Annotated in this window: 57 protein-coding genes and 1 tRNA gene (1 of these 58 only partly in view); 37 read left to right on the top strand and 21 right to left on the bottom strand. The window is 69.6% G+C overall.

Going from position 1 to position 55,611, the window contains the following annotated elements:
- The 3 genes in view from F9C11_RS06335 to F9C11_RS06325 are tightly spaced (each overlapping or abutting the next) and all read left to right on the top strand, a layout consistent with a single transcriptional unit that may run on beyond the window.
- Positions 1–360: the final stretch of an ABC transporter ATP-binding protein gene (locus tag F9C11_RS06335; RefSeq protein ID WP_409183970.1), read on the top strand. Its footprint begins 837 nt before the window's first position; only the last 360 of its 1,197 coding nucleotides appear in the window; its start codon lies off the left edge, out of view; its stop codon occupies positions 358–360.
- A complete protein-coding gene (locus F9C11_RS06330) occupies positions 357–1,136 on the top strand; it encodes an ABC transporter permease (protein ID WP_409183969.1) in 780 nt (259 codons plus the stop codon). Before F9C11_RS06335 ends, F9C11_RS06330 begins: the two co-directional genes overlap by 4 nt.
- Entirely contained in the window at positions 1,136–2,107 is a 972-nt protein-coding gene (locus tag F9C11_RS06325; RefSeq protein WP_409183968.1) for a glycine betaine ABC transporter substrate-binding protein, read from the top strand. The genes F9C11_RS06330 and F9C11_RS06325 overlap by 1 nt, the downstream gene beginning before the upstream one ends.
- A gap of 50 nt (positions 2,108–2,157) precedes the next feature.
- Here the strand turns inward: F9C11_RS06325 and F9C11_RS06320 are convergent, their stop codons facing one another.
- Entirely contained in the window at positions 2,158–2,637 is a 480-nt protein-coding gene (locus F9C11_RS06320; protein ID WP_409183967.1) for a DUF6474 family protein, read from the bottom strand.
- A gap of 106 nt (positions 2,638–2,743) precedes the next feature.
- On the opposite strand from F9C11_RS06320, the gene F9C11_RS06315 reads away from it, so the two are divergent.
- Positions 2,744–4,390: a TM0106 family RecB-like putative nuclease gene (locus F9C11_RS06315; RefSeq protein WP_409183966.1), complete on the top strand. Its 1,647-nt coding sequence runs from the start codon at positions 2,744–2,746 to the stop codon at positions 4,388–4,390.
- 76 nt (positions 4,391–4,466) lie between these two features.
- Here the strand turns inward: F9C11_RS06315 and F9C11_RS06310 are convergent, their stop codons facing one another.
- Positions 4,467–4,805, bottom strand: a complete 339-nt coding sequence (locus F9C11_RS06310; RefSeq protein ID WP_409183965.1) for a MerR family transcriptional regulator — start codon at positions 4,803–4,805, stop codon at positions 4,467–4,469.
- Positions 4,806–5,485: 680 nt separating this feature from the next.
- On the opposite strand from F9C11_RS06310, the gene F9C11_RS06305 reads away from it, so the two are divergent.
- Both F9C11_RS06305 and F9C11_RS06300 read left to right on the top strand, forming a co-directional pair.
- Positions 5,486–6,121: a PadR family transcriptional regulator gene (locus F9C11_RS06305; RefSeq protein ID WP_409183964.1), complete on the top strand. Its 636-nt coding sequence runs from the start codon at positions 5,486–5,488 to the stop codon at positions 6,119–6,121.
- 158 nt (positions 6,122–6,279) lie between these two features.
- The gene (locus tag F9C11_RS06300; protein ID WP_409183963.1) at positions 6,280–6,960 is read left to right on the top strand and encodes a class I SAM-dependent methyltransferase; all 681 of its coding nucleotides are present in this window, start codon (positions 6,280–6,282) and stop codon (positions 6,958–6,960) included.
- 54 nt (positions 6,961–7,014) lie between these two features.
- Here F9C11_RS06300 and F9C11_RS06295 read toward each other — a convergent pair whose 3' ends face one another.
- Entirely contained in the window at positions 7,015–7,773 is a 759-nt protein-coding gene (locus tag F9C11_RS06295) for an SDR family NAD(P)-dependent oxidoreductase (RefSeq protein WP_409183962.1), read from the bottom strand.
- Between the two features lie 172 nt (positions 7,774–7,945).
- On the opposite strand from F9C11_RS06295, the gene F9C11_RS06290 reads away from it, so the two are divergent.
- Positions 7,946–9,253: a UDP-glucose dehydrogenase family protein gene (locus F9C11_RS06290; protein ID WP_409183961.1), complete on the top strand. Its 1,308-nt coding sequence runs from the start codon at positions 7,946–7,948 to the stop codon at positions 9,251–9,253.
- Positions 9,254–9,389: 136 nt separating this feature from the next.
- Positions 9,390–9,770 carry a VOC family protein gene (locus tag F9C11_RS06285; RefSeq protein WP_409183960.1) on the top strand — a complete coding sequence of 127 codons (381 nt, stop codon included), beginning with the start codon at positions 9,390–9,392 and terminating at the stop codon, positions 9,768–9,770.
- Positions 9,771–9,798: 28 nt separating this feature from the next.
- Here the strand turns inward: F9C11_RS06285 and F9C11_RS06280 are convergent, their stop codons facing one another.
- From F9C11_RS06280 to F9C11_RS06265, 4 genes are read right to left on the bottom strand one after another with little or no spacing between them, the layout of a single operon-like run.
- Positions 9,799–10,182 (bottom strand): hypothetical protein, encoded by a 384-nt coding sequence (locus F9C11_RS06280; RefSeq protein ID WP_409183959.1) that lies wholly within the window; start codon positions 10,180–10,182, stop codon positions 9,799–9,801.
- A 52-nt stretch (positions 10,183–10,234) separates the two neighbouring features.
- Positions 10,235–11,116, bottom strand: a complete 882-nt coding sequence (locus F9C11_RS06275) for a VOC family protein (protein WP_409183958.1) — start codon at positions 11,114–11,116, stop codon at positions 10,235–10,237.
- On the bottom strand, positions 11,109–11,633 hold the full coding sequence (locus F9C11_RS06270) for an RNA polymerase sigma factor (protein ID WP_409183957.1): 525 nt from the start codon (positions 11,631–11,633) through the stop codon (positions 11,109–11,111). The genes F9C11_RS06275 and F9C11_RS06270 overlap by 8 nt, the downstream gene beginning before the upstream one ends.
- Positions 11,634–11,678: 45 nt before the next feature.
- Entirely contained in the window at positions 11,679–13,121 is a 1,443-nt protein-coding gene (locus tag F9C11_RS06265) for an MFS transporter (RefSeq protein WP_409183956.1), read from the bottom strand.
- Positions 13,122–13,224: 103 nt separating this feature from the next.
- On the opposite strand from F9C11_RS06265, the gene F9C11_RS06260 reads away from it, so the two are divergent.
- Positions 13,225–14,070, top strand: a complete 846-nt coding sequence (locus F9C11_RS06260; protein ID WP_409183955.1) for a helix-turn-helix transcriptional regulator — start codon at positions 13,225–13,227, stop codon at positions 14,068–14,070.
- On the opposite strand, the gene F9C11_RS06255 is transcribed toward F9C11_RS06260, so the two are convergent.
- A complete protein-coding gene (locus F9C11_RS06255; protein WP_409183954.1) occupies positions 14,007–14,639 on the bottom strand; it encodes a dihydrofolate reductase family protein in 633 nt (210 codons plus the stop codon). The two genes, F9C11_RS06260 and F9C11_RS06255, sit on opposite strands and share 64 nt — an antisense overlap.
- A gap of 134 nt (positions 14,640–14,773) precedes the next feature.
- Here F9C11_RS06255 and F9C11_RS06250 point away from each other — a divergent pair, with 134 nt between their 5' ends.
- Positions 14,774–15,895, top strand: a complete 1,122-nt coding sequence (locus F9C11_RS06250) for a sensor histidine kinase (protein WP_409183953.1) — start codon at positions 14,774–14,776, stop codon at positions 15,893–15,895.
- Positions 15,892–16,569: a response regulator gene (locus F9C11_RS06245; RefSeq protein WP_409183952.1), complete on the top strand. Its 678-nt coding sequence runs from the start codon at positions 15,892–15,894 to the stop codon at positions 16,567–16,569. The genes F9C11_RS06250 and F9C11_RS06245 overlap by 4 nt, the downstream gene beginning before the upstream one ends.
- Before the next feature lie 134 nt (positions 16,570–16,703).
- On the opposite strand, the gene F9C11_RS06240 is transcribed toward F9C11_RS06245, so the two are convergent.
- Positions 16,704–18,284 (bottom strand): acyltransferase family protein, encoded by a 1,581-nt coding sequence (locus tag F9C11_RS06240; RefSeq protein WP_409183951.1) that lies wholly within the window; start codon positions 18,282–18,284, stop codon positions 16,704–16,706.
- 193 nt (positions 18,285–18,477) lie between these two features.
- Here F9C11_RS06240 and F9C11_RS06235 point away from each other — a divergent pair, with 193 nt between their 5' ends.
- A complete protein-coding gene (locus tag F9C11_RS06235; protein WP_409183950.1) occupies positions 18,478–19,629 on the top strand; it encodes a hypothetical protein in 1,152 nt (383 codons plus the stop codon).
- A 21-nt stretch (positions 19,630–19,650) separates the two neighbouring features.
- Here F9C11_RS06235 and F9C11_RS06230 read toward each other — a convergent pair whose 3' ends face one another.
- The 3 genes from F9C11_RS06230 to F9C11_RS06220 all read right to left on the bottom strand — a co-directional run bounded on the left by F9C11_RS06230 (position 19,651) and on the right by F9C11_RS06220 (position 26,077).
- Complete coding sequence (locus tag F9C11_RS06230) at positions 19,651–23,325, bottom strand: FkbM family methyltransferase (protein WP_409183949.1); 3,675 nt, start codon at positions 23,323–23,325, stop codon at positions 19,651–19,653.
- Positions 23,318–24,496: a hypothetical protein gene (locus F9C11_RS06225; RefSeq protein ID WP_409183948.1), complete on the bottom strand. Its 1,179-nt coding sequence runs from the start codon at positions 24,494–24,496 to the stop codon at positions 23,318–23,320. The genes F9C11_RS06230 and F9C11_RS06225 overlap by 8 nt, the downstream gene beginning before the upstream one ends.
- A 135-nt stretch (positions 24,497–24,631) precedes the next feature.
- Positions 24,632–26,077: a hypothetical protein gene (locus F9C11_RS06220; protein ID WP_409183947.1), complete on the bottom strand. Its 1,446-nt coding sequence runs from the start codon at positions 26,075–26,077 to the stop codon at positions 24,632–24,634.
- 142 nt (positions 26,078–26,219) lie between these two features.
- Here F9C11_RS06220 and F9C11_RS06215 point away from each other — a divergent pair, with 142 nt between their 5' ends.
- The 4 genes from F9C11_RS06215 (at position 26,220) to F9C11_RS06200 (ending at position 28,571) form a co-directional block, all read left to right on the top strand.
- Positions 26,220–26,711 carry a hypothetical protein gene (locus F9C11_RS06215; protein ID WP_409183946.1) on the top strand — a complete coding sequence of 164 codons (492 nt, stop codon included), beginning with the start codon at positions 26,220–26,222 and terminating at the stop codon, positions 26,709–26,711.
- 76 nt (positions 26,712–26,787) lie between these two features.
- Positions 26,788–27,408, top strand: a complete 621-nt coding sequence (locus F9C11_RS06210) for a hypothetical protein (RefSeq protein ID WP_409183945.1) — start codon at positions 26,788–26,790, stop codon at positions 27,406–27,408.
- Between the two features lie 224 nt (positions 27,409–27,632).
- The gene (locus F9C11_RS06205) at positions 27,633–28,142 is read left to right on the top strand and encodes a DUF2716 domain-containing protein (protein ID WP_409186826.1); all 510 of its coding nucleotides are present in this window, start codon (positions 27,633–27,635) and stop codon (positions 28,140–28,142) included.
- Positions 28,143–28,169: 27 nt separating this feature from the next.
- Complete coding sequence (locus tag F9C11_RS06200; protein ID WP_409183944.1) at positions 28,170–28,571, top strand: Imm7 family immunity protein; 402 nt, start codon at positions 28,170–28,172, stop codon at positions 28,569–28,571.
- A gap of 260 nt (positions 28,572–28,831) precedes the next feature.
- Here F9C11_RS06200 and F9C11_RS06195 read toward each other — a convergent pair.
- Positions 28,832–28,904: transfer RNA gene (locus tag F9C11_RS06195), tRNA-Gly, on the bottom strand.
- Positions 28,905–29,115: 211 nt separating this feature from the next.
- On the opposite strand from F9C11_RS06195, the gene F9C11_RS06190 reads away from it, so the two are divergent.
- The 10 genes from F9C11_RS06190 to F9C11_RS06145 all read left to right on the top strand — a co-directional run bounded on the left by F9C11_RS06190 (position 29,116) and on the right by F9C11_RS06145 (position 40,413).
- Complete coding sequence (locus tag F9C11_RS06190; protein WP_409183943.1) at positions 29,116–30,771, top strand: zf-HC2 domain-containing protein; 1,656 nt, start codon at positions 29,116–29,118, stop codon at positions 30,769–30,771.
- Between the two features lie 69 nt (positions 30,772–30,840).
- A complete protein-coding gene (locus F9C11_RS06185) occupies positions 30,841–31,281 on the top strand; it encodes a DUF983 domain-containing protein (RefSeq protein ID WP_009085725.1) in 441 nt (146 codons plus the stop codon).
- A gap of 38 nt (positions 31,282–31,319) precedes the next feature.
- A complete protein-coding gene (locus F9C11_RS06180; RefSeq protein ID WP_409183942.1) occupies positions 31,320–32,180 on the top strand; it encodes a DNA-formamidopyrimidine glycosylase family protein in 861 nt (286 codons plus the stop codon).
- Positions 32,181–33,103: 923 nt separating this feature from the next.
- Positions 33,104–34,408, top strand: coding sequence for a sensor histidine kinase (locus tag F9C11_RS06175; RefSeq protein ID WP_409183941.1), 1,305 nt, complete (start codon positions 33,104–33,106; stop codon positions 34,406–34,408).
- Positions 34,409–34,426: 18 nt separating this feature from the next.
- Complete coding sequence (locus F9C11_RS06170) at positions 34,427–35,272, top strand: S49 family peptidase (protein ID WP_409183940.1); 846 nt, start codon at positions 34,427–34,429, stop codon at positions 35,270–35,272.
- 86 nt (positions 35,273–35,358) lie between these two features.
- Positions 35,359–36,192 carry a LytR/AlgR family response regulator transcription factor gene (locus F9C11_RS06165; protein ID WP_409183939.1) on the top strand — a complete coding sequence of 278 codons (834 nt, stop codon included), beginning with the start codon at positions 35,359–35,361 and terminating at the stop codon, positions 36,190–36,192.
- A 6-nt stretch (positions 36,193–36,198) separates the two neighbouring features.
- On the top strand, positions 36,199–36,708 hold the full coding sequence (locus F9C11_RS06160) for a hypothetical protein (protein ID WP_409183938.1): 510 nt from the start codon (positions 36,199–36,201) through the stop codon (positions 36,706–36,708).
- 70 nt (positions 36,709–36,778) lie between these two features.
- Positions 36,779–38,569: a cation acetate symporter gene (locus F9C11_RS06155; RefSeq protein ID WP_409183937.1), complete on the top strand. Its 1,791-nt coding sequence runs from the start codon at positions 36,779–36,781 to the stop codon at positions 38,567–38,569.
- 44 nt (positions 38,570–38,613) lie between these two features.
- The gene (locus tag F9C11_RS06150; RefSeq protein WP_409183936.1) at positions 38,614–38,970 is read left to right on the top strand and encodes a rhodanese-like domain-containing protein; all 357 of its coding nucleotides are present in this window, start codon (positions 38,614–38,616) and stop codon (positions 38,968–38,970) included.
- 354 nt (positions 38,971–39,324) lie between these two features.
- Positions 39,325–40,413 (top strand): DUF4328 domain-containing protein, encoded by a 1,089-nt coding sequence (locus F9C11_RS06145; protein ID WP_409183935.1) that lies wholly within the window; start codon positions 39,325–39,327, stop codon positions 40,411–40,413.
- On the opposite strand, the gene F9C11_RS06140 is transcribed toward F9C11_RS06145, so the two are convergent.
- A complete protein-coding gene (locus F9C11_RS06140) occupies positions 40,410–41,012 on the bottom strand; it encodes a TetR/AcrR family transcriptional regulator (protein ID WP_409183934.1) in 603 nt (200 codons plus the stop codon). The genes F9C11_RS06145 and F9C11_RS06140 overlap by 4 nt on opposite strands.
- A gap of 96 nt (positions 41,013–41,108) precedes the next feature.
- Between F9C11_RS06140 and F9C11_RS06135 the strand changes: the two genes are divergently transcribed.
- Positions 41,109–42,449, top strand: coding sequence for a DHA2 family efflux MFS transporter permease subunit (locus F9C11_RS06135; RefSeq protein WP_409183933.1), 1,341 nt, complete (start codon positions 41,109–41,111; stop codon positions 42,447–42,449).
- On the top strand, positions 42,446–43,261 hold the full coding sequence (gene mca, locus F9C11_RS06130; protein ID WP_409183932.1) for a mycothiol conjugate amidase Mca: 816 nt from the start codon (positions 42,446–42,448) through the stop codon (positions 43,259–43,261). Before F9C11_RS06135 ends, mca begins: the two co-directional genes overlap by 4 nt.
- Before the next feature lie 295 nt (positions 43,262–43,556).
- Here the strand turns inward: mca and F9C11_RS06125 are convergent, their stop codons facing one another.
- The gene (locus F9C11_RS06125; protein WP_409183931.1) at positions 43,557–44,711 is read right to left on the bottom strand and encodes a cytochrome P450; all 1,155 of its coding nucleotides are present in this window, start codon (positions 44,709–44,711) and stop codon (positions 43,557–43,559) included.
- Positions 44,712–44,787: 76 nt separating this feature from the next.
- Here F9C11_RS06125 and F9C11_RS06120 point away from each other — a divergent pair, with 76 nt between their 5' ends.
- The 6 genes from F9C11_RS06120 to F9C11_RS06095 all read left to right on the top strand — a co-directional run bounded on the left by F9C11_RS06120 (position 44,788) and on the right by F9C11_RS06095 (position 48,120).
- A complete protein-coding gene (locus F9C11_RS06120; RefSeq protein WP_009085745.1) occupies positions 44,788–45,663 on the top strand; it encodes a DUF5926 family protein in 876 nt (291 codons plus the stop codon).
- A gap of 55 nt (positions 45,664–45,718) precedes the next feature.
- Complete coding sequence (locus tag F9C11_RS06115) at positions 45,719–46,072, top strand: DUF952 domain-containing protein (protein ID WP_409183930.1); 354 nt, start codon at positions 45,719–45,721, stop codon at positions 46,070–46,072.
- A gap of 124 nt (positions 46,073–46,196) precedes the next feature.
- Positions 46,197–46,763 carry a SigE family RNA polymerase sigma factor gene (locus tag F9C11_RS06110; protein ID WP_409183929.1) on the top strand — a complete coding sequence of 189 codons (567 nt, stop codon included), beginning with the start codon at positions 46,197–46,199 and terminating at the stop codon, positions 46,761–46,763.
- Positions 46,760–47,587, top strand: a complete 828-nt coding sequence (locus tag F9C11_RS06105) for a hypothetical protein (protein ID WP_409183928.1) — start codon at positions 46,760–46,762, stop codon at positions 47,585–47,587. The genes F9C11_RS06110 and F9C11_RS06105 overlap by 4 nt, the downstream gene beginning before the upstream one ends.
- Before the next feature lie 89 nt (positions 47,588–47,676).
- Positions 47,677–47,940 (top strand): hypothetical protein, encoded by a 264-nt coding sequence (locus F9C11_RS06100; protein WP_409183927.1) that lies wholly within the window; start codon positions 47,677–47,679, stop codon positions 47,938–47,940.
- Positions 47,941–47,985: 45 nt separating this feature from the next.
- The gene (locus F9C11_RS06095) at positions 47,986–48,120 is read left to right on the top strand and encodes a hypothetical protein (protein ID WP_409183926.1); all 135 of its coding nucleotides are present in this window, start codon (positions 47,986–47,988) and stop codon (positions 48,118–48,120) included.
- A gap of 184 nt (positions 48,121–48,304) precedes the next feature.
- Here the strand turns inward: F9C11_RS06095 and F9C11_RS06090 are convergent, their stop codons facing one another.
- From F9C11_RS06090 to F9C11_RS06080, 3 genes are all read right to left on the bottom strand, one after another.
- Complete coding sequence (locus tag F9C11_RS06090; protein WP_409183925.1) at positions 48,305–48,856, bottom strand: ferritin; 552 nt, start codon at positions 48,854–48,856, stop codon at positions 48,305–48,307.
- Positions 48,857–49,017: 161 nt separating this feature from the next.
- Complete coding sequence (locus F9C11_RS06085; protein ID WP_409186825.1) at positions 49,018–50,214, bottom strand: arginine deiminase; 1,197 nt, start codon at positions 50,212–50,214, stop codon at positions 49,018–49,020.
- 61 nt (positions 50,215–50,275) lie between these two features.
- Entirely contained in the window at positions 50,276–51,109 is an 834-nt protein-coding gene (locus tag F9C11_RS06080) for a CPBP family intramembrane glutamic endopeptidase (protein WP_409183924.1), read from the bottom strand.
- A gap of 22 nt (positions 51,110–51,131) precedes the next feature.
- Between F9C11_RS06080 and F9C11_RS06075 the strand changes: the two genes are divergently transcribed.
- The gene (locus tag F9C11_RS06075) at positions 51,132–51,599 is read left to right on the top strand and encodes a PPOX class F420-dependent oxidoreductase (RefSeq protein ID WP_409183923.1); all 468 of its coding nucleotides are present in this window, start codon (positions 51,132–51,134) and stop codon (positions 51,597–51,599) included.
- A 19-nt stretch (positions 51,600–51,618) separates the two neighbouring features.
- Here F9C11_RS06075 and F9C11_RS06070 read toward each other — a convergent pair whose 3' ends face one another.
- On the bottom strand, positions 51,619–52,419 hold the full coding sequence (locus tag F9C11_RS06070; RefSeq protein ID WP_409183922.1) for a DUF2470 domain-containing protein: 801 nt from the start codon (positions 52,417–52,419) through the stop codon (positions 51,619–51,621).
- A 241-nt stretch (positions 52,420–52,660) separates the two neighbouring features.
- On the opposite strand from F9C11_RS06070, the gene F9C11_RS06065 reads away from it, so the two are divergent.
- Together F9C11_RS06065 and F9C11_RS06060 are read left to right on the top strand one after the other, a co-directional pair.
- Positions 52,661–53,515: a hypothetical protein gene (locus F9C11_RS06065; RefSeq protein WP_409186824.1), complete on the top strand. Its 855-nt coding sequence runs from the start codon at positions 52,661–52,663 to the stop codon at positions 53,513–53,515.
- Complete coding sequence (locus tag F9C11_RS06060) at positions 53,512–54,147, top strand: IclR family transcriptional regulator (protein WP_409183921.1); 636 nt, start codon at positions 53,512–53,514, stop codon at positions 54,145–54,147. Before F9C11_RS06065 ends, F9C11_RS06060 begins: the two co-directional genes overlap by 4 nt.
- Here F9C11_RS06060 and F9C11_RS06055 read toward each other — a convergent pair.
- A complete protein-coding gene (locus F9C11_RS06055) occupies positions 54,144–54,803 on the bottom strand; it encodes a DUF998 domain-containing protein (protein ID WP_409183920.1) in 660 nt (219 codons plus the stop codon). The two genes, F9C11_RS06060 and F9C11_RS06055, sit on opposite strands and share 4 nt — an antisense overlap.
- Before the next feature lie 107 nt (positions 54,804–54,910).
- Positions 54,911–55,510 (bottom strand): TMEM165/GDT1 family protein, encoded by a 600-nt coding sequence (locus F9C11_RS06050; RefSeq protein WP_409183919.1) that lies wholly within the window; start codon positions 55,508–55,510, stop codon positions 54,911–54,913.
- Positions 55,511–55,611 lie beyond the last annotated feature (101 nt).

Genomic DNA, 55,611 nt, shown 5'->3' with positions numbered 1-55,611 from the left:
ACCACGACGATCGACGAATCGCCCGCGGACCTGCGGGAGAAGCTCAGCAAATCGCGCAAGCCGTTCGCGCTGGTGCTCGACCAGCGGCGACGGCCGATCCGCTGGGTGCACGTGCGCGAACTGACCAACGCCACCTCGCTGGGTTCGGTCGGCAAACCGCTGCGCGACATCGTGAGCCTCCAGTCGACCCTGCAGGACGCGCTCGAGGCGATGCTCGCCGAAGGCGGTTCGGTTCCGGTCACCGGCGCGCGCGGCGAGTACGCGGGCACGATCAAGCTGGACACGGTCATCGCGACCATCCAGCAGCTGCGCGACGAGCACGCCGACGACCACGTCGAAGAGGACGGGGCCACGGCATGACCGCTGCCGTCGATACCGGATTCAGCACCGAGTCAGGCTCCCGGCGCGCGGAACGCGTCCGGCTGTTCGCGCAGCCCGCGGTGGTCGTGCTGATCGTCGCGGCGACGCTGGCCTGGGTGTTCGCCAGCGGGCTCACCGCGACCGAGAAGGAAACGCTCAACGCGACGTCGCTGCTCACCGCGCTGCGCGACCACGTGGCGATGACCGTCGTGGTCACCGCGATCGTGGTGCTGGTGGCGGTGCCGCTCGGCATCGTCGTGACCCGGCCGTGGGCGAAGTGGCTCGCGCCGGTCTTCCTGGCGATCGCGAACATCGGACAGGCCGCGCCCGCGCTGGGCGTGCTGGTGCTGTGGTTCATCTTCACCGGCGCGGTCGGCGGGCTCTGGGTCGCCGCGCTGCCGCTGGCGTTCTATTCGCTGCTTCCGGTGCTGCGCAACACGATGGTCGGCATCCAGCAGGTCGACCCGTCGCTCATCGACGCCGGCCGCGGCATCGGGATGTCCGCGCAGAAAGTGCTGTGGCGGGTGGAGTTCCCGCTCGCGGTCCCGCTGATCCTCGCCGGGTTGCGCACGTCGCTCGTGCTGGCGGTCGGCACGGCGACGTTCGGCATGTTCGTCAACGCGGGCGGGTTCGGCCTGTTGATCGACACCGGCTACAAGCTCAACCTCACCAAGGTGCTGATCACCGGTTCGGTGCTGGCCGTCGCGCTGGCGCTGCTGGTGGACTGGCTGGGCGCGGTCGCCGAGCAGTACTTCGGACCGAAGGGACTGCGCTGATGAACGTCCTGAAGAAAGCGGGTGCGCTGGTCGGCGCCGCCCTGCTCGCCGGGACGCTCTCGGCGTGCGGGCTCGACGTCAACACCTCGATCCCGTTCAAGATCGAACCCGGCTCGATCCGGCCGATCCCGGCGTTGAACGGCGTCCGCGTCGTCGTCGGGTCGAAGGATTTCACCGAGAACATCATCCTCGGGTACATGGCCGAAATGGCGTTGAGCGCGGCGGGCGCGGACGTCATCGACCTCACTGACATCAAGGGGTCGAACTCGTCGCGGCAGGCGCTGCTCAACGGGCAGACCGACGTGACGTGGGAGTACACCGGCACCGGCTGGATCAATTACCAGGGCAACGAACTGCCGGTGCCGGGCGGGGAGAAGGCGCAGTACGAGGCCACCGCGAAGGCGGACGCGGAGAAGTACGGCGTCACCTGGCTGAACTACTCGCCGCTGAACGACCAGTACGCGTTCGCTACCACCGAGGCGTACGCGGCGAAGAACAACCTGAAGACGACCACGGACCTGGCGAAATTCCTCACCGCGCATCCGGACCAGAACCGGTTCTGCCTGGAGACGGAGTTCACCAGCCGCCAGGACGGGTTCCCGGCGGCGGTCAAGGCGTACGGGTTCAAGAACCCGAAGATCGAGAACTTCGGGATCGGCACCATTTATTCGGCGGTGGCCAACGGCACCTGCCCGGTCGGCGAGGTGTTCACCACCGACGGCCGGATCTCCGGGCTGAACCTGCGCGTGCTCGAGGACGACAAAAAGGCGTTCCCGCAGTACAACGCGGCGGCGACGCTGCGCACTGAGTTCCTGAACCAGCATCCGGAACTCCGCGGGCCGCTGGAGACGGTGGGCGCGGCGCTCGACAACAAGCAGATGGTCGAGCTGTGCAAGAAGGTCGACGTGGACGGCAAGGACGCGGGCACCGTCGCGCACGACTGGATGCTGCAGAAGGGCTTCATCAAGTAGGGCCTCGTGCGTGGCTATGCCGGTTCTCACCGGCATAGCCACGCACGAGGTCAGATGCCCAAGCGGTGCAGCAGCTGCTCTTCCAGCCGTTCGAGTTCGCCGGTGACCGCGCGGTGCGCGGCCTTGCGCCGGGCCGCGGGCATGCGCTCGGCGGCGCGCACCGTGGCCGACAGCTGCTCCAGCGTCGACTGCGTTTCGACGGCGAACTTCTGGGCTTGCTCGGTCGCCTTCGCCGACTTCTTCAGCTCGCCCAGCCCCTGCACGAGGCCCGCGATCCGGGCGTGCAGAGCCGCGCCGCGGCCGGTGTACTCGCCGAGCTGATCGACGGCGACGCCGAGCTTGCGGGCCTGGTAGCGGTCGTATGCCTCCCGCGCCGCACCCGCCGCGCGGACCGCGTACGGCGCGAGCACCGGCAGCACCGCCGGCCCGAGCACCTTGGCCACCGCGACCGCGTTCTTCGCCTTCTTCGGGGTGAACCGGGCTTCACCCTCGTCCTGCTTGGCCTTGTCCTGCTTGGCCTTGCGCGCCATGGCCGTTACCTCCCACGCCTTCTCCGGATGAACTTACTGGTCCCCGACGGGATGGGCATGTCGGCTCGCGCGGGGAATGTCGTACCCACGATCTATTGTGATCGCTATGGGAGACGAGGTGTTGCTCGACGCGGGAGCAGTGAGTCGTTGCCGCCGCCGGGTGCACCTGGAACACGACCCGGCGATGCGCGACGTGCCGCTGCCGCCGCCGGATCCGACCGCGCAACAGCGCATCGACGACGCGACCGCGCACCGCGAGGAAATCCTCGAACAGCTGGTCGCGGCCTCGGGGCCGGACGCCACCTGGGCGCGGGTGCCGCGCACCGCCCCCGCGGGCGAGCGGGTGCGGCTCACCGAGCAGGCGTTCGCCGATGCCGCGCAGTACATCTGGGGCGCGTTGCTGCCGCCCGATCCGGCGAGTCACCGGCGCGGCGGCATCGACCTGCTCGTGCGGGTCGGCGACGGTTACGTGCCGGTGCTGGTGGTCCGGCACCGGATCACCGACCGCGGCCAGGGCGCGCCCACCACCGCGATGACGGAGCTGGACCCGGCGCGCCGTTCGCCGGACGAACTGCGCAAGGTGCGCTCGCAGCCGCGGGACCAGCTGCGGCTCGCGCATCTGCGGCGAATGCTGGAGACGTACGGAAAGGCGGCCGGCGGAGCCGCGGTCGGCGGGGTGATCGGTCTCGACGCCGATGTCGTCGTCTGGCACGACCTCACCGCGGGCACGTGGCCGGGCGGCCGCAGCGCGCTGGAGGAATACGACGCGCGTTTCGCGGACCGGCTCGCGGTGGCGACCGCGGCCGCCACCGGCGCCGAAGCGCTGGCCGCGCCTTCCCGCGTGCTCGAATGCCGCCGGTGTCCGTTCTGGGCCACCTGCGAGGTCGTGCTCACCGAAACGCGCGACGTGAGCCTGGTGGTGCGCGGCGAGGACGCGGGCGAGCTGCGCCGCGTCGGAGTGTCCACTGTAGACAAGCTGGCCGCGCTGGACCCGGCCGCCGAGCCGCCGCCGATGAACTGGACCGGCGGCACGTTCTCGGACGCGATCATGCTGGCCAGGGCGTGGCTCGCGGATCTCACGGTGGTGCGCCGCACGCCGGAGGTCGAGGTGCCGCGCGCGGACGTCGAGGTCGACGTGGACATGGAGAGTTTCGGCGATTCCGGGGCTTATCTGTGGGGGACGCTGCTGTCCGGAGCGGACATCGGCGTGCCGAGGGGCTATCGGGCGTTCGCGACGTGGGAGCCGTTGCCGACGGTGGACGAGGCCCGGTCGTTCGCCGAGTTCTGGGCCTGGTTCACCGACGTGCGGGAGCGGACTCTCGCCGCCGGACTCACTTTCCGGGCGTATTGCTACAACGCGCTCGCGGAGAACCGGTGGCTGTTCGGATCCGTCGAGCGGTTCGGGGAGTATCCCGGGATACCGGAGAAACGCACTGTGCAGTCCTTTGTGGACTCCGACGAGTGGGTGGATCTCTTCCGCAGCGTCACCGATCAGTTCCTGTGCTCGCGGGGCAAGGGGCTGAAGGTGATCGCGCCGGTCGCCGGATTCTCCTGGCGGGATCCCGAAGCGGGCGGCGAGGCTTCGATGCGGTGGTACCGGGACGCGGTCGGCATGGACGGCGAGGTTCCCGACGACGAGCAGCGGGAGCGGTTGCTGCGGTACAACGAGGACGACGTGCTGGCGACCAAGGCTCTGCGGGAGTGGATGACCTCGCGGGCGCAGGACGAGGTCCCGTACATGCTGGACATCTGACCGGAAGCCGGGGCGGGGCCGAGGGAGCCGGGAGTGTGCCGCGGTGTCCGGTCAGCACACTTGACCCGGCGGAAGGTTAATCGGCGGAGCGCAGTTCCTCGTTCTGGCGCTGGGCCTCGTGGAGCTGGTCCTCGAGGGCGACGATGCGGCAGGCGGCGTCGACGGCCGTGCCCTGGTCGACCAGTTCTCGCACGCGTGCGGCGAGGCGCAACTGCTGGCGGGAGTAGCGGCGATGCCCTCCGGACGAGCGCTGCGGCTCGATCAGGCCGGCCTCGTCCAGGCTGCGCAGGAAGTTCTGGCTGGTGCCGAGCATCTCGGCGGCCCGGCCCATGGTGTAAGCGGGGTATTCGTCGTCGTCGAACTTGTCGGCCCCGGGTGAACCGGCGGCCGGGGCATCGCGTGGGTCAGGGGTCATTCCACCTCCACATCACAAGGGACCCCGGATGCCGCGCGGCACCCGGGGTCCCAGGGTTGGGTTCCATCATTGTCAACCGGCCGTGAAGCCGGCCTCTGGCATCCGCGGGGTCCGTTCACCGGACATTCCGCGCGGAGATCGCTGATTCGTAACCGAGAACCACCTGCCAATCGGATGGGACTGCGGTACCCGCGCGGCACTCCTGCTCCGCCGCCGCGGGCGATCCAATGATGTGACCGTTCCCTTCTTTCCGGTGTTTCTTCTTGCGGTGTTGCACTCTTCTTGCGGTACTGCACTTTCGGTACTGCGACTGCCTGCGCCGTCACCGGCTGGAACCCTTTCCCTGCTCGGCCCCAGCACCCGTAACGCCGCTGGTCACTGCCCGGAGCCCGGTCCAGCATCGGCTCCGGCCACCTGACCGTTCCGCACTGCTTGGCTTGCCAGTGCGGTTCCTGCACTTGCGTTCACTTCACGGGCAGTTCGTCATCTCCCGTGCCTGATCGACATTGTCTTTGCGCTTACGAGGAGAAGATTACCCATCTCCGCAACCGAATGTCTACCCCAGCGACAGTAGATTTTCTCCTCTGCGCCCGGACGGGTTGCCGGAGGAGAAGAAAACGCAGCTCAGCCGGGTTCCGCTATACTCGTCGGCGAGTACTCGCTTACGAGGAAGGCAGCGCATGAAGCGGCGGAAGGTGGCCAACTTGCTGGGCCTCGCCGTGCTGGCCACGGTGTTCGAGCGGCCGATGCATCCGTACGAAGTCGCCACTCTCCTGCGGGAACGCGGCAAAGAGGGCGACCTGAAGATCAAATGGGGCTCGCTCTACACGGTCGTCGGCAACCTCGAGAAGCACGGTTTCCTCGAAGCGGTCGAGAACGTGCGGGAGGGCGCGCGGCCGGAGCGGACCGTGTACCGGATCACCGAGGCGGGCCAGGCCGAGATGGAGGACTGGATCGCCGAGCTGCTCGCCGTGCCGGAGGAGGAGCCGACGCGGTTCCACACCGGGCTGTCGGTGATGCTCGCGCTCACCCCGGAGGTCGTCGACCGGGAGCTGGAGCACCGGGTCGGCGAGCTGGAGCGGATGATCGGCGAGCGGGTCGAGGCGCTGGCGAAGATGCGGGCCGAGCTGCCGCGGCTGGTCCTTCTCGAGGCGGAGTACCAACTGGCGATGTGGCGCGCGGAGGCCGAATGGGTCCGCGGGCTGCGCGAGGAGCTGGCCACCGGCGCGATACCGGGGGTCGAGGAATGGCGGCGCTACCGGGAAACCGGGGAGCTGCCCGACATGGCCGCCTTCGTGGCGAACGAAGGCGAATAAAAAGGTCCCGGAGGAGGTGCTGGCACACCGCCGCCGGGACCGGAACCGTCGAACCGGAAACCGCGAGCGCGGAAACCCTGTCCTCAGGCTGCGTCGACCAGGATACGGGCCACCCTCTCGCGTCCACCGGTTCGGCACCGACCGAACAGGGAGAAATCATGGGGAACACCCAGGTCAAACGTCATCGCACGAAACTGCTGCCGGAGATGGAGGGGCCGGTCGCCCGGGCGTACGCGCGCGGGCGGGGAACCGAACCGCAGCTCGTGCAGTACCGCGAATCCGCCGAGATGCTGGTTTCGGAGCTGGCCGAAGGCTCCGACGTGCTCGAGGTCGCGCCCGGTCCGGGGTTCTTCGCGGTGGAGCTGGCCCGCACCGGGCGGTGCGCGGTGACCGGGCTGGACGTCAGCCGGACGTTCGTGCGGCTGGCCAAGGAGTACGCGCGGGAGCAGGGCGTCGAGGTGGACTTCCGCCGCGGCGACGTGGCGGCGATGCCGTTCGCGGACGGCTCGTTCGACTTCCTGATCTGCCAGGCGGCGTTCAAGAACTTCGCCGACCCGGTGGACGCGCTCGACGAAATGCACCGGGTGCTGCGGCCGGGCGGTGTCGCGCTCGTCCAGGACCTGAGCAAGAGCACCACGGACGCGGAGCTGGACGCTGAGGTCGCGCGGATGAATCTCGGTCCGGTGGCCACGTTCGCCACCGTCCGCACGCTCCGCGGCCTGCGGCGGCGGGCGTACACCCCGGAGCAGTTCACCGCGACCGTCGCGGAGAGCAAGTTCCGCACCTGCGAGGTGACCCCGGACGGGATCGGCCTCGAAGTGCGGATGCGCAAGGACTGACCCGGACGGGTGGCTGTGCCGCTGAGGGGTCGGCACAGCCACTCGACGGGAAGGTCAGCGCGGGGCCATCCGCAGCGAGCCGTCCATCCGGACGACCTCGCCGTTGAGGTAGTCGTGGTCGATCAGCGACAGGGCGAGCTGCGCGTACTCGTCCGGCCGCGCCAGCCGCTTCGGGAACGGCACCCCGGCGGCGAGCCCGGCGCGGAATTCTTCGCTGACGGTGGCGAGCATCGGGGTGTCGACGATGCCGGGGGCGATCGTCAGCACGCGGATGCCGTGCGAGGCGAGGTCGCGCGCGGCGGGCAGCGTCATCCCGACCACGCCGCCCTTGGACGACGCGTACGCCACCTGCCCGATCTGGCCGTCGAAGGCGGCGACGGACGCGGTGTTGATGATGACGCCGCGTGCGTCGTCGGCCAGCGGCTCGGTCTTCGCGATCGCCTCGGAGGCGATGGTGAGCACGTTGAACGTGCCGATCAGGTTGATCTGGATGACCTTCGCGTACAGGCCGAGGTCGTGCCTGCCCTTGCGGGACAGAATGCGCGCGGACGGGCCGATGCCCGCGCAGTTGACCACCGTGCGCAGCGGTGCGCCGGAGCCGGCCGCGGTGTCGACGGCGGCCTGCACCTGGTCCGGGTCGGTCACGTCGGCCTCGACGTAGGTGACGCCGTCGATCCGCTCGGCCTTCTCGATCGAGGGCGCGAGGTCGAGGGCGAACACTCGCGCGCCTTTCGCGGCCAGTGCCTTGGCGGTCGCGCCGCCGAGCCCGGACGCGCCACCCGTGACGAGCGCTGCGGTGTCGGTGATCTGCATCTTCAGCCTTCCTCCTGCTCTCGGTGCCGCGGTGCACCTCCGCGCCCAGGTTAACGCTCGTTCGCACCCGTGCCGGAGTGTGCCGCCTCACCCGCTTCTCGTCGCGAGGAGTATTCGGCCGCGACCGCTTCCGTTAGCGCTGAGGTCAACTCCGGCTGTCACCTTCAGCGTCATGAGCTCAGCTCGGATCGTGGTGGTAGGGACGGGATACGTCGGATTGACCACGGGGGCTTGTCTCGCGAGCCTCGGGCACCGCGTCACCTGTGTGGACGTGGACGTGGCGAAAGTGAACCGGCTGTCGGCGGGCCGGGTGGACATCCTCGAACCAGGACTGGCCGAATTGGTCGCCCGCGGACTGGCGAACGGGCGGCTGTCGTTCGTCGTCGGCGCGCGGGAAGCCGTTCGCGGCGCCGATGGCGTGTTCCTCTGCGTGCCGACGCCGATGGGTGCGGGCGGGTCCGCGGATTTGCGCGCGGTGGAGGCGGTGACCGCCGAGATCGGCGACGTGCTGCCGCCCGGCTGCGCGCTGATCACCAAGTCGACGGTGCCGGTCGGCACCGCGAAACGGATCGCCGCGATGGTCGGCCGGGACGACGTGCCGGTGGTCTCCAATCCGGAATTCCTGCGCGAAGGCACTGCGGTGCAAGACTTCCTGAACCCGGACCGGATCGTGGTCGGCTCGGATTCGCGGGCCGCCGCCGCGTGGGTCGGGCAGCTGTACGGCGATCTCGCCGCACCGGTCGTGGTCGCCGACGCGGCGAGCGCGGAACTGGTCAAATACGCGGCGAACTGCTTCCTCGCGCTCAAACTGTCCTATGTGAACTCGATCGCCGAACTCTGCGAACGGCTCGGCGCGGACATCGACCTGGTCACCGAAGGCATGGGCTACGACCGGCGGATCGGCCGCACCTTCCTCAAACCCGGCCCGGGCTGGGGCGGTTCGTGCCTGCCCAAGGACACCAGCGCGCTGGTCAAGGTCGCCGAATCGGTCGACTACGACTTCCGGATGCTGACCTCGGCGATCGACGAGAACATCGCCCAGCGCGACCGCGTCGTGGCGAAGATCGCGGGCGCCTGCGGCGGAACGCTGGCCGGCGCGCGGATCGGCGTGCTGGGCCTGGCGTTCAAAGCGGGTACGAACGATCTGCGCGATTCTCCCGCGCTGGCGGTGTCTTCGGTGCTGGGCGCGCTCGGCGCGGAAATCACCGCGTACGACCCGGCGGTGTCCGGCGGCATCGCCGGGATGACCGTCGTGGACGATCCGTACCAGGTGGCCAAGGACGCGGATGTCGTTGTGGTGCTGACCGAATGGGCCGAGTTCCGCAATCTCGACTGGGTGGCGATGGCGGACGCGATGGAGGGCGACGACGTCGTCGACACCCGCAATCTGCTCGACCCCGGGATGATTCTCGACGCCGGGCTGTCCTGGCAGGGCGTCGGCCGTCCGCGCGCGGCCCGGCGCCGGGTTCCCGTTTCCTGATTGGAGATCCGCCTCCGCCGCGCTATGCTTTCCGGCGGCATCGCGTGTCGGTCACCGGCTGGGTGAGGCATGGAGGTGCTGGGATGCCTTCTGGAGGCATTGCTTCGTGTCTGTTTCTCTTGAACTGAATCATCTGATGGTCCCGTCCCGGGACAACCGCGAATCCGCCGAATTCTTCGCGCACCTGCTGGGTTTCGAGATCGGGCAGGAGTGGGGACCGTTCATCCCGGTGGAAACCAGCAATGGCGTGCGGCTCGACTTCGCCACCGTGCCGGACGCCGATCGCAAGCTGCAGCACTACTGTTTCCTCATCCCCGAGGACGACTTCGACGCGTTTTTCCTGCGGTTGAAGGAAACCGGGGTCGCCTACCACGCCGATCCGATGGGCGAGCAGGTCGGCGAGATCAACCACAACCACGGCGGCCGCGGCGTGTATTTCCTTGACCCGGGCGGGAACGGGATCGAGGTCATCACGCAGCCGTACGAGCCGGAGCGCAAGCGGCCGTCGAGCTGGTAAGTCCTTTATGGACGGACGGCGGGGTGCGTCACAGCGGAAGCGAGGCCCACCCGCCGCCCGCGGCCAGCAAGGTCCGCACGCTCTCCGCGTGGTCGGAGAACGCGGCCAGGTCGGCGTGCAGCAACGCGGCCCGTTCGGAATCGAGCGGGTCCGCGTCGTCGCGCCACAATTCGAGCGTCCAGTTGGCGGCCAGCAGCATCGAGCGCACCAGCCCGGCGACCGCGGAGTCCGGCTGGTCGTACGCGGCGAGAATCTCGTCGCACGTGGTGAAGCACCGTTCCAGGCCGCGGACGGCTTCGGCGGGCGTGCCGTCCCAATCCGGTCCCGGCCAGGCGCACGAGCCCAGGGCGAGCCAGAGCTGCCAGCCGGCGGTCAGCTCGGCTTCGTCACGGGGCGTCCAGTGCGCGGCCATCTCTCGAGTGTGCGCCCCGGCGGCTGGTTTGCCGCCGGGGTTTTGGCCGAGGTCACGTGCGTGGCTGTTCCCACAGCCAGAATTCGATCCCCTGGTCGTCGGCACAATCCGCCGTTCGGCCGTACGGCGGATTCTCCACTTCGCCGGCCCGGCCGCCCGCCTCGCGCACCCGGTCGAGCGCGGCTTCGAGGTCATCGACGGCGAACATCAGCTTCCAGCCGGCCTGCAGTTCCGGTCCGCCCCACAGCCCGCCGGGCAGGCCGTGGCCTTCGATGCGCCACGCGGTCGGCAGGCTGCCCTGGCTGAACTGCCAGCCGAGCACCGCGCCGTAAAACGCCTTGGCCCGGGCGTCGTCGGGTACCTGGAAGGTGAAGTACCCGGCCTCGCCGTGCTGGTACGTGCGCTCCTCGGGTGCCTTCGCGCGCGGCGCGGCCTGCGCGACCAGCCACCGCTGGCCGTACGGGTCTTTGATCGCACCGTGCAGTCCGTGGCCGCGGTCCTCGACCGGACGCAGCAGTTCCGCGCCCAGTTCCACCGCCCGCTGCGCCGCGCGCCGAGGGTCGGGCACCTCGACCCGCACCATCGCGCCGCCCTCGGGGGCGACGACGTTGCCCATTTCCGGGAACTCCTCGGCGAGCATCAGCACGCTGCCGCCGATGGCGACCTCGGCGTGCCCGATCCGGCCGTCGTCCATCACGATCGGCTCGGACCGGCGTTGTGCCCCGAAGACCTCGACGTAGAAGTCGAGCGCGGCCCGGGCGTCGGTCACCGCGAGGTACGGCGTGAGCGCACCTACTTCGGCCGTTTCGGTGGTGGTCATCTCCGCTCCGTTCAGGATCAGGCGGCGGAGGTCGTCCCGCAGCTGCTCGGCGAAGGCCGGGTCGGGGTCGGCTGGAGTCGAGGGCAGCGCGAGCGCGTCGAACGGTTCAGCCATCACGTCCCTCCTTCTCCTGGTAGCCGCGGCGGAACGCGGTTTTGGCCCGCGTCAGCAACGCCTCTGTCGCATGGATGGTCCGGCCCAGATGCGCGGCGACGTCGCGCACCGGCAGGCCGTCGACGTACCGCAGGGTGAGCACCGCCCGGTGCGAGACCGTCAGAGATTCGAGCACCTGCCGTGCACGCAGGGCGTCGAGCTGCTCGTCCCAGGGATCCTCGACGTCGTCCTCGGCGTCGTGCACGAGCCGCAGCCCGCGCTGTTCCCGTTCGGCGCGCCGCCAATGATCGGCCAGCTTGTGCCGGGCCACCCCGATCAACCAGGGCGTGCTCACCGGCGGCGCGTGCTCCTTGCGGCAAGCGGCGACCGCGCCGAGGAACGTCTCCGACGTCAGTTCCTCCGCCAGCACGCGGTCGCCGCACCTCGCGAGCAGGTAGCCATAGACCTCCGGCAGGGCCTTCTCGTAGAGGCCGAGCAGCGCGAAGGCCGGGTCTGGCTGCACCCGAGGTTCCGTCACATCTCCATCGTCGTCCGGGAGCGGAGTTTTCCGTCGGGCGAATTCTCAGCGCGGGTCGGGGAGCTTGCGCGCCAGCCCGCTGACCAAGACTGCCAAGGCCGCAAGAATCCCGATGACCAGCACGAACGCCCCCTGGTACCCCATCGCGCCGGGCACGCTCAGGCTGGCGAAGAGGCTGCCCAGCACCGCGACGCCCAGTGCCAGCGACGTCTGCTGGGTCGTGGTCAGCACGCCGCCGCCGACCCCGGCCAGATCCGCGGGCACCCGGGACAGCACGACCCGGAACAGCGTGCTCATCGCGAGCCCGTTGCCGACGCCGATCAGCACCATCGCCGGGGCCAGCTGCCAGATCGACAGGTCGGGCCAGTCCAGCAGCGCGGTTCCGGCGAGCGCGATCAGCCCGACGGTGAGGATCAGCCCGCCGATCGGCACGATCTTGCGGCCGAACCGGGCGACGAGACGGCTGCTGACCAGGGAAGTCGTGAAGTACGCGACCGCCATCGGGGTCAGGGCGAGTCCAGCGCCGAGCGGGCCGAGGTGCAGGCCGTTCTGCAGGGTCACCGCGTAGACGAACATGAACGAGCCGAAGGTGCAGAAGAACGGCACCGCGACGGTCAGGCCGTGCCGCAAGCTCGCGGTGCGCAGCAGGGCCGGCGGCAGCAGCGGGGTGCCGCCCGCGGCCTCGAGATTCCGCTCGACGCGGGCGAAGCCGTACGCCGCGAACGGGAAGACCACCAGCAGCGCGATGCTCCACCACGGCCAGCCGAGCGCACGGCCCTCCATGATCGGGATCAGCAGCGACAGCAGCGAAACGGCCAGCAGCACGGTGCCCCAGCGGTCGACGCCGAGCGGGTTGCTCGCCCGGCTGTCTGGCACCGTGCGGCGCGCGAGCAGCAGCCCGATGACCCCGATCGGCACGTTGACCAGGAAGATCGGCCGCCAGCTCAGGTCCCAGACGTTGGCCGCGACCAGTGCGCCGCCGAGCAGCTGGCCGACCACGGTGGCGATGCCGCCGGTCGCGCCGAAGAGACCGATCGCGCGCGAGCGGCGTTCGCCGGACGTGCCGGCCTGGATGATCGACAGCACTTGCGGCAGCAGCATCGCCGAAGCCGCGCCTTGGGCGACGCGGGCGATGACCAGCGTGGCGGCGTCCGGGGCGACCCCGCAGGCCAGCGAGGTGAGCGTGAACAACGTCAGGCCGAGCAGGAAGAGCTTGCGGCGGCCGAAAGTGTCGCCGAGCCGTCCGCCGAGCACGAGCAGCACCGCGTACGCGATGCCGTAGCCCGCGACGACGAGTTCGAGGGTCGCGGTCGACGCGTGCAGATCGGCATCGATCGTGGGCAGTGCGACGTTGACGATGAAGAAGTCGATGATCGGCAGCGCTGCCCCCAGCAGCACGGTGATCAAGCCGGCGGACGAGAGGCCCGTCCTCTCCGGCGTCCCGGCGGCGGCGGTGACCGATGCCGGGGCGGTGGTGGTAGTCGTCATGAGTGCTACGTTCCGCCGCGCCAGACCCTGGTACCAGGTGTGCTTTTATCCTGGTACTGGGACTACCTGGTAACAGGGTCGAAGCCGTGCTTACCTGGTATTCGTGACCAGTGGCATCGAAGACCGGCTCCGCCGGACCGAACTGGGAGAGTTCCTGCGCAACCGGCGCGGGCGCATCACGCCGGAGCAGGTCGGCCTGCCGCTCGGCGGCCGCAGGCGCACGCCGGGGCTGCGCCGCGAGGAGGTCGCGCAGCTCGCCGGGGTGGGGGTCACCTGGTACACGTGGCTCGAACAGGGCCGCGACATCAACGCGTCCGAGCAGGTGCTCAGCGCGATCTCCCGCACGCTGCGGCTCGACCCGCACGAGCACGTGCACCTGTTCACCCTGGCCGGTGCGCCGCAGCCGGTGCCGGAGAAGAAGAACTGCTCCGCGATCACCCCGTCGATGCAGGACATGATGGTCCAGCTGGAGCCGTTCCCGGTCGCGGTCCGCAACGCGCGCTTCGACGTGCTCGGCCACAACGCCGGTTACGACTGGCTGATGGGCGGCGTCGACAAGATCCCGTACGAGGAACGCAACACGCTCGTCCAGTGCCTGCTCAATCCCGAGTGGAAAGAGCGGATGGTCGACTGGGAACAGAACGTGCCGCGGATGGTCTCGTCCTTCCGCGCCGCGATGGCCGAGCACATGGCCGAGCCGGGCTGGAAGTCGCTGGTCAAACGGCTGAAAGCGGAGTCGCCGTGCTTCGCGGAGCTGTGGGAGCGCCACGACGTGAACACCGAGCAGGCCAAGAGCAAGCGCTACCTGCACCCGGAAGCGGGCCTGCTGACGTTCGATTTCACCTACCTCTACGCGGGCCGCCGCTCGGAGATCCGGATGTCGGTCTACACCCCGGGCAACGCCGAGACGCTGGAGAAACTGCGCGAGTTCGTGCCCGCGACCGGATAGCGCAGGTGCGTCACGCCCTCGCCGACGGTGACGTCCGGCGTACCGAGGCGCACCGGGTCGAGCCCGAACTCGCCGAACAGCGGCACTCCGCCGCCGAGCAGTACCGGCACCAGATCAATCCGCACCGCGTCGAGAAGCCCGGCTTCCAGGCATTGCCGGGCCATCTCGCCCGCGTTCACCCCGACGTCGCGGCCGCCAGCCAGCTCCTTCGCGCGCGCCACCGCGGCCTCGATGCCCTCGGTGACGAAGGTGAACGGTGAGTCCTCCCACCCGGCAGGCGCTCGATGCGTCACCACGACCACTGGCCCGCCGAAGGGATGCGTCCCGCCCCAACCTGAGGTCATGTCGAACAGCCGCCGTCCGACGAGCAACGCCCCGGTCGATTCCAGCTGCGCGCGCAGCACCTTGGCGCTCGCCGGGGACATGCGCAGCACGCGGTCCGGCTGTGCGGTCGGCACCTCCTCGGAACCGCCGCCCATCCAGCCGAAGAGCAGATCGAACCCGGATTCGCCCGGTCCGGCCACGAACCCGTCCAGCGACATGCTCGCCCCCGCCACTACCTCGCCCATCACCGTCTCCGTTTCTGTCGTTTACCTAGTGAACGGAGCCGGACAAGCGCTCTCGACATACCGCGCCACGCGTAGCCCGATCCCGCGCTTCACGACGGACGCGGCCGCCGACCTTCCCCGGTAGCTTTCGCTGCATGCACTACTGGTGGCGGGCGCAGAACCCGTGGTTCGGGCGGGTGTTCCGGACCTTCGTGGTGCTCGCCTTCGTGCTCGGCGGCTCCAGCGCGTCCGGCCGCTGGCAGCACGCCTCGCACCCGTTGAGCGCGCTCGGTGCCGCGTGGCTGGCCGCGACCGTGCTCACCTTGCTGCTCGTGCACCGGTACCCGCTGCCGCTCTTCGTGCTCACCGCGGCCTCCGCGTACGCGTACTACCTGTCGCCGGAACCCGGCGGCCCGGTGATCATCGTCCCCACCGTGGCGCTCTTCGTGCTCACGCGGCGGCACGGCCCGGTGGTCGCCGGGAGCACCGGCGGAGCTGTTCTCGTGGCGGCGTACCTCGTCCACGTCGTTCTGAAGCAAACGTTTGCGGTCAGTGCTTGGGCGCTGTTCGCCGTGGTCTGGATGGCCGCCGTGATCGGCATCGCGACGGCGGTCCGGTTCCAGTTCGCGGCCGTCGCCGCCCGGCGTGAGCAGGCGGACGAGCATCGGCACCGGATGGCTGAGCAGGAGCGGCTTCGCATCGCCCGCGAGGTGCACGACGTTGTCGCACACAGCCTCGCGATGATCAACGTTCAGGCGGGCGTCGCGGCGCACGTCGCGGATCGGCGGCCGGAGCAGGCGAAAGAGGCGCTGCTCAACATCAAGGCGGCCAGCGCGTCCGCGCTCAACGACCTCCGCGCGACGCTCGCCGTGCTGCGTTCCGGCGAGAACCGTGCGCCCGCGCCGAGCCTCGCGCAGGTCGAGGAGCTGCTTGACCACGCGCGGGCCGCCGGGTTGGAAGTCGAGTTGCACGGCGAAGCTGGCGACCTGCCCGCACCGGTGGACGGCGCGGCGTATCGGATCCTGCAGGAGTCGCTGACCAACGTCGTCCGGCATGCCGACGGGGCACAGCGCGTCGAGGTCCGCTTCGAGCGCGAACCGGGCACGCTGGTCCTGCTCGTGCGCGACGACGGCCACGGCACCGTCCAGCCGACGCCCGGGCACGGTCTGCGCGGCATGCGGGAACGGGCGACGGCGCTCGGCGGCAGTGTCGAGGCGAGCGTTACCGGGCAGGGTTTCCAGGTGCGGGCGGAATTGCCCGTGGAGGGGGAGAAATGACCATCCGCGTCGTGCTGGCCGACGACCAGGCCCTGGTCCGCGCCGGATTTCGGTTGCTGCTGGACACCGAGGACGGCTTCGAGGTGGCCGGCGAGGCGAGCGACGGCGAGCAGGCCGTCGCGCAAGCGGTCGAGCACCGGCCCGACATCGTCGTGATGGACATCCGGATGCCCGGCACCGACGGCCTCGAAGCGACCCGGCGAATCACCTCGCACCCGGACCTCGGCGGGGTGAAAGTGCTGGTCCTGACCACCTTCGACGTCGACGAGTACGTCTACGAGGCACTCCGCGCCGGGGCCAGCGGCTTCCTGCTGAAGGACACCGAGCCGGTCGAACTTCTGCACGCGCTGCGCGTCGTCGCGGCGGGGGAGGCGCTGCTCGCGCCGACGGTCACGCGCCGGTTGATCGCCGAGATCGTCGGACGGCCCGAGCACCGGCGGATCGACACCTCCGCCGTGCGCGAGGTGACCGAACGCGAACGTGAGGTGCTGGCGCTGGTCGCGGGCGGATTGTCGAACGACGAAATCGCCGCCCACCTGGTGATCTCCACGGCGACCGCGCGGACGCACGTCAGTCGCATCATGACCAAGATCGGCGCTCGCGACCGGGCCCAGCTGGTGGTGCTCGCCTACGAATCCGGCCTCGTCACCCCGCGCGGCGGCTCGTCCTCGTGAGTGGCTATGCCGGTTAGAACCGGCATAGCCACTCACGAGCCCTCGCACGAGTGAGCTAAGCCGGGAGTGTGACTTACGCCGTGTCGGTGAACGCCCTCCCACCTTCGAGCGCCCTACCGGAAGAGCATCACCTCTCAGCGAGGGGTGTGGCGGAAGGAGTTCGGGTGGCGTGGGAAATCGTCCTGGTCGCCGCGCTGGCCCTGGTTTTCCTGGTCCGGCTGGTAGCGCAGCTCCGGCGGAGCTGACGGACGCCTGCGCGGCGGCATCGCGCGGCGCACCGGCGGTTCGGCGGTGCGGTCGACGCCGGATTCGGTGACCGGACGCGCCCGATGCGCGCCGCCGTTCGCGCGAGGGGCCATCCCGCGCGGCTGGCCGACCCACGGAGCGTCGTTCGGCAGCGGAGCGCCGTTCTTCGGCAGCTGCCCGTTCGGCACCGGACGCGGCCGAGGCGCCGGACGACGCGGCGGCAGCGGTTCGGCGGGAATCTTCGGGATCTCGGTGGTCACCTCGGCGGCGTCCACGTACTGAGTCTCTTCCCCCGGCGTTTCGACCGGCGGTTCCACCTGCGGCGCGGGCGGTTCCGGCGCGGGCGGAGGCGGCTTCGGCCGGTGCGACAACCGCCGCGCCAGCGAGTGGCTCGGCCGCTCCACGAACCGGTAGCTGAATTCGACCACGCCGAACACCGCCGGGATCACGATCAGCAGCGCGATCGGCAGCGGCACCGCCGGGCGCAGCAGCTGCAGCAGCACGAACGTGACCAGCATGTGCAGCAGGTAGATCGAATAGCTGCGCTCGGACAGCATGGTCCAGATCTTGCGCTGCTTCAGCCGGTCCTCGGCGAACATGCCCATCAGGAAGCAGGTGACCGCGAACGCCAGCGCGAGGTTGTACGAGCTGTCCACGCGGCCGACGTTGATCACGTCCGCCAGCACGTACAGCGACCACGCGCAGCCGCCGTACAGCGCGCCGGTCCAGAGCGGGATCTGCTTCTTGGTCGTCGCCCAGATGATCTGGCCGATCACCATCGCGGGCAGGTACGAGACGTTCACCGCGAACAGCGACCACGACGGCCCGAGCTGCGAGCGGCTCATCATCACCACGAAAATGAACGTCAGCTCGACCGCGATCGCGAGCCACACCCACCGGCGCAGCAGCGGCAGCACCGCCATCAGCAGCAGGTAGAAGATGACCTCGACGATCATCGTCCAGGCCACCGGCACCAGCACGACCTGCGGATAGATCAGGTAGTTGGCCAGCGTGGTGTTGGTGAAGACGGTGAGCGGGTTCAGCGTCTGCGCCTGGCCGGTCGACGGCGGGTGCAGGTTCACCAGCAGCAGGAATGCCGTCAGTGCCACCACGAACAGCATCGGCGCGTACACCCGGATGAACCGGTTGAGCGCGAATCGCCCGGTACCCTGGCGCAGCGCGATCGGCGTCACGACGAAACCGCTGACCAGGAAGAAGAACGGCACCGCGATCTGCCCGATGCCCTGCTTCGCCATGTGCATCGGGTCGCTCGTGAGCGCCTCGATGAAGTCGATGTACGGGGCTTTGTCGTTCTTCGCGATGACCCACGGATGGGCGATGTGGCTGTAGAAAACCAGCAGCGCGCCGAGGCCGCGGCCGATGTCGATGAAGACGATCCGGGTCTTCTTCGGCAGTGCGGGCGACGGTTCGGCCAGAGCAGCGGAATTCGGCTCGGCCAGCGTGCTCACCCCCGTCTTCCGCTACCGGCAACCTCGTGAAGGTTACCGCCTCGTACCCCCGGCCCGGGCGTACTCCCCGCAATTGGCGGCCGGCGCGGGATTCGTCACAACACCCGTTCTGGCCTCGGATTATGTAGCCGGCAGGTACGATCAGACAGAAATTCGTCCGTTTTTCACGAAGTAGCTCAGGAGTTCGGGGAGCGTGCAGCAGTCCAGTCTCGACGGGGCCGTCGAGCGTCCGCCGACCCTGCGCGCCGCTTTCCGCCAAGCCGCCCCGGCGATCAGCCTGTACCTGCTGTTCCAGCTCGTCGCGTTCGGCGTGCTGTGGATGATGAGCTGGAAGGCCGACGTGTCGCCAGGCCGGTTCATCGACGATTTCGACGCCAACTGGTTCGTCACGGTCGCGCAGCACGGCTACGACCAGCCGATCACGATCGGCGTCGACGGGCTTCCGGTCGAGAACAGCCTGGTGTTCTTCCCGCTGTACCCGGCGACGGTGGCGCTGCTGACGCTGGTCGGGATCCCGCCGCTGGCGGCCGGGATGACGATCTCGCTGCTGGCCGGATGCGCGGCGGCGTGGGGCCTGTTCGTGCTGGGCCGCGACCTGGCCGGACCGCGCGTGGGACTGCTGGTCGCCGTGCTGTGGTCGATCGCGCCGGGGTCGACGGCACTGCACCTGGCGTATTCGGAAGCGCTGCTGATGGCCCTCGTGGCCTGGACGTTCGTCCTGCTCTCCCGCCGCGAATGGCTGGCCGCCGGCGGACTCGCGGTGCTGGCCGGGCTGACCCGGGCCAGTTCCGGCGCGTTGATCGCCGCGGTCGGCATCGCCGCGCTCATCGCCGTTTTCCAGCGTCGCGACGGCTGGCGGCCGTGGGTCGGCGGGCTGCTCGCGCCGCTCGGCCTGCTGGGCTACCTCGGCTACGTCTGGATCCAGACCGGCCGTCCGGACGGCTGGTTCTGGCTGCAGACCGCCTGGCGGATGCGCTTCGATTTCGGCGTCTTCACCTGGCTCCAGGTCCGCGATGGCCTGACCTCGGACGAGGCGAGCTGGATCACCGTGACCGCGCTCGTCGTGCTCGCCGCGGTGATGTTGCAGTTCTGGACCTGGGCGACGCGGCTGCCGTTGCCGTGGCAGATCTACGGCACGCTCACCGTGGTGATCGCGCTGTGCTCCTCGAACTTCTTCCAGTCCCGCCCGCGGTTTCTGCTGCCGGCGTTCGTGCTGACCGTGCCGGTCGCGCTCCTGCTGGCGAAGCTGCCGAACCGGGTACTGGCGGTGCTGCTGCCGGTGATCACGATCGGAAGCGCTTGGTACGGCGCGTTCCTGCTGACCATCGCGCACGTGGCGCCCTGAGCCGCCACGTGCGCGATCAGGTCAGGGTGCCAGCCAGAGCGTGACGAATTCCTTCTCGTCCGCCTTGGCCGCGGCGATGATCGCCGAGTCTTCGAGCACCTGGTCGGCCGGACCGTCGTCGGTGACCACCTTCGGCGTGTAACCGAGCGCGCGGTACCCGGCGAGCACGGCGGCCGGGTCGTCGCCCAGCTCGGCGATCGCGCCCGGGTCGAACTCGCACACGACGTGCGGCCGGTCGCGGCGCAGCACCTCGGCCAGCCCCGCCAGCGCGCGATGGTCGCGGCCCTGCAGGTCGACCTTCACCAGGCTGATCCGCTGTTCGGTCACCTCGGGCACGGAATCCAGCCGCACCGCCGGGACCTCGACGCCGGAACCGTCGGTGGTGACGCGGTTGTCGCCGCTGTTGCCCGGGGTGGCCTGCGCCAGGTGCACGGTGCCGGGCTCGTCCCACGCGGCCGATTCGACCACGGTGACCAGCTCGCCCGCCGCCGGAGGCAGGTTGACCTCGACGTTGCGGCGCAGGTACGAGGCGTTGACCGGATCGGCCTCCACCGCGATCACCCGGGTCACTTCCGGAGTGGCCCGCAGCAGCCGCAGCGTGTGGTAGCCGACGTGTGCGCCGATGTCGAGGAACGCGCCGTTGGCCAGCGACGCCATCAGCTCGGCTTCGCTGTCCTCCCAGGACCGGTGGAACAGGATCCACGGGAGCATGACCTCGTCGACCGGCATCAGCAGCGCGCCGACGTCGCACTGGACGACGTCCGCCCCGCGCGGCACCGGCGCGTGCCGGAGCCGGGCCGCGTCGCGCATCGCGCTGACGTCGAGGGTCACCCGCTGGATGGCCTTCTCGTCGGCGTCGAGCCGTTCGTCGCGGCGCGCGAACATCTTGTGCACGGTCCCCGCCGCGGCTTCGACCTCCGCGCCGACGCCGTCGTAACCCTCGGCCAGCTTCGCCACGTCCGCTTCGAGATTGCGCAGCGCGAGAGCCGTTTCCGGGGCCTGGTGGCGCAACTCGTTGACCGTGCCGCGCAACGCTTCGAGCCGTTCGCCGAGCGTGCGCGTGGACAGCGCGGCCCGGCGCGATTCGTCGATGTTGCGTTCCAGCGCTTCGATCCGGTCCAGCAACCGCCGGTTGCTGTCCTCGGTGGCCGCGAGCAGCGCGCCCATCACGTGGCGCTGGTGCACGTCGTAGTGGTCGATCGCGCGCAGCACGGCCTTGCGCAGCGCGGGCGCCAGCGGCAGCCGCGACGGCGTGTCCGCTTCCGGACGCCAGCGCAACGCTTCGGTCGCCTGCTGCAGCGGGCTCAGCGGGTGCTCCGGCGGCGGTGCCGCGGCGCGCTGCCGCTCCTGCCACGTCTGGTGCGCCTGCTCCAGCTCCCGCCGCATCCACTCGGCCGCGGTCGCCATCGACCGTTCGCGCAGGATGACCTCGCGCGCCCGCTTGCCGCGGGCGGTCGCCTCGGCCGGGTCGTCGGCGATCTGCACCATCGCGGCCGCGGCGGCGTCCAGATCGGGATCGGCCCAGACCGCGTCGGCGTGGTACGGGTAGTTGCCCTCGCCGACCGGCACCAGCCGGTACGGGATCGGCCAGCCGGTGGACGCGTCGAGGAATTCCGTGGTGCTGGAGTAATCCGTCGAGATCACCGGCATCGCGCGCGCCATCGCCTCGGCGACGGTGAGCCCGAAGCCCTCGCTGCGGTGCAGCGAAACGTACGCGGTGCTGGTCTCGTACAGCTCGTGCAGTTCGGCGACGCTGAGGTAGCGCTCGATCAGCTCGATCCGGTCGTCTCCGCGGACCACCGCGCGCAGCCGTTCGGCGGCCTGCGGGTGCAGCTTCGCGTTGATCGCCTTGACGGTGAGCCGGACGTCCTCGCGGCCCGGGAACGCGCGTTGGAACGCTTCGACCGCGCCCCAAGGGTTTTTGCGCTCCGCGACGCTGTTGAAGTCGAACGCGAACAGGAACCGCACCGGCTCGCCCTTTTCGCGTGCGGGCGGGGACGGCTCACCCGGATCGCGCACCGGCACCGGGATCGTCTTGACCGGAATGGTCGAATGCGCGGCGAACGCCTGGCGGCAGAAGTCGCTGACCGTCCAGACCTCGTCGAGCATCCCGAACGCTTCGTGCTGCCACTGCGGGAAATCCTCGAGTTCCCACGCCCACAGCCCGATCCGGTAGCGGCCGGCTCCGACCTCGGGGTGGTTGGTCAGGATCGTGCGGGTCTGGTCCGCGTTCACCGCGAACACGCTGACCGGGAACCGCGGGTCGCCGACCGTCGCCGGCCGCTCGATTCCGGTGCGGTTCGAAACCGCCTTCTCCTCCAGCACCGTGACCACCGGGACGCCGCCGGTCTCGATCGCTTCGAGCACGATCCGGCCCATCTCGCCGAGCCCCAGCTCCGCGGTCAGGTAACCGAGCAGGTTCACGCCGAACTCGTCGTGCGGCGGACGGGTCGCGACCGGTTCGGACGGCAGCGCCCACTCCGGCAGGCCGGCCTCGGAGACGCCGGACCCGGCGCACCAGTGCCGGAACGCCTCGGCGTCGTCGCCGTAGGGATGCGGGAACGCCATCTGCAGGTCGATCCGCGACGCCCAGATCGCGTGCGTCAGCCGGTTCAACCCGGCCGCGGCCTGGCCCTGGTCCTCCGGGGTGGCGAGCCATTCGCGCAGCGCCTGCCCGCCGTCCTCGCCGTACGCGTGCGGCGGCGCGGGCTTCTTCTTGCGCTCCGCCTTGATCCAGCCCTCGCGGAACACGCGCCGCGCGAGCTTCGGCACCGGGGTGCCGTCCTGGAAGTCCTTGAAGCCGTACGGAATCGAGTCGAGCGACTCGGCGTACCCCGCTTCGCGCAGCTTCGTGCCGTACGAATCGCAGATGGCCCGAAGGTCGTCGTTGTGCGACAGCAGCACGCGCGGCTTGCGTGCGCAGTGGAAGCTGAGCAGCCACGGCTTCTCCGGCCGGTAGCCGCTGAAGTGGAAGAACCGCAGTTTCGCGCCGCCCGCGGTGAGGGTGCCGTCCTCGGCGCGCCCGATCGGCCGCTCGTGGAGGTTCCAGTAGGCGACGTCGAATCCGGGGTCGGTGACGACGTGGTGCCGGAACAGCGACGGCACCTGGTCGACCCAGCGCTGGTCGGTGAACAGCTGCTGCTCGGGCGCGACGATCGCGTCGTGGCGCAGCCGGCCCGCCCAGAAGTCGAGGAACGGCCCGGCGCCGCGGCCGACGCCGATGAAGCCGAGGTTGAACATCCCGGTGCCCATGATCACCGCGTCGTCCGGCTCCAGGCCGTCCTGCGGCAACGGGGTCAGGAAATGCGGCGCGAGCACGATGTCGTGCTCGCGGGCGAGTTCGGCGACCTCGGGGATCGGCGCGAACAGCTCGATGTCCGGGTCGAGGTAGATCGCGGCCTCGGACTCCTTCAGCAGCTCGCGCAGCAGATACGGCTTGACCGACGTGGCGAGTTCGGTGACCGAGTACGCGGTCGCCATCCGCAGGTAGTCGTCCTCGTCGATGCCGAACGCGGCCGGGCCGACGACGGTGAGCCCGTCGCCGGCCCGGTCCGACTGATCGCGGGGGGCGTCGATGACCGCGATGACGAAGCGGCCGCCCGGATGGTGCTCGAGGTAGGAGCGGGCCAGCACGCGCGCGGCCGGCACGTAGTTGCGGGCGACGATCGTGCAGGCGGTGGTACCGGGCTCAGGCATCGGCGGTCAGCACCGTGAGCTGCTGGTTCAGCGCGGTGGTGAAGTCGGTCTTCGTCTGGTCGGCGACCTTGCCGGACACCTCGACGCGGACGATCACGTTCCCGTGCGCGTAGTGCCCTCGGGACTGGGCCGACTGGCCTTCCTTCGGGTCGATCGCGGTGGCGTAAACGCCGTTCGGCGCGGTGGTGTCGCGCTTGGCCCCGTTCGTGACCTGGACCTCCATCAGCTTCTCGGCCGCGGTCTTGGCCGCGGCCGGGCTGCTGGCCTGCGCGAGGAACAGCGTGATCAGGTTGCCGTCGTCGAGGTGGTACACGACGAACTTGACCTTCGACGCGCCCGCCGCCTGGTAGGCGCTCAGTTCCTGCGGGTTGAGGTACTTCAGGGTGTCGACCTGCGAGAACGACGTGACGTCGTCGTGCGTCTCGGCCTTGCCCGGCATGCTCGCGACGCCGAGCGGGTCCGGCGGCTTCGGCGCGGCCGAACTCTGCGAGTGCTGCGCGGTGGTCTGCTGGGTGCCGCCGCCTCCGCTGTCGCGGCCCCACAGCCAGTACGCGCCGAACGCGATGCCGGCCAGCACGATGACCGCGCCGACGATCGCGCCGATCTTCTTGCCATTGCTCTTCTTCGGCTTGTCGCTGAAGTACTCCGGGCCCTGGCGGACCCATTCGGAGTCGCCCCCGGACGGGCCGAGCGGCGGAAGATCGCCGCCGCCCCACGGCGGGGTCTGGTCGCTTTCGGCCGCGTTCCACGGCTGCTGCTGCGGGAAGCCCGCCGGCGGCGAGGCCGTGCCCTGCGGGAACCCGCCGGGCGGGGAATAGTGCGCCTGCGGCTGGTGCTGCTGCGGCTGCACGACCTGGGTGCGTTCGGGACCGGCGTCCGCGGGCGGCTGCTGGGTCTGCCACGACTGCACGACCTGGGTGCGCTCGGCGCCGCCGTCGGCGGGCGGCTGCTGCGGGGCCTGCGGCGGCTGCGGCACCCCTCCGGGCGGGCTGACCGGGGCGATCACCTGGGTCGAGTCCGCGCTCTGGCTCGGCGGCGGCGGAGCGGGCTGGTCCTGCTGGCCGACGGCCGAGGACAGCACCTGATCACGCCGGATGCGATAGTCGTCCGCGGACAGTCGCCCTGACGCGAGCTCCTCGTCCAGCCGGCGCAGCTCCTCCTGCCAGGACACCAGGGCCCCCCTTATCTGTCGGCATGGCGACGGTCAATGCGTCGTCGCTACCCGATTGTGTGTGACGACGTGGGACATTGTGCACGGGTGCGACCCCACGTGACCTGGCGGGTCGCCTTGTGCGCTGGGGAATGTTCAGCTGGCGGGCAGCGCGGCGGCGACCTTCGCGCGGATCTGTTCCATCCGGGACCGCAGCGCCGCCGGATCCTGGCCGACCGGGCCCGACACGCCGATGCCGACCGACACGCCGCCGGAGGTGTACCAGAAGGCCAGCACGCGTCCGGCCGGGCTGCTCCCGGTGTAGAGCAGATCGGTGGCCGCCGGGCCGAGCGGGCTGCTGTCGAAGCCGCCGGTGACGAGGTTCTGCCGCAGGCCCTGGACGAGCTGACCGGCCTGGGCCTTGGACGGCGTGGGGACGGCGATCAGCGTCGTGCCGCCGTCCGGGCTGCCGTAGGCGTGGTAGACGAGCTGGTCCGCGCCCGCCGCGCGCATGAGGTTCGCGTCGGCATCGGAGACGGCCTTGGCCTGGACCGCCTTGTCCAGCGCCATGGTCGAGTTTTCCGGGCTCGGCGTGCCCGGCAGCGCGGGCAGCTTGTCCTCGAGCGAGGCCGGCTGGGTGTTCGGCGCGGACGCGGTGGCGGGCGGCGGCGTTGCCGAGTCGTTCGCGTCGTTCTTCGTGCCGAGGAACCAGATGCCGCCGGCGACCAGCGCCAGCACCACGAGCACGGCCAGCGACAGGAACAACCAGGTCGGCTTGGACCGGCGCGGTTTGGCGTCGTCCTCCCAGAGGCGGCGCGGCTCCGGCTGGGCGCCGTTCGCCGGGATCGCGCCGAAGACCGCGGTGGGCCGGTCGTCGGCGGGGCTCGGCGCGGTGGTCGGGCGGTCGGTGGAGAACGGGGTGCCCGGGGTGTGCGAGAAGGCGGGCTTCTCGGCCGAGGGGGCCGTCGTCGCGGAGTTCAGGAACGACTCCACCGCGGGCGGTTCCGGTGCGGGCATCGCCGGGTTGGTGCTGGCCCATCCGACGACGGGCTGGCTCGGCTGTTGCTGGCCCGGTTGCTGGCCCGGGGTGTGCCACTGCACGGGAGCCACGCCCGGCCAGGTCCCCGGCTGCGCGGGCAACTGCGGCTGGGGCTGGTGCGGTGCGGGCGGGGTGACCTGGCGCGGCGGCGCGGCCGGGCTTTGCGGCGGGGGGAAGAAAGGTGCGGCGGTGTCCGTGGACGGAGTGCTCGACGAAACGGTTACGTCCGGTCCTATCCGGCGCACGATCGCCGGGTCGTCGAACGGACCGCGTCCGGTCATCGTCGCGATGGTGTGCGGAGTGCCCGCTGGTTCCGGCGTGCTGCTCTCGGTGGAGGGGCTCGGGGCTTGCTGGCCGTCCGTGCCGGGAGTCGCCTGGGGAGCCGGGGCGCTCCAGGTCGGGGATCCGCTGTCCTGCCGCAACGGCGACGCCACTGGCGAAGCCGCCCCGCCGCCCGACGCCTCGGCGAGCAGTTCGTCGCGCTGGCGGCGGTGTTCGGCGTGTCCGAGGCGGCCGGCGGCCAACTCCGCGTCCAAGCGCCGGAGCTCTTCCTGCCAGCTCATCACGCAACCCCCTGTCACCGGTTCGGGCGATAGTGTTCCACGCGCCCCGGCTCCGTGGGGCTCAGGTGCGCAAGATCAGCCCAGATCAGGCACCCGGTTCGCGGCGGACGGGAAATCGCCGCGTCTCCGTACGATGGGGAGCATGTCCTCCGCGCGCGGTGCGCTCGCCGCCCTTGCCGTGGATCGGCTCGCCGGTCTCGACATCACCGCTGCCGAACTCGTCGAGGCCGGGGCGCGGGCTGTCGGCGAGGGCCTCGAAGCTCCCTCCCTTCCCGAACTCGCCGGTCTCGACCACCGCAATCACCAGGCGGTTTCCGTCGCCTTCTCGCACGTGGTCGAGGAGCTGGGCATCGAACTCCCGGCCGACGCGACCGCGGCGCAGTGGCAGCTGATGGGCGAACACCTCGGCGAAATGGTGCGCGGCGACGTCCCGCTCGCGGAAGCGGCGAAGAGCGTCAAAGCCCTCGACGGACGGCTCGGCCAGCCGGTCGCCCTGTCCGAATTGCGCCAGTGGCTGGCGATGCTCGCGACCTGGATCCCGACCGACGTCACGCCGGTCAGCTACTGCGAGCAACAGGTGCTGCAGCAGGCGCGGACGGTACTGGCCGGTCCCTGGCCGCCGGTCACCCGTTAAGCGGCAAAAACTGCCGTACATATGTTCTAAAATTGGCCGTGTACTGGGGAAACCATCCATCGGAAGGCGGCCGCCCATGAGTGCTCCGAAGTCGGCATACGTCACGCTGCCCACGTTCGTCGGGTACAGCGCCAGCAAGGGCCCGTCGCGTTCGTCGTTCGTCCGCAGGCAGCGCCGGTTGTACGAGGATCCGGCGCGGGCGGCGTTCAACTACTACCGGCGCGCGGCGAACGCGGTTCGGGCCGGCCGGGCGGCGCGGCAGGACGAGGTCGCCATGCGGGCGCTGGTCAACAACGCCGACGAGCGCACGCGGCCGCATTACGCCGCCATCGCCGAGGGCTGGCTGCGTTATCTCGGCAGGCGCGACCCGAAGCTGATCGAGGTCGGGCGGGCGAAGTTCTCGCTCGGTGAGCTGGAGATCGGCATCAGCCCGCAGCTGGGGCTGCGGAAGGCGAACGGCCGGCGGTTCGCCACCTGGCTGTACTTCAAGGAGGAGCCGCTCACCCGGGACGCCGCGCAGCTCGCGTTGTGGCTGCTCACCGAGGGCATGCCGGAGCTGCTGCCGGGCGGGGAGGCGCTGGTGGTGGACGTGCGCCGGGCGAAGGAGTTCACCTTGTCGGCGCGGGACCGGGAGCGGTTGCGGCCGTGGGCGTTCAGCGAGGCGTCGGCGTTCGTCACGCTGTGGCGTGCCGCATAACGCCTGGCGTGCATGACCGGCGGGGGTCTCGGGTAAGGAACCTGCGGACCGGGGGCGTTCTCCCCGGTCCGCGGGCCACCCGGTCGAGTGACAGCTTGGCGCTCGGCTCCAGTGGACTGGACAATCCTGGCCCCGGACACGAAGCTTTCGGCAGTTTCGAGCCCGGTCGATGACTTCGAGGTCGACAAGTGAACGCTGCTGCAGCCTGGGAGCCGCTCTCGCGAGTGGCCGACGAACCCGCTTGGTATTGGGTGCACGACAAGCTCAGGTTCTGGCCGAGCACCTTCGCGCACGATTGGCCTGGTTTCCATGAGCCGAGTCCGTCGGCTGCCTGGGATTTGTCGACCGGCGAGTACGACCGCGCCTCGGCCGAGTTCCGCCTGGGCCCGTACGCGGTGGAAGAGCACGACGTGGCCCGCGCGGTGCTGGCCGCGTTGCAGGAGATCACCGCCGAAGACGAGTGGCTGTGGGTGCTGCACTGGCAGCACCAGTCGTTCAAGTTCTGGCCGCACCGCATGCGGCCGGACGCGCCGTGGCCGGTCTCGGTCTTCCCGCGCGGCGACTACCACCTGTTCCTGGCCGAGGACTTCAGCTACGGCACGCTGGGCCACCCGTGGGAGCGCACCCTGTGCGTCTTCGGCGAGAAACTGCTTCCCGCGGTGGAAAAGCACGCTGACGGCATCCTCACGAACCAGCTGCGCCGGGACGGCCAGCCCTCTGCGCTGACCCGCTGAGCGAGGCCCGCTGCTACCGTCTCGCACGTGTTCGAATACCACGGCTGGGTGACCATCGCCGCCACCGCAACGGGCGACGACGACGCAGCTCTGCTGGAGCGCCTGGTGGAACGGGTCCACCGCTCCCTGCAGAACGCGACCCTGCTGGACCTGGTGGACCTCCGCTGGAGCGAAGGCCTGCCCATGCTCCATCTGGGTGGTCTAGACAAACACGGCGGAGCCATCACCCCCCAGCTCCTGGAAACCTTCGCCCGAGTAGGAGAACTGGCCCCCGGCTCCTACGGCCTGCTCCACATCTGGGACGACCAAGACCCAGAACACGACAACGCCTTCCAGGTGTACCGAATGGCAAGAGGCCAGGTAACGGAACAAAAAGACCCGCACCTGTCCCCAGTAGCCCCCACCGCCCTGGACACCTACGAGCTATAACCCAGCGGTCAAAACCTCCGCCTGGCTCCGCGCGTCTTCCGCCTGCTCCGCGCCTCTCCCGCCTGCGCCGCAAGCTCCGCGCCTCTACGGCTTGCTCCGCAAAGCTCCGCGCCTTCTTCCGCTTGCTCCGCAAGCTACAAAGCCCCCACCCTCGCAACCGCACCGCCCGCACCGTGGGGGTCCGGGGGGCTCGGCCCCCCGGGTGATATGGCGAAGGCCCCGTATCCACGCTTTTTGTGGATACAGGGCCCTCAGGACTGAGCGGATGACGGGATTCGAACCCGCGACCCTCACCTTGGCAAGGTGATGCGCTACCAGCTGCGCTACATCCGCGTTAACCGCTTGGTGCTCGGTGTTAAAGACACTCTATACCGTCGTCTCGATGACACTTTCGGGGGCCCCGGTTATTGGCTTGGACCTGCTGAGATGTGGTGCTTGCGCGTCACGTCGAGCGCACAAGGGGTGACGACGGGCGCTCTGCTCCGTATGGTGTCCCCAATCGACTTCAGTGGTGAGTCCTTCGGGGGAGGAGGTGCCTTGCCGGATGACCGAGCTGGGCACGGCGCCGCCACCAGCGGCCTCGGAATCCGACGAGCAGGCACTTTTGAAGCGGCTGCGCGACGGCGAGGACGCCGCGTTCGGGGAGTTGTTCGAGCTGCATGCCGCGGCCGTGCGCAGGTTGGCGCAGAGTCTCGCGGCTGATCGCTCCGAGGCGGAGGACATCACCGCGGAGACCTTCTTCCGCGTGCTGCAGGCGTTGCGCCGCGGTGCGGGTCCGCGGGATTACCTCCGGGCTTATTTGCTGACGGTCGCGCGCCGGGTGTCGTGGGAGTGGCACGGTGCTCGCCGCGATGTTCCGGTGACGGACGACGAGCTGACGTTCCGGGCGGGCGCCGGGGTGGACACGCCGGCGCGGACGGCTGAGCACACGTTGATCACGACGGCGTTCACGAGTTTGCCGGAGCGGTGGCGGACGGTGCTGTGGCAGACCGAGGTCGAGGGCGAGCAGCCGGCGATGGTGGCTCCGCATTTCGGGTTGTCGGCGAATGCGACGGCGGCGTTGGCGCGGCGGGCGCGGCAGGGGCTGCGGGCGGCGTATTTGCAGGCGCATTTGTCGGTGAACCGGGGTCCGGAGACGTGCCGGGCGGTGGTGGAGAAGCTGGGCGGGTTCACCGCGGGCAGTGTCACCGGCGCGGAGGCGGAGCGGATCAAGGCGCATTTGCTGGGGTGTGCGTCGTGCCGGGCGACGCAGGACGAGCTGCGGGACGTGTGTTCGTCGTTGCGGGCGCACGCCGGGGTGCTGGTGCTGGCGGTTCCGGCGTTGGCTGGGGCCGGGAAGGTCGCGGGTGCGGTCGCGACGGTGAAGAGCGTGGTGTTCGGCTCGAAGGTGAAGGTCGGGCTGGCGCTGGCGTCGACCGCGGCGGCGGGTGCGGTGAGTTTGACCGCTGGTCCGCTGGTGTTCGGGTCGCATCCGGTGCAGAACGTCGGGCTGGGCGGGGGTGCGCCGGAGCTGGCGTTGCAGCCGCCGGAGCAGCCTCCGCCGCCGGCGCAGCAGGGTCCGCGGGTGATTTCCGGGAAGCTGTACGGCAGTGCGCGGCCGGTGCACGTGGCGGTGCGTCCGGGTGTTTCGCAGCATGTGGGCGCGGCCGAGGTGCCGCCGTTGCCGCCGGTGCGGGAGCCGGTTTCCGGGGAGCAGTCCTCGTCGACGACGTCGGGGTCGATTGGCTCGACTGGCTCGACGCCGCGCGACGACCTGCCTGGTCAGGAGAGCGGTCATTCGGGTTCGCCGATGACGAGCCGGTCGTCGAGCACGGAGTCGCGGTCGGATCTGGACACGTCCACGAACTCGTCCAGTCCGGGCGTGTTGAGCACGACGACGGACGGCACGAGTCCGACGTACGCTCCGCCGACCTCGTCGTATGTGCCGTCGCCGGATTCGTACGTGCCGCCGTCGGTCACGTCGACGCCGGCCGGGTCGCGGCACGTCGCCCCGGCGGCTCCGAAGTCTTCGGGTTCCGCTGGCTCGGCGGACTGCCCGAAGTCGGCCAGGTCGTTCGAGTGGTTCAAGACTTCCCGGTCGTCGAAGCCGGCCAGGACGGACTCCACGTCCGGGCACGATGTCACCGGTTCGGCCGATTCCGCAGCGGACGCAAGCTCCCGAACAGCCAAAACCCGGCAAACCGCCAGTAACTCTGAGTGAGCACCTCGCGCTCGACGGCACGGTCACGGTAACGTTGACCGAGTTCGACGTCGCCCGGGAGGCAACAGGATGAACCGGCTGGTGCGCGGCGAAGACGGTCGCCATTGGGTGGTCCGTGCCCAGATGGAGTGGCGGGCTCCCGCCACCGCTGACGATTTCGAACACGACGTCGCGGGCAGTTACGGACCTGGCATCGCGATGATCGTGGTCATGGGTTTCCTGGTGATCGCGCTGGTGGTGTGGACGCCGGATGTGGTCAAGGTGCCCGCGTGGGTGCTGCTGGCGTTGCTGCTGGTGGTGCTGTTCTTCCCGCTGCGGTGGATCCTGCGCCGCCCGTGGACGGTGGTCGCCGAGACCGAGGGCGACGTCGCGGGCGACCGGCCGTCGGAGCGCTGGGTCGGCACGATCCGCGGCATGTTCACCGTGTCCGGCGAGGTGAAGCGGATCTCGAAGACGATCCAGCGGCATTCCCTCCCGGACTTCGACGGTCCGCTGCACCCGGTCGAATAGGCCTGGCCGGAACCGGGCAGGCGCGCGAGACTGGTGCCATGCCCGAGTTGCCCGAGGTCGAAGCACTGGCCCACCACCTGCGCGAACACGCCGTGGGGAGCACCGTTTTCCGGCTGGACGTCGCGTCGCTGAGCGTGCTGAAGACCGCGGTGCCGCCCTATACCGAACTGCACGGCCGCGAGATCACCGACGCGACCCGGCACGGGAAGCATCTGGATGTCGTGCTCGGCGACCTGCACCTGGTGGTCCATCTGGCGCGCGCTGGATGGCTGCGCTGGTCGGACGCGCTGTCCCCGGCTCCGCTGAAGCCGGGGAAGGGGCCGATTTCGCTGCGGGTGCATCTGGAGTCGGCTTCCGGTCCTGGCTTCGACCTGACTGAGGCGGGGACGAAGAAGGGGCTGGCGGTGTGGATCGTCGCGGATCCCACCGAGGTGGCCAGCGTCGCGCGGTTGGGGCCGGACGCGCTGGCTGTCGATGCTTCGCAGCTGCGGGAGTTGTTCCAGGGCAAGGGGACGCGGCTGAAGTGGGCGTTGACTGATCAGTCGTTGATCGCGGGGATCGGGAACGCTTATTCGGACGAGATCATGCATCGGGCGAAGCTGTCGCCTTATGCGACGGTGGGGAAATTGGACGAGGGTGCGTTAGAGGTTTTGGCCGAGGCGATTCACGAGGTGGAGACGGACGCGGTTTCGCGGTCGGTGGGGCAGAAGGCTGCGAGGCTGAAGGGGGAGAAGCGGTCTGGGCTGCGGGTGCATGCTCGGACTGGGCTGCCTTGTCCGGTGTGCGGGGATGTTATTCGGGAGATTTCGTTTGCGGATAAGTCGTTTCAGTATTGTGCGTCTTGTCAGACTGGGGGGAAGCCGTTGGCTGATCGGCGGATGTCTCGGTTGTTGAAGTAGGTCTCTCGGGCGGCTCGTCGCCTGGCGGCGACATTGCTATTGATGGGTTGCGTGGGGCACCCCGATTTTTCATTGTGCTGACGGTTCGGGGGTGCTTGTCAAGGCGGGAAAGATGCCTTGACAAGCACCCCCGAACCGCAGGGCGGCTTTGTATCGGGGTTGGGGGAGGGGATGGGTGCCTCGCTCGTTGGGTGCAGCGGTGGCGGTTCCCGTCGTCCTTTCACCGTGCTTCCGGTTGGGTGCGGGCCGTGAGGGAATCAGAGCCCGTGAGGGTGGCCCTCACGGACGTGGGTCGACGGATCGGCGAACTTCAGGGGTTGGCGTCACATCGTTAGGCCTTCGACTCGCATCAGCAGAAGTCGCTCCGCCCCCTCATGGCTCAGCCTTGTTAGGCCTCGGTCGTGCTTTGTCGGGAGTCGGCCTTGTCGGGCCTCGGTTGTGCATTGTCGGGATTCGGCTTTGCCGGGTCTCGGTCGTGCATTGTCGGGACTCGGGCTTGCGAGGTCTCGGTCGTGCTCGTCAGGATTCATCCTTGTCGCGGCGCGGTCGTCCATCGTCGGGATTCGGCCTCGTCAAGCTCGGTCTTCCATAGTCAGGCCCGCCAGGCCCGGTCGTCCATCGTCGGAATTCAGTCCGCATCCCCAGAGAACTGGCGTGCCGGAAGCGCCCACCCCAGCCCGGAGCACCAAGACCCACCATCCGCACCAGCCAAGCAATGAAGGGTCCCTTCACCCCTAACCATCCGTAGTGATGAACGGTCCCTTCACCCCACTCCTCAGCGACCCACAGCCACCTCCACCACCCGAATGGCGCAAGATCCTCACGCTCACCTGGAGTAACGGTAGGGTTTGCCCACCCTCGGTCGTCGCTACTGGACAGAAAGTGGGAAGCAGACCTTGCACCCGGTCGGTCGAGCGCAGAGCATGGACGTCGTGTCCGACTTCCCCTACGCGCTGGTCGTCCCGTGGGTCCTGGTCGGCATCCTGGTGATCGTGGTGCTGGTCCTCGCCTTCCGGGCGCGCCGGCCCAAGGGGGTCATCCAGGACGCCGTGCTCCAGGCCGTCCACCGGATGTCCAAGGCCACGCCCAATTTGCGGGCGGGGCTCGACGAGGAGGCCGCCAACCGGATGACGGCGGAGCTGCTCGAGGTGCTCGATTGTCTCGCCGTCGGCATCACCGACAGTGAAGGCACGCTGCTGTCCTGGGCGGGCGAGGCCACCGATCACTACCTGGACGTCGTCGAGGACATCGGGACCGCGTTGCGCAAACATCGCCGCGCCGTTGCCGACCACAACAAGATGCCGTGCAATCATCGCGGCACCTGCAAGATGAAGACCGCCGCGATCGTGCCCATTCTCGTCGAGGGCGAGGCCGAGGCCACGCTCATCGTGGTCGGGCGCACGCGCGGCAAGCTGGTGCAGATGGCCGAAGCCGTGGGCCAGTTCGTCTGCACGCAGTTCGAGCTGGCGCGGCTGGAAGAGTCGCGCAATCAGCTGCAGCAGGCGGAAATCAAAGCCCTGCGCGCGCAGATCTCGCCGCACTTCGTCTACAACGCGCTCAACACGATCTCCGCGCTCATTCGCACCGATCCCGAGGAAGCACGTGAACTGCTGCAGGATTTCGCGGACTTCACGCGCTATTCGTTCCGCACGTCCGGCATGTACACCACGCTCGCCGAGGAACTGCGCAACATCGACCGTTACCTGACCATCGAAAACGCCCGGTTCGGCGGCCGGCTCGAGGTGCGGATGAAGATCGCGCCCGAGGTGCTGAGCGTCGTGGTGCCGTTCCTGATCATTCAGCCGCTCGTCGAGAACGCGGTCAAACACGGCCTGGCCAGCAAGCCGAGCGGTGGCTGCGTCACGGTGATCGCGCGGGACGACGGGCACGAAGCGCTGATCACGGTCGAGGACGACGGCATCGGCATGGACCCGCGGCAGCTCACCGACCTGCGCAACGCGCACCGCACCGGCGCGCACGTCGGGCTCGGCAACATCAACCAGCGCATGCGGCAAGTGTTCGGCGAGGACTACGCGCTCACCGTCGAAACCGCGCCGGGCGCGGGGATGAAGGTCGCGCTGCGGGTGCCCAAGTTCAAGCTCGGCGTGCGGCCGAACATGCCGGACTACTCCGCCGACGTCCCGCCGCAGCCGCCCGCGCCGGTCGAGCCGGAGCCGGAACCCGACGGAGTGCACGGCTCGCGTTCGGGCATGCTGCCCGCGCACTGAACTGGTTAGCCTGGGCAGATGAGCGTCACCGACAAGCTGACTTCCCGCCTTCCCGTGCTCGGCGACCGGGGCGACCGCAAGGACGTGGTCGCCGTCGTGAAGCTGCACGGGGTGATCACGCCGACGCCGTCGCCGCTGGCTCGCGGTGCGATCAACCTCGGCGCCGTCGAATCCGCGCTCACCAGGGCGTTCGCGCACGACCGGCTCAAGGCGGTCGCACTGCAGATCAACTCGCCCGGTGGCGCGCCGACGCAGTCCGGACTGGTCGCGGAGCGGATCCGGCAGCTGGCCGACGAGAAAGGCGTGCCGGTACTGGCCTTCGCCGAGGACGTCGCCGCGTCCGGCGGCTATTGGCTGGCCTGCGCGGCCGACGAGATCTACGCGCACCGGACGTCCATGGTCGGCTCGATCGGCGTCATCAGCGGCGGGTTCGGGTTCACCGGGCTGCTCGAACGCTTCGGCATCGAGCGCAGGCTGCACACCGCGGGAGCGAACAAATCGCGGCTCGACCCGTTCAGCCCGGAGAAGCCCGAGGACGTCGAGTGGCTGAAAAACATGCACGGCCAACTGCACGAACTGTTCGTCGACTGGGTCAAGGAGCGCCGCGGCGACCGGCTGACCGACTCCGCCGACCTGTTCACCGGCGACGTCTGGCTCGGGCAGAAAGCCGTCGATCTCGGGCTGGTCGACGGGCTCGGCTCGCTGCGCGAGATCGTCCGCAAGCGGTACCCGGACGCCGAGATTTCCGTGGCGGAGCCGAAGAAACCGCTGCTCGCCCGGCTCGGCATCGGGGCTCCCGCGGCGGCGAGCGCGCTGCTGGACGCGGTGACCACGAAGGCGGCCTGGTCGCGCTTCGGGCTCTGAGCCGCACCTGAGTGGCGACTCCGGTACGCCACTCACCCGGTGCGCTCTCCAATCGGGTCTGGACAATGCACCTCGCAATCGGCAGGATGCGTCTCACTGTGAGTGCTCACGACGACACCCGGAAACTCATCGTCCTCGCCGTGGACGACGAGCTGGCCGGGCTGGACGAACTCAGCCACGGACTCCAGAACAACCCGCACATCCACCGCGTTTTCCAGGCCTCGGACGCCTCCGACGCGCTGCGGCTGTTCTCGCACGACGACCCGGAACTGGCTGCCCGGCGGGCCAACGGCCTGCCGACGGTCGACGCCGTGTTCGCCGACATCGACATGCCCGGCCTGTCCGGCATGGAGATGTCGCGCGTGATCGCGGCGATGAACCCGTCGCCGGTACTGGTGTTCGTCACCGGGCACGCCGAGGAAGCGGTGAACGCGTTCGACCTCGGCGCGGTCGACTACGTCCTGAAGCCGTTCCAGCAGGACCGGCTCGACCGGTCGGTCGCGCGCGTGCGCGAGAAGCTGGCCACGATCGCGGGCCCGCCCGCCGGCCAGGGCGGCGCCGAGCCGGTGAAGAACGACGACGAGGTCATCCCGGTCGAACTGGCCGGCACCACGAAGCTGATCCCGCGCTCGTCGGTGCGCTGGGTGGAAGCGCAGGGCGACTACGCGCGGCTGTTCACCACCGAGGGCAGCCACCTTGTCCGGATCCCGCTCGCCCAGCTGGAAGAACGCTGGGAGAAGGCCGGATTCGTGCGGATCCACCGGTCGTTCCTGGTCGCGCTGCCGCTGATCACCGAAATGCGGATGGGCCAGGGCGGCTACCAGGTCGTGATCGGCAACGAGGAAAAAGTCCTGCCGGTCAGCCGCCGGCACACCCGGGCGCTGAAGGACCGCATCGTCGGCTCCGGCCGGGGCGGCTAACCGTCGATGTCCTCGCCCGAAGACCCTTACCACCGGCTCTCGAACGGGGTCCGCAAACCGGACCCGACGCTGGGCGTGCGGCCGGAGGACCGCGCGGTGGTCGAACCGGTGCCGCCCGCTCCCGAACCGGCTCCGCGGTCCAGCGAACCCGCGCATGTGCGGCCGAAACGGGAAAAGGTCGTGCTCGCCGATCCGCGGCAGTCGTCGGGGCGGATGCGCGGGCGGATCGAGCTGGAAGAGCAGACCAGCTGGGGAAAACTGCTGGTCCGCGACCTGGTGAAGGTGCAGCTGCGCACGTCGGTGTGGCTGGCGGTGCTCGTGCTGGCCGTGCTCGGGACGCTGCCCGCGCTGTTCTACTTCCTCCCGGCGGTCTCGCGGTTCACCGTGATCGGCATCCCGATCCCGTGGCTCGTGCTCGGCCTGCTTCCGTTCCCGTTCCTCTTCGCCGTCGGCCTCTGGTACAACCGGCTCGCCGAGCGGCACGAACGCGACTTCGTCGACATGATCGAGAACTGACCCGCGCGGGGGATGCGTTCGCTGGTGGCGGCGCGTCCGGGAAGCGTGAGGTCGTGCGAGGATTCACGCCGTGCAGCTGACCCCGTGGACGTTGACCGGCCTCGCGCTGGTCGCCTTCGCGACCTACTACCTCGGCTTCCGCTCGTCGCGCGGGGCCACCAGCACGCACGACTTCCTCGTCGCCCGCCGAACCGTGCGCTCCAGCCGCAACGCCGCGGCGATCTCCGGCGAGTACCTGTCGGCGGCGTCCTTTCTCGGTGTCGCGGGCATGGTGCTCAAGCAGGGTGCCGACGCGACCTGGTATCCGATCGGCTTCACCGCCGGGTACCTCGCGCTGATGCTGTTCGTCGCCGCGCCGCTGCGCCGGTCCGGTGCCTACACGCTGCCGGACTTCGTGGAAGCCCGCCTCGGTTCGCGCGGCCTGCGCCGCTTCGCGACCGCGGGCGCGGTGTTCATCGGGATTCTGTACATGGTCCCGCAGCTGCAGGCCGCCGGTTTGACGCTCGCGCAGATCGTTCCGGTACCGGCGTGGGCGGGCGCGCTTCTCGTCATCGTTCTGGTCGCGGTCAACGTGATGGCCGGCGGGATGCGCGCGATCACCGTGGTGCAGGCGTTCCAGTACTGGCTCAAGCTGTTCGCGATCGCCGTGCCGACTTTCGTGCTGTGCATGGTTTTCTTCGCCGGGGGCGGCCCGGGCGGCGTGCGCGCGCTCGGTGCGCCCGCGCCGCCGGTGTTCCCGTCGGACACCAAGGTGACGGTGCAGACCGACGTGACCGTGAAGGTCACCACCGAGACGTTCTTCTACGCACACGGCCACATCGACGACGGTCCCGCGGGCGGCATGGCGCGCTGGTCGCCGCTCGTGCCGCACAAGGTTTCGTCGGGGACGACGCTGGAATTCGCCGCGGGCACCCCAGTTCCGATCGTGAGCGACGCGCCCACGTCGAACGACGCCTGGCTGCATCCGGCGTCGAACGGCATCACCGACCTGCTGCAGACGTACTCGCTGATTTTCGCGCTGTTCCTCGGCACCATGGGCCTGCCGCACGTGCTGGTCCGCTTCTACACCAACCCCGACGGCAAAGCCGCGCGCCGCACCACCGTGCACGTGCTGTTGCTGCTCGGGCTGTTCTACCTGTTCCCGACGATGCTGGGTGCGCTCTCGCGGATGTACGTGCCGCAGTTGCTGCTCACCGGCAACACCGACGCGGCCGTGCTGCTGCTGCCGACCGCGGTGTTGCCCGGCTGGCCGGGGCAGATCCTTGCCGCGGTGACGGCCGCGGGCGCGTTCGCGGCGTTCCTGTCGAGCTGCTCGGGGCTGCTGGTGAGCGTGGCCGGGGTGGTGTCGACGGACCTGCTGCCCGGCCGCGTGCGGGACTTCCGGGTCGCGACGCTGCTGGTCGCGATCTGCCCGATGGTGCTCACGCTGATCTTCCGGACCGAGGACATCTCGCTGTCGATCGGGATGACGTTCGCGCTCGCCGCGTCCACGTTCAGCCCGCTGCTGCTGCTCGGCATCTGGTGGCGCAAGCTCAGCTGGCCGGGCGCGCTGGCCGGGATGATCGTCGGCGGCGGACTGGTGCTCAGCGCGCTGGCGTACAACATCGTGTGCGAGTACACCGGAGACAAGACGCCGTGGTTCACCGTGCAGCCCGCGCTGATCTCGGTGCCCTCGGCGTTCCTGGCGACCTATGTGGTGAGCCGGCTGACCCGGTCCGGCCGCCCGGAACTGGTGAACGACATCATGCTGCGCCTGCACGCCCCCGACCCGCTCGGCCTGATGCGCGACCGCGCGGTCGCCCGGTTCGGCCAGGCCGACGAGAAGCTCCGCACCGGCCGGGGACGCCACCGCAAGGCTTAGCGGTTAGCGTTCCTCACACGCGTACAACGTCCTGACATGGGAGCATGGAACCTGTGGTGAGCCCTGCTGAAATTCCGACCGCTGAAGTCCGCGACCTGCCCGCGGACGTGGCCCTGCTCGACGTCCGCGAGGACGACGAATGGGCCGCCGGGCACGCCCCCGCCGCGGTGCACATCCCGCTCGGCGAACTGCCCGCGCGGGTCAACGAACTCTCCGAATTCCCCGAGGACGACCCGGTCTACGTGATCTGCCGCTCCGGCGGCCGCTCGGCGCGCGCCGCGGCCTGGCTGAACGCGAGCGGCTGGGACGCGGTCAACGTCGCGGGCGGGATGGGAGCCTGGGCCCGCGAAGGCCGTCGCATGGTGAGCGAAAACCCCGGCGCCGAACCCGAGGTTCTCTGACGGATGCCTGCCCAGTCTGGTCCCGAGCCGCCGGAATCCTCGGATCCGGCGTCGTTCGTCCCTGGCTTCGGCCGGGACGGAGGGGACGATTCCCGCGCGGACCGGGCTGGGCAGGGCTCCGGTGGGGCGGTTGCTGCTGGTCAAGGCGAGGCTGGGCGCGGTTCGCCGGGGGTGAGCCAGGCTGGGTCCGCTGCGGGCTGGGCTGGTGCGGCTTCGCAGTTCGGGGCGCATTCTGGCGGTGTTGACGCGGGGGCGACGGGCTCCGGTCAGCACGGCGGTATCGCGGGGTCCGGGCAACCGTCGCCGCAGTCCAGCCAGCTCGGCAGCGGTCCTGGGCAGCCAGGCCAGTGGGCGGTGCCGCAAGCCGGGCCCGCGCATCCTGGCCAGCAGTACGCCAATCCGTACCAGCCGCAATACCCGATGCAGGCCTACTCCCAGCACCCGGCGTACGCCCGGCCGTTCACCGCCGCTCCGCAGGGCGCGATCCACCGGCCTGCGCCGCAACAGCAGCCTCAGCCGCAGCCGCAACCGCAGCCGAGTCCGCCGAAGCGCGCGGCCAAACTGCGCTGGGTCGCCTCCCCGCCGCCGAGTGCCGTCCGCCGTCGCCGCGCCGTGCCCGCGGCGCCCTACTCCGGTCCGCCGTCCTATCCGGTGCCGCCGCGATGGGGCTTTCCGAACCTGACCTGGCGCCGTCCGACGAATGTGCCCGGTACCGCGTCCGGGGAAATCCGCCCGATCGACCGGATCCCGGTGCTCGCGCGGAGTCTCACGACGATCCTCTGGACGTTCGCCGTGCTCGCCGTGACCGCGGCGGTGGCGGAGAGCTGGCGGTACGCGCTCCTCGTGGAAAGCCGCGATTCCGCGCTGAACAGCGGCGTCGTCGGGTTCTCCGACGCCTTCGTCATGCTCGCCGGGCTGCTCACCACGATCTTTTCGCTGCTTCCCGCGGGGCTTTCGGTGTGGTGGCTGCTGGTCGCCCGGCAGGCCGCCGCCGACGAGGCCGGGGAAGTGCCGCCGCGGCCGGTGTGGCAGGTGCTCGTGGGCGTGCTGGTGCCGCTCGTGAACCTGCCGCTCGCGTTGTCCGTGGTCAGCGAACTAGAACACGCTGTGCTCCGCCGTCCCCGCGACGAACGGCCGAAGCCCTCGCGGCTGGTGCTCGGCTGGTGGGCGACCTGGGCGGCGAACTGGGTCCTGCTGATCGTCACGATCATCTGGCGGATCCGGCCGGGCGTGCAGGCGATGGCGGACAGCGTCCTGCTGGTCGCGCTCACCGACCTCGCCGCGGCCGCGCTCGCGATCGGCACCGCGCTGGTGATCCGGCGGTTCTCGCACCTGCTGATGCCGATCGCCCCGGAACGGCTGCGCGACCTCCGCGTCCTCAAGGTCGAGGGCGCGCCGGAGCCGGAACTGCGGACCGCGCGTCCGGTCGGCGCGGCGCGTTAGAGGTCGCCGAGCGCCGGTTCCAGCTGGCCGAACGCGACCGCGGCGGAATCCCGGATCTGCTCCACCAGTTCGTCCTGCTCGACGTCCTTCCAGATCAGATGCCAGACGTCGTCGAGAAGAATCCGCAGCACTGACGTGAGGTGCGCCCCGGCCGCCCGCGACAGCATGTCCCGGTCCGGATGCCGGTCCAGCAGCGCGGCGACGAGCTGGATCTCCCGGTCGACGTGCATGTCCCGGAGCGCGGACGTGAGCCGTTCGCTCTGCCGCACCATCCGCACGAAGGACACGTCCGCGAACCCGAGCATCGGACCTGCCTTGTCCAGCTCCGCGAAGCAGCCGTCCCGCACCGCGATCAGCGCTGGCGTCTCCGGAGCGGCCCGGACCAGGTTCGCCGGCCAGTCCACGAAGTCGTTCCGGATGTCGAAGACCAGGTCTTCCTTCCGGCTGAAGTGATTCGTCACGGTCATCTTGGCGACCCGCGCCGCCTCCGCGACCTCGGCGATCGTCACCTGGTCGAATCCGCGCTGAATGAACAGCCGGGTCGCCACCGCCGAGATCGTCTGCCGCGTCTCCTGCTTCTTCTGCTCCCTGAGGCTCACCCCGTCCAGTGTACTAGGTCCGACCTAAATTTGTGCTTGACCCATTCAATGGGTTCGACCTAATCTCAGGTCCGACCTAATGAAGGGGGTGAGGCAATGACCACGCAGCTGCCGGTCTCCGATTCCGGTCTTCGCCGGCTCGGCGGGGTGCTGATCCTGGGCGCGGTGCTGTCGATCCTGGACGCGACGATCGTGTCGGTCGGGGTGGGCGTGATGGCGCGTGACCTGGACAGTTCGCTGCCGACCGTGCAGTGGGTGACCAGCGCGTACCTGCTGGCCGCCTCGCTGACCATCCCGCTGTCCGGCTGGCTCGCCGACCGGTTCGGCGGTCGTCAGGTGTGGATCGCCGCCGTCGGCCTGTTCACGCTGGGGACGGTGCTGTGCGGCTTCGCCTGGTCGGCGCCGGCGCTGATCGCGTTCCGCGTGCTGCACGGACTCGGCGGCGGCCTCATGCAGCCCGTCGGCCAGGCGATTTTCGCGCAGGCGGCCGGTCCTCGGCTGGGCCGGATGATCGGAGTCGTCACGCTGCCCGCGACCGTCGCACCGGTACTCGGCCCGATGCTCGGCGGCGCGCTCGTCCAGGACCTGGGCTGGCGCTGGCTGTTCTTCGGGCTCGTGCCGTTCGGTGTCGCCACTTTGCTGCTGGCCGTCCGGGTGCTGCCGCGCGAGGAACCCGCTGGCACGCGCGATCCGCTAGACGTCCGCGGCCTCCTGCTGCTCCCACCAGGACTTGCCGCGCTCGGCTACGGCTTAGGCGAAGGCTCCAGCATATTCGCCGTCGCCGGTGCCATCCTGCTGATCGCGTACGCCGGACACGCTCGTCGTGCACAAGCGCCGCTGCTCGATCTGAAGTTGTTCGCCCACAAGGCTTTCACCGTCGCGAGTGCGAGCACCTTCCTGCTGGGCGCGTCACTGTACAGCTCGATGCTGCTGCTTCCGCTTTATGCCCAACAAATCCAGCACACGTCCGCCCTCGCCGCCGGACTCCTGCTAGCACCCCAAGCCCTGGGCTCCGCCGTAGTCCTCATCGCAGGCGGAAAACTGCTGGACCGCTTCGGCTCGCGAACAGTCATGCTCACCGGCATCGCACTGTCGTTGGCGGGCACGATCGCCTTCACTCAGTTCGGCGATTCCCCCAGCCCGACCCTGTTGATAACTTCGTTGCTGATCCGTGGGTTCGGCCTAGGCGCGACGACCACCCCCGGCATGACGATGCTCTACACCTCGCTGGAACGCAGCCAAATCCCGCGCGCGGCGAGCGCGATCAACGTCGTAAACCGCATCGGCGGCTCACTGGGCACGGCGATTCTGGTGGCTGTCCTGCACGCGCAACCACCGGGCGCCGCCGCGTTCGGCACCACGTTCACCTGGGCACTTGGCCTTTCCGTGCTGAGCCTTGTCCCCGCCCTCTTCTTCCCGAAAGGAACCCGCGCATGACGCTCCGCCTCCTGGCCGTGCACGCCCATCCCGATGACGAATCAAGCAAAGGCGCCGCGACCCTGGCCGGCTACGCAGCCGAAGGCGTCGACGTCCTGGTAGCCACCTGCACCGGCGGCGAACGCGGAGATGTGCTCAACCCAGCTTTGGATCGAGAAGACGTCCGACGAAACCTACCCGCCATCCGCCGCCAGGAAATGGCCGACGCGGCAAGGATTCTCGGCATCCGCCAAACATTCCTCGGCCACGAGGACTCGGGTCTGACCACGCCTTCCCCCCTCGGAAGCTTCGCGCAGATCCCGCTCGCGGAAGCGACAAAACCTCTGCTGGAACTAATGCGGGAATTCCGTCCACAAGTGGTGGTCACCTATGACGAAACCGGCGGTTATCCACACCCCGACCACATCCGCACGCACGAGATCACGACCGCCGCGTTCGACGAGTCCGACGACGGCACCCCGCGCAAGCTCTACTACCTGGCCACCCTCAGCCGCTCCTGGTTCGAAGCCATGCACGAAGCGACCCTCGCCGCTGGCGAAGAGTCCTTGATGGGCCCAGTCTTGGAGGAACTCCCGCCGACCGACGCGCTCACCGTAACCACCCGCATCCGCTGCGAAGACCACTTCGCGACCCGGGACGCGGCTTTGCGCGCGCACGCTACGCAGATGGATCCGGGGCACCCGTTTTTCGCGCACTCGCGCGAGATCGAACGAAAGACCTGGCCCTGGGAGGACTACCACCTGGCCCTCACGAACGGCCCAGTCAAGGTCGGCCCCGGACTGGAGGACGACTTGTTCGCAGGCTTGCGCTGACGCCCGCTCGCTGGTTGGTGCTGGTTCCGGCTGGCTGGCGGCGTGATTATGCAGCACTCACCGCCAGGAACGCGGAGTTGAAGCGACCGCGGGCAAGGTCCGTGACCCGCGCGGTCCGGTCGGTGGGGACCGGCGGTTTGCATGTAAGCCGCACGGATTCCCTCGCCGCTTCGCTCCGATTCCACCTCACGGCGGCGCGCGGTTTGTGCCCGAGCCGCGCGAACCTGCTCACCGGTTGGTGCGGATTCCGGCCGGTAGGCGGCGCGATTATGCAGCACTCACCACCCGAGCAAGCTCAAATAGTCACCGGCAAAGTCCGCAACCCCCGGATCACGAACTCCGGCCTTCGTTCCGGCTCCCCAGCCAGTCGCAAGTCCGGCAATCGCTTCGTCAACGCTGTCAACGCCGCCGCGATTTCCACTCTCGCCAGCGGGGCCCCGACGCAGTAATGGATCCCCATCCCGAATCCGAGGTGGGCGTTCGGCGAGCGGCCCACGTCCAACGTGTCCGGGGCGTCGAACACCTTCGGGTCCCGCGCCGCGGCGCCCAGCAGCGCGCCGATCTTCGTGCCCTTCTCCACCCGGTGACCGGCGATTTCCACATCCTCGGTCGCCGTGCGTTCGAACAGCTGCAGCGGCGAGTCGAAGCGGATCAGTTCTTCCACAGCCGAGTCCAGCAACGTTGGGTCGGACCTAAGTCGGTCCCATTCCGTGCGGTGGGTGAGCAGTGCGGTCACTCCATTGCCGATCACGTTCACCGTTGCCTCGTGGCCTGCCATCAGCAGCAGTACCGCGGTGGCGACGACCTCGTCTGGGGTCAGTTCGCTCGCGGTCAGGTCCCGCACGATCCCGCGCGGGGAACTGGCGACGACCTCGCGCAGGTATGCCACGAAATCCGCCGCGGCCTGTTCGGCGGCGTCGCGGCCGGCTTCGGGCAGGCCGTATTCGTACATCTTCACGATGGCGTTGCTCCACGTCACCAGCTGCGGGCCGTCCGACGTCGGGACGCCCAGCAGTTCGGCGATGACCGCTACCGGAAGTGGCTGGGCGAGGTGTTCGAGCAGGTCCGCGCTGCCGTCGGCGGCGATTTTCGCGGCCAGAGTGTCCACCATGGACTCCGCGAGTTCCGTGACCATCGGGCGCAGCCGTTGCACGTGCCCCCGGCCGAATTCGCTCGCGATGACTCGGCGCAGGCGGGTATGCGCGGGCGGTTCGTTCTCCAGCAACGAATTGCGGTGCAGCAGATTGAACGACGCGAACCGTTCGAGCGGTTGTGCGTCGGTCCAGATCCGGCCCAGTCCGCGGTGGCGCAGCACGGCGGCGGACGCGGCGTGCGAAACCGTGATCGCGATGCCTAGGCCGTCGTGCTGGTGCACCTCGCCTTCGGCGCGCAGCGCGGCGAACGCGGGATACGGGTCGGCGAGGAAAGCGGGATCGCGAGGGTCGAACACGCGTCGACTCTAACCCGCGAGCCCGAGCGGCCGGTCCCTTCGATAGCGTCTGACACCGAGTTCCAAGGAGGCTGAAATGGGTAAGGGCGCGCGTAAGAAGGGTCCCAAGCCGGACCGCAAGCCGAAGGTGCGCGACGTCTTCGTCGGGCAGCCGTTCGAGGGGCTGGCGGCGGAGCCCGAGCTGATCGCGCTGCGCGAGTTCGTCCCGTCGGCCACGGCGAAGCTGACGCTCGCCGACGGCGGCGACGTCACGCTCGGCACGGTGCTGCCCATGGCCGCCGCGGCGTTCGTCCGCTCGGACGGCGAGCGGTTCCTCGGCCTGCAGGTGCAGACGCGGTCCTCCGACATCAGCCGCGACCTCGGCCGTGCGCTGCGCTGGCTGCTCGACGCCGAACCGGGCGACGTGCTGTCGGTCCCGGACACGACGTCGCCCACCGACCCGGACGAGCACAACCGGCTCCAGGACCTGCTCGTGCCGAGCGCGGAGCTGGAGGTCGAACTTCACACCGACTTCGCGTGGTGGCTTCCCGAGGACGCGGACGCGACCGGCGACGTCGCGGTCTCCCTCGAGCGCGCGAACGCCGCGATCATGCCCACCGACCGGCTCGGTTCCGGTGCCTACTGGGTGCTCGCCGGCGAGAAGGCGCACCTGCGCTGGGTCCGCCCGGAACCGGAGAACCTGCTGCTGCAAGCGCTTGCGCGGCTGTCCGCGGCGGGCACGCTCGGGCTCGGCGAGGGCACCCGGTACGCCGGGTCGTTCCGAGCGCACGGCCTGCTCGTCCCGGTGTGGGACCTCGACCCCGAGGCGCACGCCCGCGAGTGGGCCGAGCCCAAGGACCAGCTCGGTGCCCGGCTGGACGAGGCGCTCAAATCACTCGACTCCGAACCGCTCAACGCCGCCGAGCGGCGGGCCCGCGACGGTCTGATCGGGCGGCAGCTCACCATCCGCTGAGTTATCCACCTGTGGACAACTCGACCCGGGTTGTCCACAGGTGGATGATCACCGCGTGATCCTCCACATCTGCACTCGCGACGCCTGGGCCGCGGTGCCCGCCGACGGCGAATACCGCGCGTCCTCGCTCGACGACGCCGGATTCATCCACTGCTCCGACCCGGGCACTGTCGCCCTTCCCGCCAACGCGCTCTACCGCGGGCAAACCGGCCTGGTACTGCTGGAAATCGACCCCAAGCTGGTCGACGCGCCCGTCCGCTGGGAGGACGGGGCACCGCCGGACCCGCGCGGAATCCTGTTCCCGCACATCTACGGCCCGATCCCGCGAAACGCTGTGGTGGCGGTCCACGATTTCCCCACTGACGCGGATGGCGCCTTGAAGCTGCCCGAGTCGCTTTCCGTGCGCTGACCTGAGTTGTCCACAGCTACGGAAAGTAGCGACGGAGACGGGACAACCCTCGGGGGCGCTCATGCGTGGTGGTGATGACGAGGAGCCGTCGCTCGACGTGGTCATCCGGGGAGGGGGCGATACGGTGACGGCAGCCGCACTGCCCTTGGCGAGCGGAGATCCGGCCTGGGCCGGCTCCCCGGCGGAAGCCGGCAGCGCCGCCGTCACGGACTTCGGCGAGTTCGTGACCGAGGCCCTGCCCGGTCTGCTCCGCTATGGCCACGTGCTCACCGGGAACCCGCACGACGCCGCCGACCTCGTCCAGACCGTGCTCGAAAAGATCGGCGCGCGCTGGTCGTACGTGCAGCAGAAAACCGGCGACCCGCTGGCGTACGTGCGGCGTTCGATGGCGAACGCGCACGTCAGCCGCTGGCGCCGGACGCGGCGGGAGAACCTCGTCGCGGACCTGCCCGACACGAGCCCGTGCGCGCCGAAGGATCCCTTCGAGCACGAGCCGCTGTGGCAGGCGCTGCGCGACCTCCCGCCGCGGCAGCGCACGGTGATGGTGCTGCGGTACTACGAAGGACTGTCCGAAGTGGAGATCGCCAAGGCGCTGGACATCAGCCAGGGGACGGTGAAAAGCCAAGCGAGCAAGGCGATCGCGTCCTTGCGGGCGAAACTGAAGAACCAGGAAGGAGGCGACGCCGGGTGAGCCAGCCCGACGATCTGGAACAGCGGCTGCGCGCCCTCCTCGCCGACGACCGGCTGGCCGTCGAACCAGCCGAGGACGCCGCGTCGGCCATCGTCGCGGGCGCGCGCAGGCGGCGGCGCAGACAGCGGATCCTGACGTCCGCGGCCGGGGCGGCGTGCGTCCTCGCGGTGGCTTCGGCCGGGCTGGTGGCGCTCCAGCTGCGCACCCAGCCCGCGACGACCGGCGTCGCCGCCCAGCAGGTCGCTTCCGCCCAGCCCACGCTGCCCTCTTCGGTACCCGAGCCGCCGTCGAGCGCCGAATCGACGCAGGTGCAAGCGCCGTCCGCGCCGATGGAGACCAGCGTCGCGGACCCGCCGGTGCCGCCCGCGCATCCGCACCGCACGAAGCCCGCGCCGCCGCAGACGACGCCGCCGAAGGCCGCGACCGGCGCGCTGGTGACCGCGGACGGCCTGGGCGCGGTGAAGCTCGGCATGACCGAGCAGCAGCTCGCGGACCAGGGCATGAAGCTCACGGCGGTGAAAGAGTCGGCGGGCTGCACTTACTACGACGTCAGCGGGGCCGGGGTGCCCGACGCGACGGCCGTCGTGTCGAAGGACAACGGCGTGGTCGCGGTGAAGCCGGACGGTGCCGCGCACACCCCGGAAGGCGTCGGCGAGGGGTCGCCGAAGGACCAGGTCACCGCGACCTATCCGGGCACGTCGGAGTCGGGGAGCGCGCTCGTGTCGCCGACCGGTGACCAGGGGGCGTATCACTTCACGCTGAACTCGGACGGGGCTGTTCAGGGCATCGAGGTGCGGGCGAAGACGCAGGACTGTGCCGGCTGAAAAATTTGTGGGAGCCGATGTCGATCTGGCTCCGCGCCGCTCGTGCAGCGGTGGCGGGCCGGTCGGCGGCCCGCGGGAGGACATCCCCGATGCGTTCGATCAGCGTCACGCTGAGCACCACTCTTGACGGCGTCGTCCAAGGCCTCGGTCGCCGCGACGAGGGCACTCGCGGTGGGTTCGACCTAGGCAGCTGGGGCAACGGCTACAGCGACGACGTGATGGCCCGTGAGATGGGGGACCGCCCTGGGGACAGGCTGTTCGGCCGGCGCATCTGGGAGGACTTCGCCACGGCCTGGGGACCGCGGACGGACGGGAATCCCTACACCGCGCACCTGAACGCGGCGACGAAGTAGGTCGGCTTCACGACGCTGGAAAACGCGGACGCTTGGCAGAACCCGGTGCTGCTGCGCGGCTCCGCGGTGGAGCTGAAATCCTTGCCAGGCAAGGATCTGTCGATCATCGGCAGCGTTACGCTCGTGCGCGCGCTGCACGCCGCCGGGCTGGGCGACAGCTACCCGTTTCTGATCCGCTGACGCTCGGCCGCGGCGCGCGGTTGTTCGAGGGACCGGGGCCACTGACCGAATTCACGCTCGGCGGAAACGTCGCGACCACCACCGGCGTGCTGATCGCGCAGTACGAGCGGCGCTGAAGTTATCCACATGGGGAAGCCCGGTTGTCCACACTGGGGACAACCGGGCTTCCGTCACACGTCAAGCGTTACAGCGCGCCACCGGCGACCGGGGGCATCCCGGAGTCCGCGCCGGCGTCGCCGACGGCCTCGCGGTGCAGGAACTTCTCGATCTCGTAGACGTTGTCACCCGCGCGGCGCGCGACCGTGACGAGCGTCGACATCTGGGAGATCTCCTCGACCTGCTCCTTGAGGAACCACTGGACGAACTGCTCGCTGATGTAGTCCTCCTCGGCCCGGGCGGCCTTCGCGAGCGCGGAGATGTCGGCGGCGACCTCCTTCTCCTGCTCCAGCGCGAGCTCGATCAGCTCGAGCGGGGCGGAGAACTCGTTGCGGACCTCGCCGGTGCCGGGGATCTCGACGTGGTGGTCGCGGTCGAGCATGTACTGGACGAGCGCCATCGCGTGATTGCGCTCTTCGACCGACTGCTTGTAGAAGTGCTTCGCGAGCTGCGGCAGGTCCTCGTTGTCGAACCAGACCGCGAGCGCGATGTACTGCTGGGAGGCGTTGAACTCGTTGTGAATCTGCGCCTGCAGCAGTTCGTAGAACTTGGAGCGCGGTTCTTTCTTCGTGAGGGCCATGTCCCTCACAGTACGTCAATCGCGCATTGTTTTCCACTTTTGGCTGGTGATCTCCACCCTATTAGGGTTACCATTCCTCAAGAAGGAAACACTTATTTTGGTTAGCCTTCCCTTAATGTGTGCGCCCTTATTAAGGAAAGGCTAACTTCCCTCGCGACGGCTCAGCGCCGCTTCGGCGGGGGATCGCGGCGCACCGGGCACGACATGCAGCGCGGGCCGCCGCGGCCGGACCCCAGTTCGGACCCGGTGATCGGCAGCACCTCGATGCCCGCCGCGGCGAGCCGCTCGTTGGTCTCCGCGTTCCGTTCGTACCCGACGACCACGCCCGGGGCCAGTGCCAGCGTGTTGTTGCCGTCGTCCCACTGCTCGCGCTCGGCGGTGACCGGGTCGAGGCCGGTGTCGATCACCCGCAGCCGGTCGATCTCCATCGCTTCCGCGGCGGCTTCGAGAAACGGCGTCGGGCCGGCGACTTTCACCCCGCCGTCGCCGGTCGGTTTGAGGGTGAACGCGGTCAGGGAATCGCGCGCGAGCGGATACATCACGACGGCGTCGACATCGACCATCGTGCATACCGTGTCGAGATGCATTGTCGCGCGCGATTGTTCGATCGGAACCGCGAGAACGGTATGCGCGAGTCCATCCGCGAATACGGAACGAGCGAGCGATTCGGCGCCGGCCGGAGTCGTCCGTTCGCCGACGCCGATCGCGACCACCCCGGGAGCCAGCAGCATCACGTCGCCGCCTTCGATCGGGGCGGAATGCGCGCCGTACGCGCGGGCGGCGTGGCGGAATCGCGGGTGGTAGGCGTAAATGAGGTCGAGCAGCGCCGTTTCCCGCCGCCGCGCGGGCATGGTGAGCGACGAGATCGCCACGCGGTCGCCGATCCACGCGGACGAATCGCGGGTGAAGAGCAGATTGGGCAGCGGATCGACGGCGAAGTCGCGCGGATGGTGCATCATCCGCACCAGCGACGCGCCCTCGGCGGACGGCAGCTCCTCGAAGGTCATGCCCGCCATCAGGACTTCGGCGAGCGTGGGCGCGTCGACGCTCGTTAGGTGCGACCTAAGGGAGTCCGCGAGGTCGGCGCCGAGGCGGCGGTCGTCCACCGCGGCGTGCACCCCGGCGGCGTGCGCGCGCTGGTCTTCCAGCGCGGTGCGGAGAACGTCGGCCAGCAGCAGCACTTCGACGCCGCGGCCGCGCAGGACGTCGGCGAACGCGTCGTGCTCCTGCTGGGCCCGGCTCACCCAGGGGATGGAGTCGAAAAGGAGCTTGTCGTTGTTGCGGGGCGTGAGCCGTTTCAGCTCGTTTCCCGGCCGGTGCAGCAGGACTGCCCGAAGAGGCCCGACTTCGCTGTCCACCCGGGGAGGTGCGGTCGTTTCGCTCGTCTCGCTCACGAAGTGCGAGCCTAATGAGCGGGCCTCACGGGAGCCAGGAAAGACGGCCTTTCAGCAACGAATAGCCGACGAAGGACACCACATCGAACAAAGTATGCGCGGCGATGAGCGGCCACAGCCGGTTGGTCCGCTGCCACACGCGGCCGAACACCAGGCCCATCACGAGGTTGCCGACGAACCCGCCGAACCCTTGGTACAGGTGGTAGGAACCGCGCAGGACCGCCGCGCCGAACAGCGACGCGTTCTCGCGCACGCCGAGTTGCCGCAGCCGCGTGAGCAGGTAACCGATCACGAGCACTTCCTCGGCGAAAGCGTTGCCGAACGCGGAAAGCGTCAGCGCGATCGGCCGCCACCAGGTATCGCCCAAAGTGGACGGTTGCACCGCGAGGCTGAATCCCAGGTGATATGAGACGAAGTACAGCGCGAGCCCGGGAATGCCGATCAGCGCGGCGATTCCGACGGTGATGAGCGCGTCGGAGCGGATGCGCCGGCTCAGCCCGATTTCGCGCAGTTTCAGCCCGGCCCGCCACAGCAGGTACAGCCCGAGCCCGCCCCAGCCGACCAGTTGCGCGGCGCTGAGCAGTTGCTGGAGCAGGTCCAGCAGGCTCGCCGCGGCGCGCGGGACGTTGAGCTGCACTTGCTGCTGCGCCAACGGGGTCGGCCGCAACAGAGAGTCCACAAGGGACAGCAGACTGCGCGCGCCGGACATCCCGAGCGTGATTCCGAAGACGAGGACCAGCTCGATCTTGACCGCCCGCCGCTGCCCGGGGTCGGCGAGCGGAGCCGGGAACGCCGGAAGTGCCGGATTGAGCCAGGAACGCAGGCCCGACGGCCCTCCGGAACGCTCTGTGGTGCGCATGAACGCACGCTACCGTCGAGGTATGCCGAGGACTATCGCCACCAACACGAAGGTCGAGCGCGCCGAACTGGTCGCGTTCCTGAAACCGCGTCACCGCGCGATCCTGGTGACCACCCGCGCCGACGGGCGGCCGCAGCTGTCCCCGAACACCTGCGGCGTCGACGACGAGGGCCGCATCGTCATCGCGACCTACCCGAAGCGCGCGAAGGCGGTCAACCTCCGGCGCGAGCCGAAGGTGTCGGTGTGCGTGCTGTCGGACGAGTGGAACGGCCCGTGGGTGCAGGTCGACGGGACCGCGGAGGTGCTCGATCTGCCGGATTCGGTCGAGCCGCTGGTCGACTACTTCCGCAGCATCTCCGGCGAGCACCCGGACTGGGACGAGTACCGCGAGGCGATGCGCAAACAGGGCAAGAGCCTGATCCGGATCACGATCGACCGGTGGGGACCGATCGCGACCGGCGGCTTCCCTCCGGAGCTGGCGGACGACTGAGGTCTCCCCTCACCGACGGTCAGGCTTCGCCGTGCTGGTGGCGGAGGAAGGGGCAGCCCAGCAGCCGCCGTAGTTCGGCGGCCAGCTGCGGCGGGCTGTCGACCGTGCGGGAGAACGCGAGGCGGACGTCGTGGTCGCCCGCCGTCGATTCCACGCGCAGGCGCAGGCCGTACCGGTCGAGGCCGAGCGGGCGGATCCGGCCGCCGCGCAGGTCCGCGGGCAGGTGCCGGGCCAGCTGTTCGACCACGTCCGGATGGTCGCTTTCCAAATGCCGCAGCCATTCCGCCTCGTAGTCGTGGAACGGGTCCGGCGGGGCCGCGCTGAACATGTGCGGCCGCAGCGAATGCGTGCCCTCCGCGTCGGCGAGGACCAGCGACGCCGGGGTGAGCCGGAGCAGCGTGAGGCCGTGGCCGACGTCGAGAAGCCGGTGGTCCGGCCGCTGCTGCGCGATCGACACCGCACGCGCGCGGGCCGAAACCGCCGTCAGCGGCCGGAGCCATCCGGTGATCCACAGCAGGCCGCGGACCGGTTCCCGCAGCGCCACCGGGGCGTGGTCGGCGAGCTCGACCATGACGGCGAGCTCGCCGCGCTGAGCCTGCCGGGACGCGGACACCATCGGGTGCTCGTCCGGCAGGAGAATGCTGACGCTTCCGCTGTGGTGCACGTGGTGCAGGACTGGCTCGACGCGTTCGGCCTCGCAGCCGGCGCTTTCGACGGTCGGCATGATCGTCGCCGGGCCGCCGCGGGTCGCGATCGTCTTGGCGCGTTCGGCGGGGTTCGGCGCGGGCGGGCGGCGCACGGATACGGGTGCCTCGGTCACGGCTCACCTCCTACTTAGGTGAGCCTAACCTGAATTGACGCGGGAAGGGAAGGGTGCGCGCGAAGATCACCCACGGGACGGGAAAACGCTGGTCAGTGGATCGGCTGAGCGAAGGGAGCGGGCGGACTCGGCCGAGTGGGCCGGTTGCCCCCGGTGGGGAAGGGCCTGAATAAGCGTCCGCAGAGCGAACGATTTTGTCCCCTTGCCGTACGCTACTAGCGTGTCAGTCGTGTCAAGCGCTGTGGAACTCACGCCACCCGGCCCCCGTGGAATTCCTCCCCTGTTCGCGCGGCTCGTCGACGACTCGGCGCTCTTCCCGCCCGCGGACGTCGCGATGCCGGAGGCGCTGCGCGCGCACTTCGAATCGCGCGCCGGGGAACACGCCGGGGTGCTCGGGGTTTTCCTGTGCCAGGCCTCGCGGCTGCCGGAGCTGATCACCGAGCTGATCAAGATCAAGCCCAAGGAGCCGCTGCCGCTGTCGCTGATCATCGACACCGGGCTCGGCGGCGTTCCGAAGGCGATCTCGATCGTCGAATCGCGCAGCGAGCTGCTGTCGCTGCGGATGGTGGAGATGCCCGCCCCGTCCGACGTCGACGAGGTGTGGCTCGAACGCGTTTCGGAGTTCGTGCCCGAGGACGTCATCCGGGTGGTCGAACCGCGCCGCGGCGTCGGCTGGCTGGACGGCGTCCGCAACGTGATCGAGCACGGCAGCTGGCCGAAGATCCGCTGCGGCGGCAAGGCCGGGGAGAACTTCCCCAGCGTGGACGAGGTCGCCGACTTCCTGTCCGTGGTCAGCGGTTCGCCGGGGGCGTCGTTCAAGGCGACGAACAGCCTGCACCGTGCGGTCCGGCACGTCGATCCGGAGACCGGCTTCACGCACCACGGCTTCCTGAACCTGCTCGTCGCGTCGGCGCGCTGCCTCTCCGGCGGCGACGTCCGCGCGGCGCTGGAATCGACCGACGGCAAGGCGCTCGCGGACGAAGCCCGCGCGTTGCCGGAGCCGGCCGCGAAGGCGGTCCGGGAGCTGTTCGGGTCGTACGCGGCGGCGTCGTTCGCCGAGCCGGTGGCCGACCTGGGTGAACTCGGGCTGTTGTGAGCAGGGAGGGGTCGCTGACCCTCGAACGCGGTCTGGCGCTGCTGCAGGCGGTGGCCGATTCGGGCGAGCAGGCGGCGACCATCTCCGAACTCGCGGTGGCCATCGGGGCGAGCCGCGCGGCGGTGTACCGGCTGCTGGTGCCGTTGGCCGAACGCGGCCTGATCTGGCGAGACGGCACGAAGGTGCGGCTCGGCGTCGGGGTGCTGCGGCTGGCCGGTCAGGTGCTGCCACAGCTGCGGGAGGCCGCGCGGCCGGTGTTGCGCGAGCTGGCCGAGAAAGTCGGCGCTACGGCGCATCTGACGGTGGCCCAGGGCGAGCACGCGCAGGCGGTCGCGGTGGTCGAGCCGTCGTGGACGAGCTACCACGTGGCGTACCGGGTCGGCAGCAGGCACGCGCTCGCCGCGGGTGCCGCGGGCCGGGCGATGGCGTTGCGGCCGGGCGGCACCGATCGGTGGAGCGTTTCGACGGGGGAGATCGAGGCTGGCGCTTCAGGCGTCGCCGCGCCGGTGCGTGGGGTGCCGGGGCTGCGGGCGAGTGTCGGGGTGATCTCGCTGGAGCCGTTGGACTCGGACGAGGTGGGGCCGTTGACGGTGGAGGCGGCTTTGAAGCTCGCTGAGGTGCTGCGGATCTAGCGGCGGGACGCGGCGACCAGCGGCCGGACCATGGTCAGCAGCAGCGCCAGGTCGACCGTGAACAGCAGCCGCTCGAACAACCCGAGCGTCACTTCCTGCTGCGCGGGCCCGGTGATCAGCGTGAATACGAAGCCGCCCAACACCACCGCCACGCTGGCGAAACTCGCGACGGCCAGCCCGCGGATCGTGGTGCGGCGCGGCTCCCACGGGCACGAGCGGCCGCCTCGACGGGTCAGCAGCCAGGCCGCCGTGGGGAGCGCGAGGAACGCGGCGAGGGCGGCGGCGTTGTGGAGCTGGCCGTCGAAGGAGCGGGCTTCGCCGTGGGGGTCGACCGGGACCGTCGCGCAGATCGTCAGGCCGGCGCACCACACGCCGAGCAGGACGACGACGGCGGGCGAGCGGCGGGCTTTGCCGAGCCCGGCCAGCAACGCCAGCGAGCCGAGCGCGAGGGCCAGGCACATGACGGCGAACAGCCGCGCGGCGGAGTGGTCGCCGAGCCTGCCGTAGACGTACTCCGACAGCGTCTGCCAGATCGGGCTGATCTGCGAGGAGAGCCGCAGGTGCAGGTCTGTGGCGATGACCACGGCCACCCCGATGCCGACCAGCGCGAGCCTGCCGTGCACCGGCGACACGGCGGCGCGGGAGGTGGTCGGCACGGGCGCTCCTCGGCGGTCATGGCGGAGGCCATGGCGTCACCGGGGGTTCACCTGGTCCTCGTTCGGGGGTTCCGAAGAGGTTACCTGGCGTTCCTGTGAAGCGGCGGTTACCAGAGCAGCTGGGCCAGCGCGAACGCGGCGAAACCGGCGAACACGAACCCGGCGACCCGCTGGATCAGCTTCGGGCGGATCCGGTCGCGGATCTTCGCGCCGATGAACACCGCCAGCCCGGCGACCGAGACCAGCGCGACGAACGCGCCGAGGCCGACCGCGAACGGGTTGCCGAGGCGAGCGACGAGACCCGCGGTCGCCAGCTGTGAGGCGTCGCCCCACTCCGCGGCGAAGAGCACGCCGAACGACGTGAGCGCGGAGCGCAGGAACGACACCGGTCCAGGACCGGACCGCGACGCGTCCTCGCCCGCCTCGCTGCCCTCGCTGAAGCCCTCTCGCAGCAGCAGGAACGCGCCGACGCCGAACATCGCGGCGACCAGCACCGAAACAAGAGTTTCCGGCAGGAGCGTGAGCAGACTTCCGAAAGCGACCGCGATCACGCATTGCACGGCGAACGCCACGCACACCCCGGCGAATACCGGCCAGGCGCGGAAACGGGTGGTGAGCACAAGGGTCGCGACGAGCGTCTTGTCCGGCAGCTCGACGGCCAGTACCAGGCCAAACGCGCTGAACAGAGCGATCAATGCGGGAGACATGGGTTCGTGCTCACCCCTTTCCCTGCAACGATAAAGGGGAGATTCAGAAAACCGCAAGCTGATGGGTTTCGCGAATTGCCTGATCAGGATTGCAGAATGCT

The organism is Amycolatopsis sp. VS8301801F10, from assembly GCF_046195355.1.
Classification (GTDB): domain Bacteria; phylum Actinomycetota; class Actinomycetes; order Mycobacteriales; family Pseudonocardiaceae; genus Amycolatopsis.
Note: the sequence above shows the minus strand (reverse complement) of the source record. Positions and strands in the feature narration are given on the sequence as shown.

Excerpts from the sequence above, each read along its gene's own strand:
- F9C11_RS06190 (WP_409183943.1), top strand. The coding sequence starts at position 29,116 with ATGACCGAGCTGGGCACGGCGCCGCCACCAGCGGCCTCGGAATCCGAC.
- F9C11_RS06170 (WP_409183940.1), top strand. The coding sequence starts at position 34,427 with ATGAGCGTCACCGACAAGCTGACTTCCCGCCTTCCCGTGCTCGGCGAC.
- F9C11_RS06315 (WP_409183966.1), top strand. The coding sequence starts at position 2,744 with ATGGGAGACGAGGTGTTGCTCGACGCGGGAGCAGTGAGTCGTTGCCGC.
- F9C11_RS06175 (WP_409183941.1), top strand. The coding sequence starts at position 33,104 with ATGGACGTCGTGTCCGACTTCCCCTACGCGCTGGTCGTCCCGTGGGTC.
- F9C11_RS06325 (WP_409183968.1), top strand. The coding sequence starts at position 1,136 with ATGAACGTCCTGAAGAAAGCGGGTGCGCTGGTCGGCGCCGCCCTGCTC.
- F9C11_RS06265 (WP_409183956.1), bottom strand. The coding sequence starts at position 13,121 with ATGACGACTACCACCACCGCCCCGGCATCGGTCACCGCCGCCGCCGGG.
- F9C11_RS06160 (WP_409183938.1), top strand. The coding sequence starts at position 36,199 with ATGTCCTCGCCCGAAGACCCTTACCACCGGCTCTCGAACGGGGTCCGC.
- F9C11_RS06305 (WP_409183964.1), top strand. The coding sequence starts at position 5,486 with ATGAAGCGGCGGAAGGTGGCCAACTTGCTGGGCCTCGCCGTGCTGGCC.
- F9C11_RS06280 (WP_409183959.1), bottom strand. The coding sequence starts at position 10,182 with ATGGCCGCGCACTGGACGCCCCGTGACGAAGCCGAGCTGACCGCCGGC.
- F9C11_RS06185 (WP_009085725.1), top strand. The coding sequence starts at position 30,841 with ATGAACCGGCTGGTGCGCGGCGAAGACGGTCGCCATTGGGTGGTCCGT.
- F9C11_RS06050 (WP_409183919.1), bottom strand. The coding sequence starts at position 55,510 with ATGTCTCCCGCATTGATCGCTCTGTTCAGCGCGTTTGGCCTGGTACTG.
- F9C11_RS06250 (WP_409183953.1), top strand. The coding sequence starts at position 14,774 with ATGCACTACTGGTGGCGGGCGCAGAACCCGTGGTTCGGGCGGGTGTTC.
- F9C11_RS06150 (WP_409183936.1), top strand. The coding sequence starts at position 38,614 with ATGGAACCTGTGGTGAGCCCTGCTGAAATTCCGACCGCTGAAGTCCGC.
- F9C11_RS06275 (WP_409183958.1), bottom strand. The coding sequence starts at position 11,116 with ATGGCTGAACCGTTCGACGCGCTCGCGCTGCCCTCGACTCCAGCCGAC.
- F9C11_RS06220 (WP_409183947.1), bottom strand. The coding sequence starts at position 26,077 with ATGAGCTGGCAGGAAGAGCTCCGGCGCTTGGACGCGGAGTTGGCCGCC.
- F9C11_RS06180 (WP_409183942.1), top strand. The coding sequence starts at position 31,320 with ATGCCCGAGTTGCCCGAGGTCGAAGCACTGGCCCACCACCTGCGCGAA.
- F9C11_RS06215 (WP_409183946.1), top strand. The coding sequence starts at position 26,220 with ATGTCCTCCGCGCGCGGTGCGCTCGCCGCCCTTGCCGTGGATCGGCTC.
- F9C11_RS06165 (WP_409183939.1), top strand. The coding sequence starts at position 35,359 with ATGCGTCTCACTGTGAGTGCTCACGACGACACCCGGAAACTCATCGTC.
- F9C11_RS06100 (WP_409183927.1), top strand. The coding sequence starts at position 47,677 with ATGCGTTCGATCAGCGTCACGCTGAGCACCACTCTTGACGGCGTCGTC.
- F9C11_RS06120 (WP_009085745.1), top strand. The coding sequence starts at position 44,788 with ATGGGTAAGGGCGCGCGTAAGAAGGGTCCCAAGCCGGACCGCAAGCCG.
- F9C11_RS06310 (WP_409183965.1), bottom strand. The coding sequence starts at position 4,805 with ATGACCCCTGACCCACGCGATGCCCCGGCCGCCGGTTCACCCGGGGCC.
- F9C11_RS06090 (WP_409183925.1), bottom strand. The coding sequence starts at position 48,856 with ATGGCCCTCACGAAGAAAGAACCGCGCTCCAAGTTCTACGAACTGCTG.
- F9C11_RS06330 (WP_409183969.1), top strand. The coding sequence starts at position 357 with ATGACCGCTGCCGTCGATACCGGATTCAGCACCGAGTCAGGCTCCCGG.
- F9C11_RS06320 (WP_409183967.1), bottom strand. The coding sequence starts at position 2,637 with ATGGCGCGCAAGGCCAAGCAGGACAAGGCCAAGCAGGACGAGGGTGAA.
- F9C11_RS06075 (WP_409183923.1), top strand. The coding sequence starts at position 51,132 with ATGCCGAGGACTATCGCCACCAACACGAAGGTCGAGCGCGCCGAACTG.
- F9C11_RS06295 (WP_409183962.1), bottom strand. The coding sequence starts at position 7,773 with ATGCAGATCACCGACACCGCAGCGCTCGTCACGGGTGGCGCGTCCGGG.
- F9C11_RS06245 (WP_409183952.1), top strand. The coding sequence starts at position 15,892 with ATGACCATCCGCGTCGTGCTGGCCGACGACCAGGCCCTGGTCCGCGCC.
- F9C11_RS06210 (WP_409183945.1), top strand. The coding sequence starts at position 26,788 with ATGAGTGCTCCGAAGTCGGCATACGTCACGCTGCCCACGTTCGTCGGG.
- F9C11_RS06300 (WP_409183963.1), top strand. The coding sequence starts at position 6,280 with ATGGGGAACACCCAGGTCAAACGTCATCGCACGAAACTGCTGCCGGAG.
- mca (WP_409183932.1), top strand. The coding sequence starts at position 42,446 with ATGACGCTCCGCCTCCTGGCCGTGCACGCCCATCCCGATGACGAATCA.
- F9C11_RS06255 (WP_409183954.1), bottom strand. The coding sequence starts at position 14,639 with ATGGGCGAGGTAGTGGCGGGGGCGAGCATGTCGCTGGACGGGTTCGTG.
- F9C11_RS06135 (WP_409183933.1), top strand. The coding sequence starts at position 41,109 with ATGACCACGCAGCTGCCGGTCTCCGATTCCGGTCTTCGCCGGCTCGGC.
- F9C11_RS06290 (WP_409183961.1), top strand. The coding sequence starts at position 7,946 with ATGAGCTCAGCTCGGATCGTGGTGGTAGGGACGGGATACGTCGGATTG.
- F9C11_RS06285 (WP_409183960.1), top strand. The coding sequence starts at position 9,390 with ATGGTCCCGTCCCGGGACAACCGCGAATCCGCCGAATTCTTCGCGCAC.
- F9C11_RS06080 (WP_409183924.1), bottom strand. The coding sequence starts at position 51,109 with ATGCGCACCACAGAGCGTTCCGGAGGGCCGTCGGGCCTGCGTTCCTGG.
- F9C11_RS06230 (WP_409183949.1), bottom strand. The coding sequence starts at position 23,325 with ATGCCTGAGCCCGGTACCACCGCCTGCACGATCGTCGCCCGCAACTAC.